55 protein-coding genes and 2 pseudogenes (1 of these 57 cut by a window edge) are annotated in these 56431 nt (G+C 62.3%); 25 read left to right on the plus strand and 32 right to left on the minus strand.

The features are described from left to right. Positions 1-100: 100 nt before the first annotated feature. The 4 genes and pseudogenes from ACODTJ_RS20775 to ACODTJ_RS20790 form a co-directional block, all read left to right on the plus strand. Positions 101-1234, plus strand: a complete 1134-nt coding sequence (locus ACODTJ_RS20775) for an SAVED domain-containing protein (RefSeq protein ID WP_488849748.1) — start codon at positions 101-103, stop codon at positions 1232-1234. A gap of 154 nt (positions 1235-1388) precedes the next feature. Further along, positions 1389-2411: an AMP-binding protein gene (locus tag ACODTJ_RS20780; protein ID WP_488849749.1), complete on the plus strand. Its 1023-nt coding sequence runs from the start codon at positions 1389-1391 to the stop codon at positions 2409-2411. A 455-nt stretch (positions 2412-2866) separates the two neighbouring features. Beyond that, positions 2867-3274, plus strand: a complete 408-nt coding sequence (locus ACODTJ_RS20785) for an MOSC domain-containing protein (RefSeq protein WP_488849750.1) — start codon at positions 2867-2869, stop codon at positions 3272-3274. 117 nt (positions 3275-3391) lie between these two features. Then, positions 3392-3826: pseudogene (locus ACODTJ_RS20790) on the plus strand (VOC family protein); the annotation flags it as partial. An 88-nt stretch (positions 3827-3914) separates the two neighbouring features. Here ACODTJ_RS20790 and ACODTJ_RS20795 read toward each other — a convergent pair. The 6 genes from ACODTJ_RS20795 to ACODTJ_RS20820 all read right to left on the minus strand — a co-directional run bounded on the left by ACODTJ_RS20795 (position 3915) and on the right by ACODTJ_RS20820 (position 9078). Beyond that, a complete protein-coding gene (locus ACODTJ_RS20795) occupies positions 3915-4817 on the minus strand; it encodes a hypothetical protein (RefSeq protein WP_488849751.1) in 903 nt (300 codons plus the stop codon). Between the two features lie 325 nt (positions 4818-5142). Beyond that, positions 5143-5874: a pentapeptide repeat-containing protein gene (locus ACODTJ_RS20800; protein WP_488849752.1), complete on the minus strand. Its 732-nt coding sequence runs from the start codon at positions 5872-5874 to the stop codon at positions 5143-5145. 69 nt (positions 5875-5943) lie between these two features. Next, a complete protein-coding gene (locus ACODTJ_RS20805) occupies positions 5944-6288 on the minus strand; it encodes a hypothetical protein (RefSeq protein WP_488849753.1) in 345 nt (114 codons plus the stop codon). After that, on the minus strand, positions 6285-7301 hold the full coding sequence (locus tag ACODTJ_RS20810) for a L,D-transpeptidase family protein (RefSeq protein ID WP_488849754.1): 1017 nt from the start codon (positions 7299-7301) through the stop codon (positions 6285-6287). The genes ACODTJ_RS20805 and ACODTJ_RS20810 overlap by 4 nt, the downstream gene beginning before the upstream one ends. Continuing rightward, positions 7222-8214, minus strand: coding sequence for a hypothetical protein (locus ACODTJ_RS20815; protein WP_488849755.1), 993 nt, complete (start codon positions 8212-8214; stop codon positions 7222-7224). The genes ACODTJ_RS20810 and ACODTJ_RS20815 overlap by 80 nt, the downstream gene beginning before the upstream one ends. A gap of 153 nt (positions 8215-8367) precedes the next feature. Continuing rightward, positions 8368-9078: a Ros/MucR family transcriptional regulator gene (locus ACODTJ_RS20820; RefSeq protein ID WP_488849756.1), complete on the minus strand. Its 711-nt coding sequence runs from the start codon at positions 9076-9078 to the stop codon at positions 8368-8370. Positions 9079-9690: 612 nt separating this feature from the next. Between ACODTJ_RS20820 and ACODTJ_RS20825 the strand changes: the two genes are divergently transcribed. Then, the gene (locus ACODTJ_RS20825; RefSeq protein ID WP_488849757.1) at positions 9691-11550 is read left to right on the plus strand and encodes a RecQ family ATP-dependent DNA helicase; all 1860 of its coding nucleotides are present in this window, start codon (positions 9691-9693) and stop codon (positions 11548-11550) included. A gap of 6 nt (positions 11551-11556) precedes the next feature. Here the strand turns inward: ACODTJ_RS20825 and ACODTJ_RS20830 are convergent, their stop codons facing one another. After that, positions 11557-12147 (minus strand): hypothetical protein, encoded by a 591-nt coding sequence (locus ACODTJ_RS20830; protein ID WP_488849758.1) that lies wholly within the window; start codon positions 12145-12147, stop codon positions 11557-11559. A gap of 94 nt (positions 12148-12241) precedes the next feature. Between ACODTJ_RS20830 and ACODTJ_RS20835 the strand changes: the two genes are divergently transcribed. From ACODTJ_RS20835 to ruvB, 4 genes are all read left to right on the plus strand, one after another. Beyond that, positions 12242-13084 (plus strand): hypothetical protein, encoded by an 843-nt coding sequence (locus ACODTJ_RS20835; RefSeq protein WP_488849759.1) that lies wholly within the window; start codon positions 12242-12244, stop codon positions 13082-13084. 123 nt (positions 13085-13207) lie between these two features. Further along, a complete protein-coding gene (locus ACODTJ_RS20840) occupies positions 13208-14140 on the plus strand; it encodes a hypothetical protein (RefSeq protein ID WP_488849760.1) in 933 nt (310 codons plus the stop codon). 74 nt (positions 14141-14214) lie between these two features. Then, positions 14215-15915 (plus strand): hypothetical protein, encoded by a 1701-nt coding sequence (locus ACODTJ_RS20845; protein ID WP_488849761.1) that lies wholly within the window; start codon positions 14215-14217, stop codon positions 15913-15915. Further along, positions 15915-16928 carry a Holliday junction branch migration DNA helicase RuvB gene (ruvB, locus tag ACODTJ_RS20850; RefSeq protein ID WP_488849762.1) on the plus strand — a complete coding sequence of 338 codons (1014 nt, stop codon included), beginning with the start codon at positions 15915-15917 and terminating at the stop codon, positions 16926-16928. The genes ACODTJ_RS20845 and ruvB overlap by 1 nt, the downstream gene beginning before the upstream one ends. Before the next feature lie 2 nt (positions 16929-16930). Here ruvB and ACODTJ_RS20855 read toward each other — a convergent pair whose 3' ends face one another. The 17 genes from ACODTJ_RS20855 to ACODTJ_RS20935 form a co-directional block, all read right to left on the minus strand. Beyond that, the gene (locus ACODTJ_RS20855; RefSeq protein WP_488849763.1) at positions 16931-19759 is read right to left on the minus strand and encodes a hypothetical protein; all 2829 of its coding nucleotides are present in this window, start codon (positions 19757-19759) and stop codon (positions 16931-16933) included. A gap of 815 nt (positions 19760-20574) precedes the next feature. Beyond that, positions 20575-21030, minus strand: coding sequence for a hypothetical protein (locus ACODTJ_RS20860; RefSeq protein ID WP_488849764.1), 456 nt, complete (start codon positions 21028-21030; stop codon positions 20575-20577). 197 nt (positions 21031-21227) lie between these two features. After that, on the minus strand, positions 21228-21698 hold the full coding sequence (locus ACODTJ_RS20865) for a hypothetical protein (protein WP_488849765.1): 471 nt from the start codon (positions 21696-21698) through the stop codon (positions 21228-21230). A gap of 349 nt (positions 21699-22047) precedes the next feature. After that, positions 22048-25221 (minus strand): error-prone DNA polymerase, encoded by a 3174-nt coding sequence (locus tag ACODTJ_RS20870; RefSeq protein ID WP_488849766.1) that lies wholly within the window; start codon positions 25219-25221, stop codon positions 22048-22050. Next, on the minus strand, positions 25218-26741 hold the full coding sequence (locus ACODTJ_RS20875) for a DUF6504 family protein (RefSeq protein WP_488849767.1): 1524 nt from the start codon (positions 26739-26741) through the stop codon (positions 25218-25220). The genes ACODTJ_RS20870 and ACODTJ_RS20875 overlap by 4 nt, the downstream gene beginning before the upstream one ends. Next, positions 26656-27408, minus strand: coding sequence for an ImuA family protein (locus ACODTJ_RS20880; protein ID WP_488849768.1), 753 nt, complete (start codon positions 27406-27408; stop codon positions 26656-26658). Before ACODTJ_RS20880 ends, ACODTJ_RS20875 begins: the two co-directional genes overlap by 86 nt. A 68-nt stretch (positions 27409-27476) precedes the next feature. After that, positions 27477-28976, minus strand: a complete 1500-nt coding sequence (locus tag ACODTJ_RS20885) for a hypothetical protein (RefSeq protein ID WP_488849769.1) — start codon at positions 28974-28976, stop codon at positions 27477-27479. Next, positions 28954-29757, minus strand: coding sequence for a DUF6998 domain-containing protein (locus tag ACODTJ_RS20890; RefSeq protein WP_488849770.1), 804 nt, complete (start codon positions 29755-29757; stop codon positions 28954-28956). Before ACODTJ_RS20890 ends, ACODTJ_RS20885 begins: the two co-directional genes overlap by 23 nt. Then, positions 29758-30495, minus strand: coding sequence for a hypothetical protein (locus tag ACODTJ_RS20895; protein ID WP_488849771.1), 738 nt, complete (start codon positions 30493-30495; stop codon positions 29758-29760). Between the two features lie 20 nt (positions 30496-30515). After that, entirely contained in the window at positions 30516-31685 is a 1170-nt protein-coding gene (locus ACODTJ_RS20900) for a type II secretion system F family protein (protein WP_488849772.1), read from the minus strand. 1 nt (position 31686) lies between these two features. Beyond that, positions 31687-32190 carry a hypothetical protein gene (locus ACODTJ_RS20905; protein ID WP_488849773.1) on the minus strand — a complete coding sequence of 168 codons (504 nt, stop codon included), beginning with the start codon at positions 32188-32190 and terminating at the stop codon, positions 31687-31689. A 48-nt stretch (positions 32191-32238) separates the two neighbouring features. Continuing rightward, positions 32239-33912 (minus strand): GspE/PulE family protein, encoded by a 1674-nt coding sequence (locus ACODTJ_RS20910; RefSeq protein WP_488849774.1) that lies wholly within the window; start codon positions 33910-33912, stop codon positions 32239-32241. A 12-nt stretch (positions 33913-33924) separates the two neighbouring features. Further along, positions 33925-34149: a hypothetical protein gene (locus ACODTJ_RS20915; protein WP_488849775.1), complete on the minus strand. Its 225-nt coding sequence runs from the start codon at positions 34147-34149 to the stop codon at positions 33925-33927. Positions 34150-34157: 8 nt separating this feature from the next. Further along, positions 34158-34580 (minus strand): hypothetical protein, encoded by a 423-nt coding sequence (locus ACODTJ_RS20920; RefSeq protein WP_488849776.1) that lies wholly within the window; start codon positions 34578-34580, stop codon positions 34158-34160. Beyond that, positions 34577-35377 carry a hypothetical protein gene (locus ACODTJ_RS20925; protein ID WP_488849777.1) on the minus strand — a complete coding sequence of 267 codons (801 nt, stop codon included), beginning with the start codon at positions 35375-35377 and terminating at the stop codon, positions 34577-34579. Before ACODTJ_RS20925 ends, ACODTJ_RS20920 begins: the two co-directional genes overlap by 4 nt. A 2-nt stretch (positions 35378-35379) precedes the next feature. Next, positions 35380-37107 carry a type II secretion system protein GspD gene (locus ACODTJ_RS20930; RefSeq protein ID WP_488849778.1) on the minus strand — a complete coding sequence of 576 codons (1728 nt, stop codon included), beginning with the start codon at positions 37105-37107 and terminating at the stop codon, positions 35380-35382. Then, positions 37070-37402, minus strand: coding sequence for a hypothetical protein (locus ACODTJ_RS20935; protein WP_488849779.1), 333 nt, complete (start codon positions 37400-37402; stop codon positions 37070-37072). Before ACODTJ_RS20935 ends, ACODTJ_RS20930 begins: the two co-directional genes overlap by 38 nt. A 399-nt stretch (positions 37403-37801) precedes the next feature. Between ACODTJ_RS20935 and ACODTJ_RS20940 the strand changes: the two genes are divergently transcribed. The 6 genes from ACODTJ_RS20940 (at position 37802) to ACODTJ_RS20965 (ending at position 42181) form a co-directional block, all read left to right on the plus strand. Beyond that, positions 37802-39268 (plus strand): hypothetical protein, encoded by a 1467-nt coding sequence (locus ACODTJ_RS20940; RefSeq protein ID WP_488849780.1) that lies wholly within the window; start codon positions 37802-37804, stop codon positions 39266-39268. 39 nt (positions 39269-39307) lie between these two features. Further along, on the plus strand, positions 39308-39652 hold the full coding sequence (locus ACODTJ_RS20945) for a hypothetical protein (protein WP_488849781.1): 345 nt from the start codon (positions 39308-39310) through the stop codon (positions 39650-39652). Between the two features lie 130 nt (positions 39653-39782). Further along, positions 39783-40406, plus strand: coding sequence for an outer membrane protein (locus tag ACODTJ_RS20950; RefSeq protein ID WP_488849782.1), 624 nt, complete (start codon positions 39783-39785; stop codon positions 40404-40406). A 79-nt stretch (positions 40407-40485) separates the two neighbouring features. Beyond that, positions 40486-41253 (plus strand): segregation and condensation protein A, encoded by a 768-nt coding sequence (locus ACODTJ_RS20955; RefSeq protein WP_488849784.1) that lies wholly within the window; start codon positions 40486-40488, stop codon positions 41251-41253. Further along, complete coding sequence (gene scpB / locus ACODTJ_RS20960) at positions 41250-41825, plus strand: SMC-Scp complex subunit ScpB (protein ID WP_488849786.1); 576 nt, start codon at positions 41250-41252, stop codon at positions 41823-41825. Before ACODTJ_RS20955 ends, scpB begins: the two co-directional genes overlap by 4 nt. Next, positions 41822-42181: a hypothetical protein gene (locus ACODTJ_RS20965; RefSeq protein WP_488849788.1), complete on the plus strand. Its 360-nt coding sequence runs from the start codon at positions 41822-41824 to the stop codon at positions 42179-42181. Before scpB ends, ACODTJ_RS20965 begins: the two co-directional genes overlap by 4 nt. An 8-nt stretch (positions 42182-42189) precedes the next feature. Here ACODTJ_RS20965 and ACODTJ_RS20970 read toward each other — a convergent pair whose 3' ends face one another. Beyond that, a complete protein-coding gene (locus ACODTJ_RS20970; protein WP_488849790.1) occupies positions 42190-42789 on the minus strand; it encodes a hypothetical protein in 600 nt (199 codons plus the stop codon). Between the two features lie 1306 nt (positions 42790-44095). Between ACODTJ_RS20970 and ACODTJ_RS20975 the strand changes: the two genes are divergently transcribed. Beyond that, positions 44096-44776: an AAA family ATPase gene (locus ACODTJ_RS20975; RefSeq protein ID WP_488849792.1), complete on the plus strand. Its 681-nt coding sequence runs from the start codon at positions 44096-44098 to the stop codon at positions 44774-44776. An 11-nt stretch (positions 44777-44787) separates the two neighbouring features. Next, positions 44788-45162, plus strand: coding sequence for a hypothetical protein (locus tag ACODTJ_RS20980; protein ID WP_488849794.1), 375 nt, complete (start codon positions 44788-44790; stop codon positions 45160-45162). Here the strand turns inward: ACODTJ_RS20980 and ACODTJ_RS20985 are convergent. From ACODTJ_RS20985 to ACODTJ_RS21000, 4 genes are all read right to left on the minus strand, one after another. Beyond that, positions 45159-45422: a hypothetical protein gene (locus tag ACODTJ_RS20985; protein ID WP_488849796.1), complete on the minus strand. Its 264-nt coding sequence runs from the start codon at positions 45420-45422 to the stop codon at positions 45159-45161. The two genes, ACODTJ_RS20980 and ACODTJ_RS20985, sit on opposite strands and share 4 nt — an antisense overlap. A 29-nt stretch (positions 45423-45451) precedes the next feature. Next, positions 45452-46945: an RNA polymerase sigma factor RpoD/SigA gene (locus ACODTJ_RS20990; RefSeq protein ID WP_488849798.1), complete on the minus strand. Its 1494-nt coding sequence runs from the start codon at positions 46943-46945 to the stop codon at positions 45452-45454. 112 nt (positions 46946-47057) lie between these two features. Further along, complete coding sequence (locus ACODTJ_RS20995) at positions 47058-47567, minus strand: hypothetical protein (RefSeq protein ID WP_488849800.1); 510 nt, start codon at positions 47565-47567, stop codon at positions 47058-47060. A gap of 37 nt (positions 47568-47604) precedes the next feature. Further along, positions 47605-49203: an extensin family protein gene (locus ACODTJ_RS21000; RefSeq protein WP_488849802.1), complete on the minus strand. Its 1599-nt coding sequence runs from the start codon at positions 49201-49203 to the stop codon at positions 47605-47607. A gap of 160 nt (positions 49204-49363) precedes the next feature. Here ACODTJ_RS21000 and ACODTJ_RS21005 point away from each other — a divergent pair, with 160 nt between their 5' ends. Further along, positions 49364-49795, plus strand: coding sequence for a hypothetical protein (locus ACODTJ_RS21005; protein ID WP_488849804.1), 432 nt, complete (start codon positions 49364-49366; stop codon positions 49793-49795). Between the two features lie 146 nt (positions 49796-49941). On the opposite strand, the gene ACODTJ_RS21010 is transcribed toward ACODTJ_RS21005, so the two are convergent. After that, positions 49942-50637: a hypothetical protein gene (locus tag ACODTJ_RS21010; protein ID WP_488849806.1), complete on the minus strand. Its 696-nt coding sequence runs from the start codon at positions 50635-50637 to the stop codon at positions 49942-49944. A 13-nt stretch (positions 50638-50650) separates the two neighbouring features. Beyond that, a complete protein-coding gene (locus tag ACODTJ_RS21015; RefSeq protein ID WP_488849808.1) occupies positions 50651-51208 on the minus strand; it encodes a recombinase family protein in 558 nt (185 codons plus the stop codon). An 86-nt stretch (positions 51209-51294) separates the two neighbouring features. Here ACODTJ_RS21015 and ACODTJ_RS21020 point away from each other — a divergent pair, with 86 nt between their 5' ends. The 3 genes from ACODTJ_RS21020 (at position 51295) to ACODTJ_RS21030 (ending at position 52920) form a co-directional block, all read left to right on the plus strand. Next, positions 51295-51696 (plus strand): hypothetical protein, encoded by a 402-nt coding sequence (locus tag ACODTJ_RS21020; RefSeq protein ID WP_488849810.1) that lies wholly within the window; start codon positions 51295-51297, stop codon positions 51694-51696. Then, complete coding sequence (locus ACODTJ_RS21025; protein WP_488849812.1) at positions 51689-51922, plus strand: hypothetical protein; 234 nt, start codon at positions 51689-51691, stop codon at positions 51920-51922. Before ACODTJ_RS21020 ends, ACODTJ_RS21025 begins: the two co-directional genes overlap by 8 nt. Before the next feature lie 533 nt (positions 51923-52455). Beyond that, positions 52456-52920, plus strand: coding sequence for a hypothetical protein (locus tag ACODTJ_RS21030; RefSeq protein WP_488849814.1), 465 nt, complete (start codon positions 52456-52458; stop codon positions 52918-52920). A 5-nt stretch (positions 52921-52925) separates the two neighbouring features. Here the strand turns inward: ACODTJ_RS21030 and ACODTJ_RS21035 are convergent, their stop codons facing one another. After that, a complete protein-coding gene (locus ACODTJ_RS21035; protein WP_488849816.1) occupies positions 52926-53639 on the minus strand; it encodes a hypothetical protein in 714 nt (237 codons plus the stop codon). Between the two features lie 103 nt (positions 53640-53742). Between ACODTJ_RS21035 and ACODTJ_RS21040 the strand changes: the two genes are divergently transcribed. From ACODTJ_RS21040 to ACODTJ_RS21055, 4 genes and pseudogenes are all read left to right on the plus strand, one after another. Beyond that, entirely contained in the window at positions 53743-54471 is a 729-nt protein-coding gene (locus ACODTJ_RS21040; RefSeq protein ID WP_488849817.1) for a DUF7168 domain-containing protein, read from the plus strand. A gap of 490 nt (positions 54472-54961) precedes the next feature. Continuing rightward, positions 54962-55852, plus strand: coding sequence for a replication initiator protein A (locus tag ACODTJ_RS21045; protein WP_488849819.1), 891 nt, complete (start codon positions 54962-54964; stop codon positions 55850-55852). An 84-nt stretch (positions 55853-55936) separates the two neighbouring features. Next, complete coding sequence (locus ACODTJ_RS21050) at positions 55937-56086, plus strand: helix-turn-helix domain-containing protein (protein ID WP_488850013.1); 150 nt, start codon at positions 55937-55939, stop codon at positions 56084-56086. Further along, positions 56017-56431 (plus strand): annotated as a pseudogene (locus tag ACODTJ_RS21055) (RNA-guided endonuclease InsQ/TnpB family protein) (its annotated part continues 737 nt past the right edge of the window); the annotation flags it as partial. The gene ACODTJ_RS21050 and the pseudogene ACODTJ_RS21055, both read left to right, overlap by 70 nt.

Genomic DNA, 56431 nt, shown 5'->3' on the forward strand with positions numbered 1-56431 from the left:
TCCCAACCCTTATTTTAAGGGTGAGACCTGTCCGGGGAATTCGGGGGCCGTTTCAAGGGCAAAACAGGAACATTGTATCTCGACGAGGCGGGACTTCACCATGGCTAAGACAGCAATCCCAAACAAAATTCAGATCGCGCTGTGGGCAAAGGCTGCGGGTCGATGCCAATATCGTGGTTGCAACAAGGAACTTACGGGAGACCTGATCGCAGGGCGCGAAGATGGGAAGTTCGGTTTCATCGCGCACATTGTGGCGGACAGCGCTGACGGTCCACGCGGCGATCCGATTCGTTCGCCAGCCTTGGCGAGGGACCTCGACAATCTGATGCTCCTTTGCGCGACGCACCATAAGGGCGTCGACGTGGACTATCTGGCTGATCATCCGGAGCCGGTGCTTCGGGAGATGAAGGCCGAACACGAGGATCGGCTCGCCATTGTTACTGGGATGGATCAGGAGCGTGCCGCTCACGTGCTCCGATTCTCCGCCAATATTGGCTTGCGGGATTCACTCGTCTCGACGCGGTCAATCTTTATGGCAATGCCGCCGGACCGGCACCCGGCGGAAGGCCGAACGATAGATATTGAGCTCATTGGTTCGGACTACGCCGACCATGAGGAGCGGTACTGGCAACTCCAACAGGACAATCTTCGCCGCCTCTTTTCGAGGAAGGTGAAGGAGCGGATCGAGCAGAAGGAGATACGGCAGCTGAGTGTCTTTGCGCTGGCGCCACAACCACTCTTGATCGAGCTGGGCCATCTCCTCGGGGATATCGTCCCGGTTTCGGTTCACCAGCGGTATCGCGAGCCGCAGACTTGGCGCTGGCAACCCGATCAGGCCGCAATCTCATTTAGCATTGAAGAACATTCGGGTCGGGCAGATGCACCCGTAGCCCTCAAGCTCGCGTTGAGCGCGACAATCAACGACGAGCGGATACGCGCTGTGATGGGTGAGGAAGTCGCGATCTGGTCCTTAACCGCCCGAGAGCCTCACAACGACATCATGCGTCGGCCAGAGGATTTGGTGGAGTTCAAACGTCATCTGCGTCGCTTGCTCGACAGGATTAAGGCTCATCACGGCGAGAAGGCGGAGATCAATATCTTTCCCGCTGTACCAAATTCGGCAGCGGTGGAAATTGGGAGAATTCGGATGCCCAAAGCCGATCTCCCGTTCAAAATATGGGATCAGAACCAGTCCCTCGGCGGCTTCGTTCCGACCTTGGAAGTTAGAGGTTGAGTCACAAATCGCCGATTAACACTTTGGTTCGGGTGACAGAGGCAACGGCATCCGGAGCGGATTGGCGGCAACACGGTGGGCCTTCGCGAATCTAGTCAACCGCTACGAACTCGACGATATCGCGATTGCTAGTACGCCTTGAAGGACCCGAATTATGGGCAATCCTCTCCTCGATCTCATCGGCTCGCGCTTGGCGGCGTCAGATGCCCGCTTTGCCAAGGCTGATGACGAACGGAGTCGTACATCCAGCGCGATGCTCGTAAGTTCCGCGCGGTTCGCGAACGTATTGCTCTCTCTAGGCGTGAAGCCGGGTGACCGCGTCGCGGTGCAGGTAAAGGATAGCCTCGAGGCGTTGATGCTTTATCTCGGCACCATGCGGGCCGGCGGGATCTTCGTGCCGCTGCATACCGCCTATACCGCGGCGGAGATCGAGTATTTCCTGAACGATTCCCACCCTGCCGTCATAGTCTGCGATCCCAGCAAGAAGGCTTCCCTGAAACCGTTGGCCAAAAATGCTGGTGCCAAACTTGAAACGCTGGGTGCAAGGCATCCTTGGAGCCGGTCAACGGCAACGCTTTTCGATAAGGAGCTCTTAGCATCTCGACACTTTGTAGACGTCGAGCGTGAGTCGGACGATATCGCCGCGATGCTCTATGCCTTCGGTACGACCGGGCTCTGTAACGGAGAGATGCTGAGCTACAGCAAACTGTTGTCCGATGCGCTGGCATTGATGGATCATTGGCGCTTCACGAAGGGCGACGTGCTGCTCCACGCCCTCCCGAACTTGCACACTGAAGATGTTTTCGCCGCGACGAACGTGACCTTGCTCGCGGGCGCGACGATGATCTTGCTACCCGATTATGGCACCGACTGGTTTTTCAGACACCTGCCGCAGGCGACGAGCGCGATCGGCGGGCCGGCCTTTTATGGCCGGCTGCTCAAGGATGCCCGCCTGAACAAGAAAGCTACAAAGCACATGCGCCTCTTCCTTTCCGGGGCAGAGCCGTTGCCATCCCAGATCCATCGAGAATGGAAGGAGCGCACGGGCCACGCTATCATTCGGCGCTATGGCCTGAACGAACATCACATGAACATATCGAAACCTCGCGAGGGCGATCAGCTGTCGGAGGCAGTCATGTCTGACGAGGTGGTTTTTCCATCGGCGGGGCGAACGTGAGCCTATAAGGAGCCGGCAGTCGCCAATCGGCATATCACTCTCGCCCGAGGGCTTACCCCGGAGTGCTAAGCGGGAGGCCGCTCGGCGGCGAGCGACAGCGTGAGTTTGAGCATTTGTCTCTTGCAGGCATGAGTCGACGCAATCGCCCGATGAGAACCAACGCGTTCGAGGAGCGTTTAAGGCTTCTGAGGAATGCACCGCAGGCGCCGGTAAAGAGGCTCGATATGATCAGATTGATCTTGGCTGGCGCGGCTGGGTGGATGCTCGCTACACGCCCCGAACTCCGTGAACGCGTATTCGGCGTAGCCAAGGATATCTTCCAGCCACTAACCGCCCGCTGAGCAAATTAGCCAGTGCCCTTTAACCCTTCATCCTCGCTCACGAAGCTTTTGAACGCACAGGTGAGAGCGGGACAGGTTGTCTGGCTTGGCATCCGTCCCGGCCGTCGAGAGCCCATGCTGGCGATCGAGACTGCCAACCTCGATGTTGAGAGAGGGGTTGTCGGCGATCGTTACACCCGCCCGGCCGGCAGCCGTCAGGTCACCTTGATTCAAGCCGAGCACCTGGCAGCAATCGCCAGCCACCTGGGCCTCGCAGAAGTTTCTCCAAATGATCTACGCCGCAACGTCCTTACCCGCGGCATCAACCTCGTCGCCCTCAAGGAAAAGCGTTTCAGGATTGGCTCCGCTATCCTGGAAACCACGGGCGAATGTCATCCCTGCTCCCGAATGGAAGAGATCCTGGGTACCGGCGGATACAACGCCGTCCGCGGTCTCGGCGGCATCACAGCTCGCATCGTCGAGAGCGGTACGGTTCGCCTCGAGGACGACCTGGTCGCACTTTCCGCTCGATCGCTGTGCTGATCAGGGATGAGCGAATGCTACCGGCCTGCATCGGATCAGCGAACGGCCGGCTCGACTGCTGCGGCATTCCTGTCGCAGGCACCGCCTGCCTCGGAACCTCACACGCCGGAGAGGGAAATGACGATCAAGCGGATGGATAACGTCGGAATTGTCGTCGAGGACCTGGAAGCGGCAATTGGATTCTTTCGTGCACTCGGCCTCGAATTCGAAGGGCAGGCTACGATCGAAGGCGAATGGGCAGGGCGCATCACCGGATTGGGCGACCAGCATGTCGAGATCGCTATGATGCGCACACCCGACGGCCATAGCCGGCTCGAACTCTCCCGCTTTATCAAGCCACAGGTCGAGGCTGATCACCGGAAAGCACCGGTCAACGCATTGGGCTACCTGCGGGTAATGTTTGCCGTAGATGATCTCGACGCCACGCTTGAGAAAATCCGCCCACTTGGCGCACAGCTTGTAGGCGAGATCGTCCGATATCAGGACGCCTATCTGCTTTGCTACATCCGCGGCCCGGAAGGTCTCCTCATTGGGCTAGCTCAGGAACTTGGAGCCAAGCCGCCAGCTCAGAGCTCGATTGAACGGGATAGGAGCCAGGATCAGGCTAAGCGCTCACCCGCCTCGAACGCCCTTTGACCTCTTACACGTTCTCAAAGAGCCAACGCCTGATCGTCGTTCTCATGCGCGGATCAAGCTGCTGCCTCTTGTACAAAATCGTCGTCACCCGTTCCCACGCCTCCTGCATGCCGGTTCGAACCCTTCGAGGATCGCCCCAATGCATCCCAGCTAACGTATCGGATCGCTCAAGCCTGCGCCCCGCGCTGGCCAAAATGCAGATGGCTACTTGCTGCTGATCCCTCCTTCGAAGGACCGTCGGGTCGAATTCGACGTCCTGACCGAGCTCCAGATACCTTTCGCGCAACTCCCTTTCGATGAACTCGCGCGCATGTTCACGCCGGTCCAGCCGGAACTGATATCCCGCAAACCAGAAGTTCGGCGGGGTGACATTGCCAATAAGACGCCGTCCCTGATCGTCCATCGCCCGCACATCAAGCACCGGCTCCTCAGCCTCGACCCAAAGCCATCCCTCGGAGCTCACGAGCGCGTTCGGATAGAATGCCCTGGCCTCCTCCGATCGAACATCGAAGGCGTCACGCGTGCGCGGGTGATAACCCGGGTCGTCCCGGCGATCACAATCGAAGTCTATGGCATTCTGAAATCGAAACCGCGCTGTTCGCATATGGGGGAGCGCTGGAAACCGCGCCGGGTCCGGAGCGCCCTCTCCACCCGGCAACTCGTCGATGCACCGCTGCGCAGTCACCCCGGCCAGCGGGCCTCCTCCGACATATTGCCAGCGCCGGTAGAGGCGCCCGTTCCAGGAGTGATACGGCTCGATGTTCCCATCAATCGCGATCCGGTGGCTCAGGTCAGGCACCTCTGCGATCTCGACCTCAACGAAGCTCCGGAAATTCCGCCTGGTCACATTGCGAGAATATTCGCTCCATCGGTCGTGCTCGTACGCGAACGGTAGTCGAATCCGCATTGCGAAGCCCCACCCCGGGGATTTCCGGGCACTCAGTGACCGAAGTAGGCCGCAAGTTGTTTCGAAAGCTTAAACCGCGCAATTCTCTCAGAACCGAGCACCTTTTCACGATTGGATTCCATGCCAAGCATGAGAAACCGCGATATTAAGTTGTATTATGTATACTCAAGATGAGAGCTCCGACACAGACGATTTATCCGTTCTCTACGCAATGATGCCTGGGGATGCATTCGAGCCTCCCAGCGCGCACCAACGCCGCACCATAATCCCCCACTGAAAGGATGCGCGATCGGAGAGGCTGAATTTATCACGCAATTTCAATGATTTACGACATGGTGCGGATGGGTGTTGATCGCGCTGCCGTCCAAGCTGCGACGTGAGAGGCCCGGCTCCACCGATGATCGCGCTGGAAGGCCGGCGTACCGGTCTCATCCATCATAGCCTTCGCGTAACGTCCCTGGATCACCATTGCGCCGGCCGTGCGGTCCGGCTGCTGTTCAGGAGAGAGCCTTGTCGAAGCGCGCAGGTCCGCTTCGGAGAGATCCGGATTGATCAGCTTGGCCGAGGTGAACATCGTGTCCCGAAGCCTCGCTCGTTTGAATGAGGTCCGCTTGCCCGAGCTGAAGGCGAAGGAAGCGCGCGAAAGCCCCGCGTCGTCGAAGATCGCCCCATCGAGCTGTGCGCCGTCGAATTCGGAGAATGCCAGCCTGGCACCATCGAAGCGGGTGGCGCCCCTCTCGGTCCGACCGAGGACCACATTGTGAAAGCGGGCGCGTTCCGCGTTCATGCCCTGGCAGAGCGCCCCCTTGAGGCAGGCTCCGGCGAGGGAGCCATAGCGCATCGAGGATCCCCGCAGGTCGGCGTCCTCCAGATCGGCGCCGTCGAAATCCACGCCATCGAGATTCAGCCCAGCAAGGTCTCGGTTCGCGAGATCCGCGCCTGCGAGCGACCTTCCGTCTCGAACGATGGCCTCGACGAACGCTTTCAGCGTGGCCGCCGTGCCTTCGACCAGGATCTCTCCGGACCGGGTGAAAATCTTCTGCGGTTTGGCCTTCACGAGTCGTCCGAATCCTTGTTTCCGTCTCCTGAGAATTCACCACGGAGGCCTGAAAGTCGGAACGCCGGTTCAGCCTCGCGCGGCTGCGTAAACCTTCCACGCCACCGCCCGCGCGCCAGCGAGCGCAAGGAAGGCGAAGCCGGCTGCGAAGACATAGGCTGCCCAGGCGAACGACCACCAGACCAGTCGATCCTTCAGACCCGCGGCCGCTATGACGCGTCGCCCGTATTCCAGGTTCAACTGCGGCCAGCCCCCGGCATTGATCATATAGGCCGCGCCATAGTTCCAGAGCTTCAGAGCGACGATCGCGCAGACGACAGCCAGGACGGCATTCAGTCCGAGCGAGCTCGTTTTGAAAAACAAGCGGAAGCCGGTCAAAAGCGCATCGCGCATTGATTTGATCGCAGGGTTCATTCGACCTCGAATTCCTCGTAGGTTGGAGCTGCAGGCTCCGAACGGGACGTGGTGATGGCGTCGCCGGCGCAGGGGCCGAGCTGTCGGTCCTTGCGGTAGATGTCGTCGTAATACTGGACCACCCCGGATGCATCGGGCCAGGCTGTGAAATAGGTCGTGACGACGCGAACCGGCGGAGCCCGGCGATCGGTGCGATCACCGGAACGCTGCAGGCGAGAGATCTCGCCTTCGCTCATACCGAGAACCCAGCCGGCGAGCTCCATCGCCTTCTCTACTCGGATGCAACCATGAGACTGCGCGCGGTCGTCCTCACCGAATGCGTCAGCATCATTGGTGTCGTGAAGGTAGACGCTGTTTCCCGCCGCAAGGCCGATCTTGACCACTCCGAGCGCGTTGTTGCGACCTGGCTGCTGGACGAAGCTGGTCGGGCGAAGCCCGCGCTCGGCGGCTTCTGTCGGCGACATCGATCGGCCGCCGGCCACGACCCGGAAATCGAGCCTCTCGAAATACCGCGGGTTGTTGGCCAGCTTTTCGCGCCACCGGCGTGCATTGATGATACTTTCCGGCACTGTCCAGGTCGGATTCACCCTGACATAGGTCGCGCTCGTATCCAGGTCTGGCGTGCGCCAGCCCTCATCGCCAATCACGACACGGCTTTCCATCACCGTGCGCCCGTCCTCATAGGTCGCAAGCTGCTGGGACGGGATATCGACCGTGATCGTCTTTCCCGAGCCTGGTGGGCGCAGGCGAGCCAGGCGTGCAAGCGTCGCCTCGATCGCCGCGGCGCGCCGGCCGCATACCCTTGGAAGCTCTGCGCGCAGCACATCGGCCGTGGTCCCACTGGCTTGGGCCGCCGGTTGGATCAGGAGAGCGCTTGCGCTCAGGAGGAAGGATCGCCTGTTCATGTCCGTCGTGTTGTTCGAGCCGCCCAGATCAAGCCGGAACGGTAGCCTCGGTTCCGCCCTGTGCCAGGTCTGCGAGGCGCCGACGCAGGATGCGGTCAGCCTTCTCATCAATGGGGCGTGCCGCCCCGGTTCCGCGGTGGATGATGCGGCTCTGCCAGCGCGTCAGCGTGTCGATGATCTCCGACCAGGCCTTGGCTTCATCACCGTGCATTTCAGGGACATTTCCAGCGAGGGAGAGTTCAAGTGCTGTGGCCAGGAAACCAGACTCGGTGCGAAGGATAATTTCGTCGGACTTGCCGCCGATCCCAAGCGAGCGAACCGCCTCTAGGCACCCGTCGATCTCGCCCAACTTCATATCGTGCGAGTTCGAGATACCAGCGATCTCGCGAACCTCGGCAGTCCGCCGGCCGGCATTCGACAGAGCAATGACAGCAACCCAGACCACTTGACTCCTGTAGGGAGCAAAGGACATCGACAGCTCCGCCTTTCTTGCGGCGCGAGAGAAGCGTTCGGGCTCTACCGTGGACGGCCGGCGCAGGGCGGCGGAATTGAGTGTCGATGGCTCTTCGGGAAGGACTGCACGGTCCGCGCCGACGCCAATGGCCTCGATTTGACCGGCGATCGCCCTGCGAAGATGAAGCGGCCCCCATGCCTCCCGGAGAATGGCTATGGCTTCATCGAGAATGACCTGAGGGGAAGGGTCCCACTCATCACCCGGGTCGATGGCAAATTCCTCAAGCGAGTTGTGAATGATCTCGGCCGCGTACGCCGCTTCCATCGCTCGGCGCTTCACCGTGTCATCCGTCAGCCGTATGACAGCGCTGTCTGCGTTATGCCCGAAGCCTCGGATGTCGATCGCGCGATTTTCAAGCAGGGCGATCGCGTCAGCAGGCTCCGCGGCTTCCAGTAGCGTCCCGATCGCCACAATCCACAGGGCCAGGAAGATGGGGCCGGCGGTGACACCCCTCCCCTCCGACGTGCGCATCCCGCGATGCAATGCCTCGCGAACAGCCGCTTGCACGGACGCAGTTAGCTCGTTTGCGGGGGCAGAGAGGTTTGACAAGGCGAATCCACTTCGAGGGGGACACGCCAAAAAAGATCACCCACCGATCCGGTCGCGGCAAGCGAACAAATCGGTGGGCTCAAGAATTGAAGCAACAATCCGTGGATGAGGTCAGGCGGTCGCCGCGACTTTCTTGGCGCGGGGCGACTTCCGTGCACCGCCATCGCGGGACTTGGAGTGCTTGCCGAGGCCGCTCGCACGAGCCTGCATCGCCTTCTGCTCGGAGTAAGCCGGGCCGGCGTGAGGGAGCTGTTCCTTGCTCAGCTTGAACATGGCGAGCAGCATCGGATAGTCCATGCCGTAACTCACCTCGATGTGGCGACGCAGCATCTTGAAGCGCCCGCCCCCGATCGGATCGACCACGGTCATCCGCTTGTCGGCGATGTGCTGGCCATCGACCGTGCGCGGCACAGGAGTTCCATCCGACCGCGTCGGGATGTTGTGCTCCTTCATGATCTCCATGAACTTCTTGCGCATCGCCGGCGTGGCGGTCGGCCAGACCCGCTCAGCAACGATTTGACCTTCATGGGCGATCACCGGAATGAACGCACGCGATCCTTCAAGAGACTTCATGGCTTCCGGAGCAAGCGCCTTGCTCGGCGCCGCCGGAGCAGTCACTGCCGGCAGCGCGGCGCGAACTGGCGGCGCAATCTCAGGCAGGGGCGCCGGCGAGCCGGCGCGCTGGACGAGGCCTGATGCTATGTCCTGCTTCACGATCCCGGTCATGGTGTCGTGAACGTCCTTGATGAACGGGATCAGGTCGTCCTTGGGGATGGTCGTGTTCGGGTTCCGAACCCAACCGCCGACGATTTCGGTGGTCATGGCCGCGATTTCGCTGATTCCGCTGCGATCTGACGCCATATTCAATCTCTCCTTAGCTCTCTCCGTTACAGGCCGACGGGTCCGCACCCGTTCCTTGCCTGTTGCAGATTTAATCCCGCTGCACCTGATACTTCTGGGTGCCGAGGATAACCTGCACACTCCCCTTAAGATACTGGCCTTCGCGACTTAAAATCCGTGACGGTGACGAGGCATTCCTTCAATTTCAAAGCTCTTAGGACTTTGGGATAGGCCATTTCGTAAGAGAGTGCAATCGGTCCTAGCGACATTCCTTGAGGGTGAAAGTCGGCATTTCTATGAATGTCTATAGAAATCCCGGGTCGATCTTGTTCCGGTCGGTAACTCGGCTCCCGTCCTCTGGTTCCCGGCTTCACAAGGAATTTCTCCTTGCCCGTCCCCGATTTCCTTCAACGATTGGGACAATATATCTTGCCTCGGGTTAAGGACTCCTTCCTCCTGTCAATCGCCTCGAAGGAATTTCCACGCGAGCGATAAGTCGGCGGCGATCGCGTCGGGCTATGGCGAAGCGCGACACTCCTTGGTGGTAGCGGAGGAAATCCTCAAATTCAGGTGGTGTGGATAACAGGATGAGTCGTGTCTGAGCGCGCATTTCACGCCGTTGACCTGCCAAGCAAGCGCGCAAGCGTCCCAGGCGAAGACCCCCTGGCGGCGCTGACACGCATTTTTGGACACGGAACCTTTCGAGGCGTCCAAAAATCCGCTGTTGATTCCATCCTTGCCGGGGTCGATGTCCTTGGTCTCATGCCTACCGGCGGTGGCAAAAGCCTCTGTTTCCAGATTCCGGCTCTCGTTCTCCCCGGAATGGCCTTGGTGGTGAGCCCGCTGCTTGCTTTGATGCGTGACCAGGTTGATGGACTGCGTCGAAGGGGCGTACGGGCTGCCGCGGTCGCGGGCGAAGACTCTCAGTCGGCGGACGAGCGGCGCGAAATTCTCGGGCTCGCCGCCTCGGGAAGCCTGGATATCCTTTACCTTTCCCCGGAGCGCCTCGGCACGCCAGCCTTTCAAAGCTTGCTCCGCCAGCTGCAGGTCAGCCTCGTTGCCATCGATGAGGCGCACTGCGTCTGCGAGTGGGGACGGGACTTCCGACCCGCCTACATGGAGCTCCCGCAGCACTTGGAGGCCATCAGGGCTCCCAGGATCGCACTGACCGCCTCCGCGACCCCAGCGATGACAGCGGAGATCAAGGAACGGCTCCTGCGCGGGAATGTTCGCGAGCTGCGTATGAGCTTCGACCGGCCGAACATTACGATTAACGCACGGCGGGTGGTTGAGCCGCTTGCGGACCTTGACCGGCTTGTGAAAGAGCGTCCGGTCGCCGGATCCACGATCGTCTACCTACCGACGCGTCAGGGAACCGAAGACGCAGCGGCCCTGCTTAGCCCTGACGGCCGATCGGCAGCCGCTTATCACGCTGGCCTTCCGGACCTGGAACGGAAGCGGGTCCAGGACGCCTTCCTGGCAGGGGAGATCCCGACGATCTGCGCGACGACGGCCTTTGGCATGGGTGTCGACCATCCCAACACCCGGCGTGTGGTCTATGTCGGGATCCCCGCTTCCATCATCGACTACTACCAGGGCATTGGTCGCGCTGGACGCGACGGCCTGCCGGCGGAATCCCACCTCCTCTGGAGCGACGCCGATGTCGCGCGGCGTGCCCGCCTTGCCATTACCCTGGAAGGCCCGGCGCGCCGTCGAGAGGTTGGTCGGATGGAAACTGTCCTCGGCCTGGCCCACACTCCCGGCTGCCGGCGAGCTTCGCTCCTCCGCTGCTTCGGGGAGGAAACCACGGCGCCCTGTGGCAACTGCGACCTCTGTATGTCCTCACCGGCACGCGTCGAGCGAGGCGATCTTGCTCGCGCCACGATCCGGCTAGCCGGGCGGCTCGGGGAGGACTCTTCGGTCTCGATCCTGAACGAGGCTCTCCTGGCGAGCCCGTCGTCCCGGGTCCGAAGCATGAGGCTCGACAGCCTGCCGGAGTATGGCTTCGCCAAGCGTCTGCGCATCCAGGATTGCCGTCCACTCATTCGCCAGATCGTGGGGCTGGGTTATCTCGACGTCAGCGAAACCACGGGCGCGGTGCTCCCGACGGTCGCTGGCAAGGCGCACATGCGCAGCACCGAGCCGATCTACCTCGTCGACCATATCAAGGAGGCCATCCGAACGTCTCGCGGCGCCGGCGATCGCCGGGATGTTTACTGGCAGGCGATCCTGACCGCTCGCGATGAGTGCGCGAAGCGGCTCTCGACGGATCCTACCCGGCTCCTCGACGAGAAGACCGCGCTGAAGCTCGTTGCGGCCGTCGATAGCGACGAGGATAGTCGCTTGCTGCTCTCGCGGCTCCCCACGGGCCTGGGAAGCGCGATCGAGGAAGCTCGTCTTCGAAACGCAAAGCGGCGGGACATGCCCGCCGCTCTCAGTCTGTCGCTATTTTGACGATGATCAGTCGCGTGTCAGGACGATGAACCGATAGAGGGCGCCTTCTGCCGAGGTATGGGTCGAGGGCTTCTCCTGAAGACTCGGGGCGACGACGAGGAAGCCGCCACCATGCACCACGACGTGACCTACGACATCCCCGCGGAACTGAGCTTCGTATCCCGGAAGGCGGACGACGCCCTTCTTCCTGTTCGGATCCAGGACCCGCTTCGGATTGTTCTTGTCGACCGCCAGCTCGGTCAGAACGAGTTCAACGTCGGGGCTCTCCGGGCTCGCCACCTTTTCTGGCAGCTTGCTCAGGTCCTGCTCCTCCAAACGAAGCACGCGGCCACGTCCGCGCGCCTTCGGCTTCCGTCTGGCGGACGCTGCCCGCTTTGGCGCGGGAGCAGCCCGCGACGGTTCAGACATCGCTTCCGTTGAGGTTTCCTTCGGTGCCGGGGCCTCAGCGGCGAGTGGCGCAGCCTCCGCCGTAGGCTCTGCCGAGATCTTCCCGGCAGGGCCGGACATGAACTTCTCCAGGACAGCAACGCAGTCCTCAACATGGGCCTTCGCCACGGTCACGCTCTGGCCACTGATCGTGTCGGTGATGACGCTCATCGCGACGCCCTTTGAGGCGTAGGTGAAGCGCGGAGCCTGAGGGGCTGGGGCCGGCTCGGGCGCGGATTGCGTGGCCGGCGCGGGAGCAGAAGCGGTGGCCGCGGCCGGCTTCGTTGCTGCCTTTGCACTAGCAGACTTGCCCTTCGAGGCAGCAGGCTTGGCTGCCGGGGCCTTCTCAGCTGCCTTCGGCGCCGGTGCAGCTGCGGGAGCTTCGGCTGCCGCGGTTGCCGACGAGGCGCCGGCGATTGAGGCCGCTGGCTTGGCGCCGCCCTTCTTGGACGACTTCTTCGGCGCCGCTGGTGCTGCAGCCACGGCCTTTTCTGCGGCTGGCTCGTTCGCAGGGCTCTTTGCAGGCTCGCTCTTGGCCGCAGCGCTGACGCTCGACTGGCCCTTCGAGGCTTTGGCTGCCGCCTTTGCCGGCACAGCGGCCTTGGCCTTCGCGGAGGACTTCGCGGAAGCGGGTGCCTTGCCGGTTGTCGAGATCTTGGCAGGCGCCGCCGGCTTGGCTTCGGACGGCGCGGCGGCAGCCGCAGGCTTGGCGCTGGACTTAGCCTTCGATGAAGCTTTGCTTTTCGCCGCGGGCTTGGCCGCGGGCGACTTGTCGGCCTGCGCCGGAGCGGCAGCGGCCCAGGCGGCGTCGGAAGCGGGCGTACCCTTTTCGGGCGCCGGCGCATCTGCCTTTACCGAATCCTCGTTAGCCTTCGTGGCAGCCGGCTTTGAGGTTTTCTTCCGAGCGGCAGTGGCGGCGGCAGTCCTCTTCGAACCGGCGCCTTTCGAGCCGGCAGCTGGCTTTTTCATGTTCAAATCCTCGAATGGCGTGAGCATGCGCAATCTGTTCTCATGCCCAGTCCAAGTCAATGATCGAGGCCAAAATATGCTTACCTTTCAAGCGGATCGCACCATTTTGACAGGGATTAATCCTTGCAAGGGAAAATGATCTGCACCTTAATTGTTGCTATAATGTTCCTTCAGTGACGGCAGAATTCCTTGTCTGATTCCTTGTCCGGTCCCATCATCCCATGGGACTGTGCACAACGAGTCATGAAGGGCCTGCCGATCGATGAAATCGCAGTTCGTCTCCATTGAAGACGTCGTCGAGGCGATTGCGTCCCAATGCGATGGCGCGCGTCGACGCGACGGCCGAGGCTTCAACCGAGCCGATGCACAGGAGGGAGGTCGACTGTCGGCCCTTCGGCGTCAGGACATGGCCTGGTCTGAGGCGGACGCGCGCAAGGCAATCGAGCTGGCGGCGAAATACCCGGGACAGGCGGCCGCGCTCCTTTCTGGAGGAAGCGAGACGCGCGCTGCAGGCATCGAAAAGGCGCTGCGCGGCGGACGCGTTCCTTTGCGCGACAATCCGATCCAGGATTCAGAGCAGAAGGCCTATTGCTATGCGGGCCTCTCGCCTGGCGGACGCTACGTCTATTTCTGGCGGCTTGCATGGATCGACGATCTGCCAGGACTAACCAGTCGCCTGCGTGGCCTCTCCCGCTTGCGCCATGGCGCCCGCGCAATCTGGTTCCGGACCGATAAAGCGGAATTGACCATCAACGGAGCCAGAAAGCGCGCTGACCGCCTCTCGATCGACTTCAACGGCACGACACAGGCAGGGATCATCCAGGCCGCGAAGGCGCACGGGTTCCTGCTGGAGCCGGCGATTGCTGAGCCGATGGATCGCGAGGTCGACCACCTGCGCCACAACGAGCGCGCGGTCTGGCTCCACAGCGGCATCAGGGACGGCAAGCGCGGGACCTGGGCCGTATTCGACCTGAAGAGCAAGAACGAGGAGTTCTCAGCCATCATCAAGCACCACTTTCGCGGGCAGTTCGATTGCCGTCCGGACGACGACTGGAACTGGTACGTCGCCTACGATGCCGAAACTGCTCCGAAGCTGCGCCAGGTCGCCCTCAAATTCGGCTTCGCACAGAGCCCGGATTTCGCTTCCGGCTTCCGACGCAGTCCTTCCTCATCGCCATCCACCATTCGGACCTGACAAACGGTCCTTTGGCGTTTCGCATTCAATCCTTTTAGCGTTATCCTCCGGCTCAAGGAATCCTTGGGTGCCGCATGATCTCGCTTCTCATCATCATGACGCTGGTCGTCGGCATGGCGGCATCCGTCGGCTATACGCTCTACACCTTCCAGCGGTCAGCTGAGATTGTCTCCCTCGCGCAGCGCAATGCCGCGACCATGGACGGCCTCGCCTCTGCTATGCGATCCGCCATGCGCGTCGTCGAACTCGACGGGCCCGTTCGCATCCCGTTCGGCGAGGAGATCGGCGGGCGTTCGGTTCTACCATCGTGGGCGATCGGTAACGGCCGGACCCCGTGGGGCGCCTACTATGGCTGGTGCCCATATGCGCTCGACGATCTGACTGTGGCGGGCCCGGACGAGGCCACCTCCGAGCTGGTTCTCAGCTCCAATCATCAGGTCGGGAGCTCATTTCCTCACCGCTACGCCTCTCGCGTCCTTGTCGACCGTGGCCGCCAGTTCGTTGTTCGCAGCGACGCTCCCCATGACACCGCGCTACGCGGCGCGGCCCAAGGCATCGTTGGCTTAATCGTGTCTCCGGCCCCGTACCAGACCGCTATTCCCGATTGCGAGGACGTGAGGCTCGTGAATGGCCAGTTCCTCGTGCGCGGCGACGGAACGCCCCGGGTTCCCGGATCCGTCGTGCCAGTCATCGCACGCGGGCCGCAGGCTGCGGAGGGAACCGCTGTCGGCAATCTGCTGTTCTACGTCTCCCCTACCGGCGCCGCGCGCCGCGCTGCGGTGAATATCGGCGAGAAGGCCTTCGGTGACACCGCCGACAAGCCCCTCAATCTCGACGCAGCAATCAGCTCCGCGATGTCTTCCGGCTATCGCAGCGTGACGATCTCGCTTGCCGGCGGCTCCTATCAATTGCCCAATGTGCTCGGCGGCAGCGCAAGCTCGGTCGCGATCTCCTTTCTGCCGACCGACGCCAGTCCGACCGCCGCGCCCATCGTCTTCAGCTCTGGTCTCACCAAGATCGCGACCGATGTGACGTTCGTCGGGGCAGAGTTCGAGAACGGGGCGGGCCTCTGGATCCAGTCGGGTGGTCGCGCGCGCCTCACCGGCGGCAAGATCGGATATCTTCGCAATGATGGCGGCGACGCACTCCTCGCTGGCACGGCCATCGTTGGCCACGCGTCGCGACCGAACGCGGTCGAGCTCACTGCCGGCCGGCTTACGCTCAAGGGCGCCTTCGACCTGTCCGGTGTCCTGTCAACCGGGTATCCCATTATCGCCTCGGGCGGCGAGCTCGTCCTGGCGGAGGCTGGTCTGACGTTCGGGCGGGCCGAGGCCAAGCCCTGGATGATCTTCCAGCAGGCTCGCCTGTCGGTGAGTGGTCCATCCACCCTGGACGGGGCTCCAATCGCCTCTACGCAGGCTGTGGACGCGGTCTGTGATGCCGGCAGCACCCTTCCCGGCTGTACGGTCACCTGCCCTGCCCTGCTCTATCCGGTGAGCGCGTCCTGCCTGATCGATGACGAGACCGGCGGTGCCAAGGCCACCCTGCGGTCAAGCGGTCGCGACGGAGAGCGTGGCTGGACCTGCTCCTGGTCGCCCGCGCGGTCATATGCGCTCCACAATAACGGCTCAATCGTCGACGGGCTCGGGGTCGAGCAGCCGGTCCCGAATCAGGAGGGGGCTTTGGCCGAGCTCGTCAGCGATCTGCCGCGGCGCCGCGTCATCGCCCAGTGCTCGGCGACCTATCCGAGCGACGTCGTGGTCAGCAGCAACTGATGTCCGAAGCGATCGACACCGAAGAGGTCCATCTGCGGCCGCAAACCCTCGCCGACTTCAACGGTCAGGCAGACGCGCGCGCGAACCTGACGGTCTTCATCAACGCCGCGAAGGCAAGGGGTGATGTTCTCGATCACGTCCTCTTTGTTGGGCCGCCTGGACTGGGAAAGACCACTCTCGCGCAGATCGTTGCGCGGGAGATGGGAGCGAACCTGCGATCGACCTCTGGGCCCGCGATCACCAAGGCCGGCGACCTCGTCGCACTGCTCACTTCGCTAGAGCCTGGTGACGCAATTTTTGTCGACGAAATCCACAGACTGAGCGTCCAGGTCGCCGAAATCGCCTATTCGGCTCTTGAGGATTTCTACGTGGATCTACTCATCGGCGAGGGTGCTTCCGCGCGTTCTGTGCGTATCGATCTGCCTCGATTCACCTTGATCGGGGCCACCACCCGGTCCGGCCTGCTTCCGGCTCCGCTGCGAGATCGGTTCGGCATCCACGTCCGCCTCAACTACTATACCGAAAGCGAGCTGGTTCGGGTCGTCAACCGGAGCGCAAAGGTCTTCAATATCGACATCACGCCTGAAGGCGCTGGCGAGATCGCGCGACGGTCGCGCGGCACTCCCCGCATCGCTGGCCGGCTGATCCGGCGTGTTCGCGATTTCGCCGCCGGTGAGCCCGTCACGGCAGCACTCGCGGACTACGCGCTCAATCAGCTCGACATCGACAGCCGCGGGCTCGATCAGCTCGATACGCGCTATTTGCGGCTCGTTGCGAAGAACTTCTCGGGCGGGCCGGTCGGTATCGAGACCATTGCCGCGGCGCTCTCGGAGCCGCGCGATGCTCTGGAAGAGATCGTTGAGCCCTATCTGCTCCAGCAAGGCTATCTGCAGAGGACGCCTCGAGGCCGAATGCTGACTGCCGGCGCCTACGCTCATCTGGGAATACGCGCGCCGACGCCGGCGGTGCCGGTGCCCGGTCAGCTTGGTCTGTTCGCCGACCAGGTCGCATAGCGTTACTTGGTCTTCGCAGTGGCCAACTTCTCTTCCTTCGGCCTCCACATCTCGGCAGACCATGATCCAAGAGAGGTAGCGATGAGCCTCTCTTCCCGACGAGCCCCCTGCCGCAGGTAGTATCGGGCAACCTCGCGCTCGCGGTCCGATAACTTGTCACTCGGTTTAGAAAGCTGCTCGTCGGCCTTGTTCGCCTGAACTCGAAGTTCAAAGCGCTCTCGGATGGCCCGCATTGTTTCCGTCGCACCGCGATCAAGAAAGCGGCTTGTGACCTCAGCGACGGACGGGAACGGCATGACCTTCTGACCAACACCATTGATGGTTATCGACCACTGCCACGTCTGGTCGGCCGGCGCTCCCACTCTGGCGAGCGTGGTCACGCTTGGGAACACTTCCTTGAGCTGGATCTCGGAGGGCGTCCGGTAAGCCCAAGCCAGGGTGGCATCCTGATTCCGGAGTGCGATCCTGTCCTGTGCGGCGAGGAATCGCGCTACGTTCTTGGCTAGCCTCGGATTGGCTTCCATCAGACAAGCAGCGACGAGGAAGGGCCTCTCCTGCCAGGCCTTTGTCGATACGACGCAGTTCGCATTCTGGTCATCCATCGTGGCGACATCGACACCGCCCAGCATCGCCAACTCGTGTCTGACGGACTTTTGCGAGATTCCAGGCGATTTTGCCCCAAACTCGGTCTCTTTCAGAGTCCGCGCGATAGTTGGGACAAGGTATGTGCCCTCGCGTACGGCCTGCTGGATCAAGGCAATCGATAGCTGTTCAGGGTATTTTTCCAGCATGTGGTGCGCTCTTTGCGCGTTCTCAACCCTGGTCGGATCCGTGTAGATCGCATCGTTCTTCAGGAACTCCCACGGCTCGGGAAGCCGGAGCTTGTCCTTCTCCTTCGAGAGTACGGCCAGCTCGAAGAACGGCGTGAGGTAGAGCATCATCTCGCCGATATGGGAGACTTCGACCGGTGAATAGATCGACGTCGCTATTGTCCCTGCGGACGCCTCCCCGTCGCGGATTTTGAAAGGATGCCAGCTATCCGAGCGGGAGATGTCCTCGCTGGGGCAGCTGACGTCGGTCTCCTTCAGAGCGTCCACCTCTGCGGGTAGTCCACTCAGCTTCGAAAACGCCCGGTTCATGCAGATCGGCTTCGAGCCGGCGACGTCCCGTTTTGCCTGAACAGTCGCCCACCCCAACATTGCGTGATGGGCGATCCACATAGCTTTGAAGCGCTCTGCTGTGGACTGCGGTTTTCCGATCTCTGCCGGCTCCCAGGTATCGTATTCCAGCAGCGCAGCTGGCTTGAAAACCCCGGCACCAGCCACGTCACCGAGAGTGATTTTCCGCAAAAGAAAATCGAAGCACTTCGTCGCTGACTTGCCCTCCTCCATCCTCTGGTCGATGGCGAAGTGACGAACGCGCTCCGCGTATGTCGCATACACCCCGGCTCGCACCTCGATATCGTGGATATCGGTCAGAGCCGCAAAGAGACGGCAGTTGGCGTAGGGCTCTGCCGAGATGCGAGCTAACAGGTCATTGGTGTGATTGATCTTCTGTTCGATCCCCTGCAGTGAGCTCATAACCGCGAAATGCTGCTCGTCGATCTTCCGCGAAAGGTCGTCGATTTTGGCAAGTGTCTCCTTCTGAAGATCGATGATCTGGTCGAGACGAGCATTGATCTGAGCGAACGCCGCGGTGTTGGGGTCATCCCCGCCGCCGCCGCCAAATAGGCCGCCGGCGGCCATCAAGGCACCCAAGTAGTTTCCGGTTGCGAGAGAAGCACCGACGTTTATCGCAGACTTGGCCATCGCCACCCCGCGGGTGATTCCTGCGACATCGACCTTGACCCCCACCGCGACAGCGAAACTTGCGGCGGCGCCAATTCCATCTAGTGCTGTATCGATGTTCCCCTTGGCGTCGAGGATTCTGTTGAGCCGAGTGAGGTCAGCGATCTCCTCGCTGCGCTTCTGCCTTTGCTCGTCGGTTTTGGCCGCCAGGAACGACGGGTCCAGCAAAGCGGTCAGCCGGTCTTTCGGCCCCATGTTCCGGTACATGGCTGACTGTGTCGCCCGCTGGGAGGCCTCAAGCGCGTCGAGCTTGCCATCAATCTTTGATTCAAGGCGCTCCAGCTGCATGACGGTGGTTTTCGCGAAGAGCTGGATCGCCTGCGTCTGCTGGGCCACCGCCCGCCTAATCGTTTGAACTTGACCGACGACTTTCTCGATCTGCGACTTCTGATCGGAAAACCGCGTTTCCGTCTGCTGCTGAAAGGCAGCGAATGCCTCTTTCCCCTGCGCCTGGCGCGCAGCGATCGTATCCAACCCGTCCTTCAGCAGGCTTGTTTGAATGTCCTGAATTTCGGTCTTCAGCGAAGGATCCAATTCCTTGCCGATGCCTTCCTCGAAAAAGGCGTTGGAGCTTCCGAATAGCGCTTTGGCTGCGTCCTTTCGGTTCGCGTCTGTGATTCCCGTCTTCTGCCATAGCTCAACTGTCTCTGGCTTAGCCCTCAGCAGCGCGAGCTCAACGGCCGTCGCAACCGACGCCTTATAGGTCGGCTCAATATCAGTGAGCTTGTCGATGCCCTTGTTGAGGCTGTCTTCGATGGCAGGACCGGCCAGGACCATCGTCGCCGCCCCCATCGGGGTCTTTGCCGCAACAGAAAGCAGCGCGATGCCTGTCTTTCCGGTGACCTTGAGGTCGTCTGCGTCTCGGCGATCAAGGACAGCCTTCTGTTGGGCGGCGCGGAGTGATTCAATCAGGTTGGATGCAGCTTGCGTCTTCTCCGCCTCGGTGATGTTTGCAGGCGCCGCGCGATCGCGGAGCTCCTTCACCCGTCGGACGTCATCGGAGGCGCGATCGCGCGCGGCCGAGCGCAGTGCTGCCCTCTCCTGCTCGTTGAGCGCTTCAGCTTCGATCAGGGCTTATGGCACCGGTCCCATTCGTTTTGGACCCGCCGCCCAAAGCTGAGCTCCGCTGCTCGGGCTCGCGAACTGCGCGTGAGCGACCGGCGCCGAGAGTAGCGCGGCAGCCAACGCCAAGTGAGAGACTGGGTTACGGCGCCACAGGTGGGATGACGTCATCGCATCTCTCCGGTGCCGGGCTGCCGCTTCGGCACAGCTGGTTGAGCAGAATACGCATGTCCGAGCGCAGCGCCTTGTTAGTCGCGGCCAGCTCCTTCAAAAGGCTGGACCCGCTCCCTACTGACGGAAGTGAGACCGTCCGGACGCAGGAATCGTAGCGCTCAACTTCGAAATATTGGCTGCACCGGGTCAGGATGCCGCCTTCAGCATAGGATCGTTTCGAGCAGGCCAAAGGATCCTCTGGCCTCGATATCCTCACCCTTGTCTCGCAGCTCGACCCGGTATTGTTTTCATTGGAGAGGTAACAAGCAGCAACGATTTCTGCTCGGCATTTCGCGTCAATGACGGTGAATTGTAGATCTTCGGCGATGGGCGAAGTCGCAAATATGACCGCTGTCGCGATTGTCGATATCCAAGGCCACGCAGCCCGGTGCCATCCCATTACGGAAGCCCCCTTCCCCTACTGGAGGTAGCAAGAGAAGCAGGTTCGCTAACGGCTCGCAAGGGCTCAGAAACGCCAAAGGGGCCCGACAGTTCCCCTTCCAACGTTCGCTTTTGAATTCGGCTCAGGGCGCGATCGCCGTCCGAGCACAACCTGGCCAGTCGCTGAACTCAGCCGCATCGCAGGGCGGACACCCATTGGACGACGCTGGATCCGAAACCGGCTTGCCGGCGACCGTGTTCATGCGCTTGCACTCGCCACCGTCCATCAGCTTCCGATAGATCGCATTGTCGGCCATATACCAGTCCCCCTGCGGGATCGTGCTGAGATAGGTCCGACCATCGGCAGCCGGCTCCGCCAGCGCCTGGATGATCTGCATGGGCGTGCCAGGTGGGATCTCGCCTTTGTCATGCTGGTAGAGGCGAACCGCAGAGGCAATCTGCTCGCTGTGGTTGATGTACTGCGCGTAGCGCCCCTTGTCGGCCGAGCTCGTGAAAATGTGCCCGCCGAGAAACAGGGTAGCGAGCGTGAGAATGGCCACGACGACGACCGCAATGACCCCAATGATCAGGGTGTACATGCACAAACACCTTTCCGTATTGGGCGGCGGCGACCGATTCGATCAACCGATAGCCCGTTCAGACAAGGATCGAATTCGGTTCTCTGATGGTCAACCTCGAAATCCTTGATCCACGGGATTCCTGAGGACCTCCACAAACGAAAAGGCGGAGCCGAAGCTCCGCCTTCCCATCCGACCCGTCGGCCGACCCAGAAGGATCAGACGCGGAATTCGAAGACGGTGTTGCCGCCCGAGGTGACGCAGCTGAACTGCTGGTCGGCCGGGAGAGCGGTGCGGGCGGTCAGGGCCGCTTCGTCGGCGAGCGCGGTGCCGCCGGCCTGCTTCTGGACCTCGTTGCAGAACGTCAGGCCAGCGCCGGCGTCCAGGGTGATCGAAGCGACCGAACCGTCCGTCGCCCAGACGCCGCCCGTGGCGTTCGACGGCTTGGCCGGAGCCGAGGAGAGGTACTTGCCGCCGGCGGTCAGGTCGCCGATGGCCGCGCTCTTGGCGCCGGTGTCGTTGGAATACAGGGCCTGCGCGCCGGCGATCTGCTGACCGGCGTTCACGAGCGCCGTGACCTGGCCCTTCATCTGCGACTGGTTGAAGGCGGTGCCGCCGTAATAGATCGAAGCGATGGCGAGAACGGCGACGAGGGCGATCGAGATGACGGCGACGATGAGCTGGAACATGGTAGTCTCCGAAGGGGCCGGATGGCCGTTTGGTGGTTTCCTAGCCCGGGCTCGGAGGAAGGACCGCTTTGCTTCAGTCCTTGCTCCGTCGCCGGGCATGAACCGAAAATGCGGTTAGGTTGCTTTTGAAGCAATCCTATCGCGTAGAACAAATAAGGATTTGTTCACCAATCCTTGTAACCATATGAAATAGCGCCATTATTTCATTCAAATTTGCGAGGAATTTTCCGCGCCGAAGGGGCAAAATGAGGGCCCAATCGGAGAAACGAGACGTTGCACGCTCGATTCCCATGAATTGTCGAAGGAATCGCGATTCATTCCTGTCCGATCGGCACCTGCCTTAACGGCTTTATCGAAAATCTCGTGCCCGGACCCGAATCCCATCATCGGGTCCAGGCCCGATATCCGGGCGAGCCTGAGCATTCTCTCTTCGGCCGACACTTGCCAGGAGGCCGGAGAGGTTCTCCAAGCGATCCACGATGATGTGCGTGATGTCGCCTTCTCTCTGGACGCGTCCTCGGACGCCGATCATCGCGCTCGACAGGATCTCGCTGCGAAACCGCTCGTAGACCTTGGACCAGATGACCAAATTTGCCGAGGCCCGCTCGTCCTCGATCGTCGCGAACATCACGCCCTTTGCCGAGCCCGGGCGCTGGCGCATCAGCACGATTCCGGCAAGTTCGACCCTGCGCCCATCTCTGCTGTTCATCGCCTCTGCACAGGTCACCATACGACGCTTTTGGAGTTCGCCGCGAACGAACGAGACAGGGTGTGCTCTCAGGCTCAAGGAGACATGCCGGTAGTCTTCGACAACCTCGGCACCGGCCGTCATCGGGCGCAGCGTCACTGCGGGCTCCGAGAGCTCCGGCACTAGCGCCTGGTCAGGTTTCGAGGCAGCCACGAACAGCGGTAGCGGCTCGTCCCGCAGCCCTCTCAGCTCCCAGAGCGCCTCACGCCTCGCCAAACCGAAAGCGGGTCGGAAGCCATCCGCTTCCGCGATGCAGGTCAAGGCCGCAATCGGCACGCCGGCGCGACGCCATAAGTCGTCGACGTTTGCATAGGGACGGTCAGCTCGCCGCGCTACGAGCGCCGCTGCGTCGCCGTTTGCCAGGCCTTTCGCCATCCTCAGCCCCAACCTGACGGCGAAGCGCATGTCGTCCCCGGTCGGCTCCAGCGTGCAATCCCATCGGGACGCGTTCACACATAGCGGTCGTATCTCGACACCATGCTCCCGCGCATCGCGAACGAGCTGCGCGGGCGCGTAGAAGCCCATCGGCTGGCTGTTGAGGATCGCCGCGCAAAAAACGTCCGGATGCCAGCACTTCAGCCAGGATGATGCATAGGCCAGGAGAGCAAAAGACGCGGCGTGGCTCTCGGGGAAGCCATAACTGCCGAACCCTTCGAGCTGGGCGAACACCTGGCTGGCGAACGACTCCTCATAGCCGCGCGCCACCATGCCACTGATCAGCTTGTCTCGGAAATGCGAGACGCCTCCGGTGAACTTGAAGGTCGCCATGCTCTTACGCAGCATGTCGGCCTCGCCAGGCGTGAAACCAGCGCATTCGATAGCGACGCGCATGGCTTGCTCCTGAAACAGGGGAATGCCTAGCGTTTTTCCGAGGACATCCTCCAAGGCCTTCGTCGGAAACACGACAGGCTCAACCCCCTCCCGGCGCCGCAAATATGGATGCACCATGTTGCCCTGGATGGGCCCGGGGCGCACGATCGCGACCTGGATGACGAGGTCATAGAACGAGCGAGGTTTCAGCCTCGGAGCCATCGCCATCTGAGCTCGGCTCTCGATCTGAAAGACCCCCGCGGTGTCCGCCCGGCGGATCATGGCATAGGTTCGAGGATCCTCCGGAGGGATCGTCGCCAGCTCGTGCTTGATGCCCTTGTGCTCGGCCAAAAGGTCGAGCCCTCGCTTCATGCAGGTCAGCATGCCAAGCGCCAGAACGTCGACCTTCATGAATTTCATCGCGGCGACGGAGTCCTTGTCCCACTCGATCACTTGGCGATCATCCATCGCGGCCGGCTCGATCGGGACAAGATCGTCCAATCGGTCATTCGTGAGAACGAACCCGCCCGGATGCTGCGACAGGTGGCGAGGCGTCCCCATAAGCTGACGGGCGAGATCCAGAGCCAGGCGAAGTCGCCTATCTTCCAGGTTCAGATTCAGCGCCTTCAGATGCTTGTCTTCGACGCCTTCCGAGGACCAAGCCGAAGTTTGCGATGACAGGGCCCCAATAAGGTCTTCCGGAAGCCCCAGCGCCTTCGACACGTCTCGCAAGGCGCCTTTGGCGCGATATCTGGTGACGACCGAAACCAGGGCCGCCCGGTCGCGCCCATAGGTCTCGTAGATCCACTGAATGACGATCTCTCGGCGCTCATGTTCGAAATCAACGTCGATATCCGGGGGCTCGCGTCGCTCCTCCGAGACGAAGCGCTCGAACAGCAGAGCATTGCGCGCCGGATCGATCGAGGTGATGCCAAGGACGTAGCAGACCGCCGAGTTCGCGGCCGAGCCGCGCCCCTGGCAGAGAATGTCGCGCGAGCGGGCGAAGCGGACGATCGAGTTCACCGTCAGGAAGTAAGGCGCGTAATCCATCTTCCCGATCAGCGTGAGCTCGTGATTGAGCGTATCCTTCACGTCGTCCGGAACGCCCTCTGGATAGCGCTTCTCAGCGCCCTCCCAGGTCAGCCTTGCAAGGGCCTCTTGAGGCGTCTCCTGGTCCCCGGCCTCGCTCGGGTACTGGTAGGAGATCATGTCCATCGAGAAGTTGCAGCGGTTGGCGATCTGCAGCGTCCGGGCCAGGGCCTCCGGATAGCGCGAGAAGAGCCTTTGCATCTCCTCGGGCGGCTTCAGATACCGGTCCGCGTTCAGGTTCCTGCGGAAGCCAGCCTGGTCGATGGTGACGCCATGGCGAATGCAGACGAGGACATCCTGCAGCATGCGCCGCGCCGGCTCGTGGAAGAGGACGTCATTCGTGATGACCGTCGGCACCCGCATCTGGGTGGCGAGGTTCGACAAGTTGTGGAGCCGGAGTTGATCGTTGGGTCGCCGGTGCAGCGTCAGCGCCATGTAGGCCCGATCGTCGAAGCTGTCTCGAAGGCGACGCAGCCGTAGCGCGGTCTCATCGTCAGCCTGATCCGGGATGAGGATCGCGAGGAGGCCTTCGGCGAACTCGACGACGTCCGCCCACTCCAGATGACACTTCCCCTTCCCTGCTCGCCGCTTCCCGCGCGTCAGGAGACGGCACAGCCGGCCATATCCCGGCCGATCCATCGGGTAAACGAGCAGCGCTGTGCCATCCACTAGGTCGAGCCGACAGCCGACGACCAGGCGTATCCCAACCTCCTTCGCGGCCTCGTGCGCCATGACGATGCCAGCCAGCGAATGCCTGTCGGCAATTCCCACCGCCGACATGCCAAGGGCCTTGGCCGTCGCGATCAGCTCCTCATTCGACGAAGCACCGCGTTGAAAGCTGAAATGGCTCGTGCACTGGAGCTCGGCGTAACTCATCCGAAAATACCGTGCATGAACCAGCGATGGGATCCGGTCTCTGGATCGACACCATCACCAGCCCTGAAGATCCAGTAGCGCTCGCCGCTGGTATCCTCGACGCGGAAATAGTCGCGAACCGCCGCGAGCTCGGAGTCCCGCTTCCACCACTCCCCGAACACGCGCTCGGGCCCATCCGCGCGCTGGACACGCCGGCGAACGCCGCGCCAGACAAAATGCGCCGGGGGATGGTCGGGTAGCAGAGCCATAACGTCGACCTGCTCCGGCCGCTGCAGAAGGCGTGCAGGGCGAGGCCAGTGATCCGGCCAGTCTGACCCGGTTTCGGGCGACAACGCCGGTATACGGGCAACGGAGCGCTCTGGGACATCGCTCTCGACTGGAGTCATCCGATAGACGGCGCCGCTTCCGACCCGGTTCACCAGCGTGTCCACCAAGTCGGAGACGTCAGGAGTGGCCTCCTCGATCAGCGAGCTCGCCATCTGCCGGCGCTCGATCGGCTCCACCACCGGGGCAGCCACCACCATGCGCTCCAGACCCCAGCCAGGGTCGATCTCCCCGATTTTGTCGCGGAGCAGTCGGCCCAGGCGCTTTGGATCTCTCACAGGCGTTGCAAGGCCCACGCTGACCGCCTGCACGGCGCTATCGACACGCGTGCAGATGAGGTCGAGGCGGCGCGCGCCTACGCCGCGCGCCTCGAGGATGGTCACGATCTGCGCAACGAGCTTGTCGATGTACTTCGCGATTGTCTCGGCCGCGCCGATTGGCTCGGCGAACGCCCGCTGCACCTCGATCAGATCGTGCGGCTTCACGCCGGCGATCGGCTCGACGAGATCTCCCGAAATCTGATCCAGGCGCCGGGTCAGATCATTGCCGAACCTCAGGGCAAGCGGCGCCCGCGGCTGTTCAAGAAGGTCGCGGACCCGCTCAAAGCCGAGGACGCGCAACTGCGACGCCAGATTTGCAGGAAGTCGGAGGCACTCAAGGGGATAGGCCGACAGGATCCCGGCGCCGTGCCCGCGTGGTGCAATGACCGTTGCCGACCGGGAGAACCGTGCCAGGGCGTGGGCTACTCCGAGTGTGTCTGCGACTGCTGCACGGGCCTGGATGCCCTTTGCAGCAAGCTTGGAAACCATGTCCTCGATGAGGCCCGCCTCGCCTCCGTGCAGGCGCTCGGTACCGGTGGTGTCGATGGCGATGCCGTCCGACCCGTCCACATCGACGATCGGCGCTATTCGCTGGAGAAACCAGATCGCGAGCTGCTCCAGATCGCGCGCATCGGCCGCAAGATCGACGTCCTGAAAAACGAGCCCCTGGACGAGAGCCTGCGCTTTGGTGACCGGTGTTCCCGGGCGTAGGCCGGCCGCCTGCGCAGCGGGGTTGCAGGCATGGACGAACCTGCGGCTGCCATCCCGCCCGATCAGGACGAACGGCACATCATCCGCTGGCGCGGCGCCACCCGCCCGGCGCTTGGCCATATCCATCGACCAACCGGTCAGCGAGATCGAGAGAACCCTGTTCATTGCACGCCAAAACTTCGAAATCTGCGCTATCGCCTGCTCTGGCCCGTATCAGCTCCAGTAGCCAATGAGCCCGCCCTACCCCGGGCACTGGAAGCGCCTCGGACGGTAGAACCGAGACGCGCCACCGTGTCATTGCGGCGGTCGGCTGCCCGAAATCAGCAGCGTCGGCCTGTCTGCGCCATCTTCGCAGCGCGATCCCGACAGTTCCTGATCCCTCGGCCGCGAGCTGCAATCGCCGTGATGCGGTCATCGTGAGCCTGCCGACCTCTCCGACAACCGCCCCCAGAGCTCCGTGCCGAAGCCCCTCCTCCATGCACGCCAGGATCGTCTGGTCATCTCCAGCCTCGACATAGATGACGCGGTCCGGTGCCAAGCCCGCCTGCGAGAACGCCGGCGCAAATAGGTCCGGACGAGTGATGCACCAGAGCACCTTCCCCCGCGTCCGAGCGGCGATGCCGGCGCTGAACAGGGCGGCCGCTGCGCCATCGACAGCGCCGTTTCCTCCTCCTGCGACCTCGTGAAGCGCCCCGAGCGCGAGACCAGCACCCGGAAGTCGGCTATCGATGGCTTCGATGCCGAAAGGCAGAGTCTTACCTTTCCTCGCCGGTCTGCCTTCGATCCTGGCGATCTGATCACGCAACGCATCGATGTTGGGCTCTGGCCGCAACGGACTTGACCTTGGGGAAGAAGGAGCGTTCCTATTTTGTTCCTCTCACCGTGAGAGTCAAGGCCGGGTCACCCGGAGGCCGGCTTCAGTCCCCAGAGCGTTGCGAGGCCGCCTTGGGTCTTGATGTTGCCGACCCGCTCGACCAGGCCGCGCCCAGCGAGAGTTTTCAGCATCAGGTGGACGCTTTTCACGTTGCTGACGATGTCGCTGATCACGACTTCGAGCTCCTTCGTGGACTTGGTGCCGGTCGCGAGGGCCTCCAGGAGCGCCTTCTGAGCGGGGCTTCCGGCTCCCGTGGGTGAGTTCTCGATCTGCCGCATCCCGACCGCCCTGAGGCGCGCCGTACGCTGTTCCTTGAAGGCTTCGATGCGCTGGTCGAGGATCTCCCTTGACGGCGGCTTGCGGTCGCGCGCGATCAAGGCCGCGGCCAGCCTGCCCACCTCTGTCAGCCGATAACGGCGCTGCCCCGAGGTTCCGTCCTCGATCGGTTCGGCAAAATCGCTGAGGAGAAGACGGTTGAGCATGATCCCAGACATGAGTTCGGTGCCGCGGCCGTCGGCCCCGACCAGCGCAGCGGTGACCTCAGATGTCCGAGCCTGGCCGAGCACACCAAGCGTCTCGATGAAGGCGATCCTCTTCTCTCCGAAGGCTTCTGCGAGGTTCGCGATCGCGGCCTTCGGCGCATCAGGCGTACGAGCTGGATGGAGTAGTCCGCGGGGCGTTGCGCTGACGTATTTCTGTTGCCCGAGTTTCAGGCTGACCACGAGCCCGCGGCCTTCGAGCGAGCGAACGCCGGCGGCGACTGCAATTTTCGACTGACCTACGGTTTTCGCGATGGCGGAAACGGAATGAAACGCATCCGGCTGGAGCGATGCCACCACTGCCTCGTGCCCGTCGGCCAATGAAGGGACATGGGCGCGTATCGATTTTCTAACGTCGGCGTCCGGCAGGATCCAGAGCCACCGACCTTTCAGGCCTGGCTCCGGAATGCGCTTTACCTGACGCTCGCTCAGGAGCGCTTTCATGACCTGGTCCACGCGCTGCCGCGTGATCCCAAGCTCCTTGACGATCCTGTTCGCCGACGTCGGCTGGTCCAACATCGCCAGAATGCGCTTCCCCGTCGTGTTCCGCGATGCGTTCGACCCGGTGCCGCTTCTCTCCCTAAAAGGCCGGATATCCTCCGCCTTTGGTGGGGGAAGCCCTGCCAGCATGTAGATGCCCGATCGCGGGCGCTGAATGCGCTCTTCCTCAACGAGCAAATCGATCTCGTGGCGCACTGTCGCCGGCACCCTCCCTTCGGCTACCTCAGCGATCAGGTGCTTTGCGCGCCAAGGTTTGCCGTCTGCGAGAGTCGCCATGATCCGCGTGCCGAGCTTTCCGAGCTTCGGCCGCCGCGGCGGCTGTTCGAGTTCAAGGGGAACAGTCGCTCGCAGCTTTACGGATCGGGCACCGAACGCGCTCTCCAGGAGCGCCTTAAGCCTGGTCATGTCGATGGTCGGGCCGACGATTTCGACGACCTGCCGTGCGATCTGTGGAGGCTGGAAGCTATCGGGTTCCGCGTCTGCCATCGCGCTTCACTGTGGCAGCGGCGCGAGCGCGGCTGGTCGACTTTGCAGCGGGGCGCTCTTCCAAGAGGTTCAGGGCGCGGATCACGGAGCTTCCGAGCTGGCGCGTCGTCAGCAGCACCGTCGCATCATGCTCGCTCGCAATTCCGAGCTCGGCCGCGATCGGCCTCAGAAAGCCCTTCACGTTGATCGTGAGCGGTCTCCCGTCTTTCAGCACTCCGATCGCGCCGTTCTCGTAGCGCACGAGTTCGTGGCCGTCGTAACTCGCGCGCGCCGTGATCCTCAGGTTCTGCGGCTGCGCGCCCTCTTCCGGAGTCAGCTTTCTCCTCGCCGGCGTGTACTTGAGCCCGTCCGGGTGTTTCTTGCAGAGCTTCAGGAACTCGCCGGCCGGCTTGTCGATGACCTCCTCGATTGAAACCCCCTCGTCGCCGGCGGGATCGACATTGATCCTGAGGATCATCACCCGATCGACGTGCTCGTAGGTGGCAGAATTAAAGCTCACATGGGCGGAGGTCGTGATCGTCTTCACCGAGATATGCTCGCCCTCGGCGGAGACGACATCATAGCCGCGCTGGTTCGGCGCCAGGGCCATCTGCCCGCGAGTGATCATCGCCGCGTAGAGCTCGCCGATACGTCCTGTCAGGGCCCGCAGCTCCTGGGCCGGCACGCCCCACGAGAGCTCGCGCTCCAGCCAAGTGAGCGCGTCCGCGAGGGAGCGGATGATCTGCACCTGGGTGAGGGTCGGGCGGTCATCAACTCGCTCAGCTGCGAGGGGGCTCCGCATTCAGTTTTCGTCCGTTTCCTTAACCAAAAGCCGCAGATCGGTGCGCAGACCCGATATCGCTTTGGCGATATCTCTGCCTGCCCTCTCAATAATTTTGTTCCTATAAGTGGGCGTTCCCTTTTCAACGTAGAACTGCTTCCGAGTAGCGGCTGTCGTCAACTTCGCCTTACGAACAATTCTGTTGCCAGACGCGGATGAAAAGGCAATCTCCGCCGTCGTCACGAACTGAGGGATTGGGCCGTAATCCCCGTCCAGCGTTGAAAAAACTCCAAACGTTCGAGCAATTTTCTGGCGCGGCGGCAGGACATCGATGCTCGACGGAAGCAGGTCGGAAAGCATTCTGTCGCCGTCATGAGCCTTCTTTCGCCATTGCAGCCAAATATCAGGATCGAACCTCAGTTCGAGGTCGAACGCCGGATTGTCTGACGCATTCTCGACGATGACCTTCGCCAAACTCGATTGCTCATCGAGGTCGGTATAGATGATCACAAGCGGGATCTGCGCATCTTTTGCGATCGCTGCACTTTGCTCTCTGAGCGCAGTCGTCTCGACGACCAGTTTGCACGTCAGAAGCCCCAGCGCTGCGGTAAACGCTGCGGTCGCAACGTATGTCGCCGTCGCAATGTCGAGAATTCCGTTTGCCCAACCCGCAATTAGGAGAATGAGCACTCCGAACCCGAAAATCAGGTACTTGACTACGGGTGGAAAGTATTGATATAAGCGGATTAGGACGGACATTTGTTCGATACCTAGAAAATCTAGTTGATTCCAGCTGCAAGCTGAAGCATTGGCAAGATAGTTTGGGCGAACATTACTCCACCCGCCAAAGTAATGAAAATTGCAGCTACTACCCCCATCAAGGGGCCGAACGTCTCAATACGCTGAATATACAGATCAGCATACTGAGTTGCTAGCGCGAGCAAAGTTCTAGAGATGTCTTTTCTATCAGGACTTGTCGAGAGTGCAGCCTTATCTGTCTCGTGAAGCGTCTTCATCGAGTGGGCCCAGCTCTTTTTGCCTTCCTTTACTGCCTTTCGAGCTCGTTCCAGGTCGGTTTTCAGCGCTCCACGGGGCGCTCCGTCCTCTGTGAGGCGAAGCGCCTCCTCGATCCGGACGCCTGATCCGACGAGTAGCCCCAGCTTGTAGAGCGTGACGTGGTTGTTCTTGGCGAGGACCATGTCCCGATAGAACGGCAGCTTCAGGATCAGCCAATCGGCCGCATTGGGCACGACCACGCGGCCAGCGCTGCCCAGGAGCATGAACAGCGCGAAGATGACCATCAGGACGGTCATGATGATCACGGAGACGTCGCCGAGGGTTCGGGCCCATTCGACGTCGACGCCCTTGCCGCTCTTGAAGATCGGATTGTCCATGACCATCGGGCCGAAATACATGGTCGTCCCGAGCATCAGGCCGTAGGCGATCACGAAAGAACCGATCGCGCTGTAGACCTGCTTCATCGCGCCACGCGAGGTATGGGACATCTTGTATTCGAACTCGGCCGCGTCCCTGAGTGCCCGCCAGGTCTCACCGGTGGCGACGCCTGCCCGGACGAGTGCCGAGGTCGTGGAGGGGAAGTTCTTCCGGTCCTGCGACATCGCCTCATGCAACGTCGATCCCGCCTCGACGCGCTCCAGCATCTGCCTCGAGGCTTTGCCGATGTTCCCGCCGAAGCTGGCCGACATGAGCCGCAGGGCATCACCGGTGGGCACCTTGGACCCCAGCATGGAGCTCATGCGCAGCATCCAGGTGTGGCGCTCGCCGTTGCTCATGCCTGGAACGATGTCGATGCTCCAGTCGCGGGAAGCCGCGATCACCCTCCCCTGCCGATTGCCAAGGTCGCGTGCCTCCTTCTCGGAGCTCGCTTCGATCTTGACGTTCTTGACGCCACCGCGGGGCGACGAGATGCGGAGATTGTAGCGCGCCATCTCAGAGCCCCGCCTGCAGGGTGAAGGTCACCGCGGCCTGCCCGTCGAAGGCCGGGTTCGGCTCGCCGCCGCACTCCTTGCCGAGATAGCCCGCCGTTCGCCCCAGGACGCTCGCCAGGCCGTCATGGACCGCTTGACCGATCTGAGCCCCGTCATCGTTGCGGAGGCACAGGAAGGGCTTCCCAGAGCCGTCGAGGTCATAAACCCACCGCATCCCCTTCGGAGGCAACATCACGCCTCCCAGGCGGCCGCCATCGAGCAGCGTGGCATGGCCTGCCGGGAAGTAGGGTGCGAGATCCGCGATCCATGTCGCCTTCCCGGGCACCGCGCCGCTGTTGGCGACCCGGTAGGCACCGAGCGCCAGGTTGAAGGCGCGCTCGCCCGCAACAACGCTGTCAGCCGTCGCAGAGCGCACACCGATATCGGTGTTGAGATAGGTGACGCCGCCGGCGACGAGGGTCGCGGCGATTGCGATCGCGAAGACAGCCACGATGAGCTGGTACACGCTAGTCTCCGATCAAACTCGTCTCGGCCGGCGAGATCTCGCGCGGCGTCAGCTCTTCAGGAATTTCCGCAGCCGGTATTTCGTGTGATCGATGCCGCGCCTCGCGCAGCGCTCCTCGGCGTACTCACCGAATACGCGCACGAGCTCGTCGATTGTCGTGATGCCGGCGACCATCTTGTCGATCGCGTCATCGATCATCTCGCGCCAGGGGAAGCCCTGCGTGACGTCGGCGCCCGGCGCCGTCATGGCGATGATCCGATCGACCTCCTGGAAGTCGCCGAACGACACGCTTTCGGACACGATGGTCCGGTCGTCGTAGCCACCGCCCAGGCAGACCGGGCAGTGCTTGTGGTGGTCCTCGGGATCGTCGCCGAGGCCGCCGCAGTGCTTGCAGATCACCTTGACCAGCGTCTGGACCAGAACGGCCCGCAGGTTGAAGCGCAGCTCGTGGGGCTCGACGCCGAGATCGCGCAGACGCGACAGCGAGGAGATGATCGAGCTCGTGTGCAGGGTACAGATGACCAGATGCCCGGTATCCGCGGCCTTGATCGCATTGCGTGCCGTCTCGTGATCGCGCACCTCGCCCACTGCGATGATGTCCGGGTCAGCTCGCATGAAGCCCTTCAGGGCCCGCGCGAAGTCGAGGCCGACCTGAGGATTGGCGTTGACCTGTCCGACGTTCGCGAGCCGATATTCGACCGGGTCTTCGATCGTGTAGACGCGCTTCCCGAACCGATCGAAGCCGGCCATGGTCGCGTTGAGTGTCGTCGTTTTGCCCGAGCCCGTCGGCCCGCAGATCAGATTGATGCCGCTCTGACGGGTCACGCCGCGGCGCCACGCCTGCAAATTCGAAATGCCGAGCGCTTCCAGCTTCGGGCGCACCTTCTCTGAGTCGAGAATGCGGACCACGATGTTCTCGCCTTCGACGGTCGGAACGGTCGTGACGCGAAGGTCGATGAAGCGGCCGGACTGCTCCAGCTGGAAGCCGCCGTCCTGATTGATCCGGCGCTCGGCCAGGTCCATGCCGGAGCGGTCCTTCAGCTGGGCCGAAACGATGTTGTATTCGTCGAGCGGGCCCTCGTGGACGAGCGAGCGCTCGCCGAGCTTCCGGAAGAAGACCGAATAGGAACGGGCCTTCGGCTCGATGTGGATGTCCGAGGCCCCTTCCTTGAGGCCGCGGAAGAGCAGCCGCTCCATGATCTCTTCCTGCCGGACGTCCTTCACCTCCGAACTCGTCCGCCTGATGCGGTCAAGGAATTCGGCGTGGAGGTTGGGCATGAAGGCGACGAACTCGATCTTGCGATCGGGATAGTAGCTGTGGACGAGGCGCTCGATTTCCATCTCGTCGCTCATCGTGCCGACATAGACCGTGCCGCCGACATCCGCCGAGATGGTGATCGACTTCTCTTCGAGGATCTCGACGGGAATCTTGGAGACCGTGACCTTCTCCGTCGCGATCCGGTCCGGGTTGAATTCGAGGATCGAGTGAACGAGCTCTTCCTGCGGAAGAAAGCCCGTCCGCACCAGGATCGCTCCGATGCGCTCGCCCGTGACGCGCTGCTCCATGAGCGCGGCGCCAGCGTGTTCGCGGAGGACGCGCTTCCTCTCGATCAGAAACTCCGCGAAGTGGTGCTTCTCGCCATCGCCGAGAAGGCCACCGGTCGGCACGAAGTCCGTATCGGGAGGCGCCAGCTCGATATCGCGCCGGCGGAAGAGATCCATGATCCCCACGGATCAGCCCCGCTTGACGCGCGTGAACCGGCCGAGAACATGGGTGCGGATCAGCTGCCCCATGTCGATGAAGGCCATCGGGATGCTCACGATCGCGCCGATGATAGCGACCCAGGTCCAGAAGGTCGGCGCCGGCCAGTTGGCGTAGACCATCCAGATCGCAATCAGAACCATGGCGATGGCGGTCACCACGTCCATGATGCGGGCGAACTTGAAGAACGAGTTCATCGGATTTCTCACTTCACACTGGAAAGTCGGACGACGAGGCGGATTTGGCTGGTCGGCTGGCGTGAGCAGCTCGTTCCCAGGCAAACCTCGGTGATGCGGCGCGTCGGGCAGGTCGCAAGCGACGCGGTTGCGTCGGCAAGGGCCAAGCGCGGATCGCCTTTGACCTCCCCGAAGTCGATTTCGATGTCGCCTCCCGGAAGGAAGTTCATCGATCGCGCGCCGCCGGCGGGTGTTCCCAGAGAGGCTGGAGCAGTCCCGGAGGAAGAGGTCAGGCGAGCCAGATGCGTGCGGCAGGACGTCTCGACCCGCTGCGCCATCTGCTCGTTGACGACGTTGCGATCTAGGGCCCGGCCCATGACCACCGTCCCGAGCGCGAACATGCCGATGCCCGTCAACCCGAGAATAATGCCGACTGCGGTCCGAACCTTCATCGCGTCACACCCGTGGTCGAAATCGGCGCCGGGATCGGCAGCGGAGCAGGTTGGGCAGGGATCGCCACAGGAGGCGGCGAGCTCGGCACCGCGGTCGGCGTCTGGACCGCGGGTAGCGGAAGCGCAGGCGTGGGCTCAGCGCGACCACCGATCGGCTTGATCGAGGTCGTCCACTGATTGTCCTTGAAGCGCAGGGCCTCGACATAAAGATGCGCCGGCACGCGCTCGACGAGCGACCAGCTGCGGTGGGGCAACTGATCGGTTTCGAGCTGCCGGATCGTCGGGGCGTAGAAGAGGTTCGCGACGGCGTTGATGCCCCAGGCGATCGAGAGGAAGGTCGCTCCGATGCCGAACAGCGCGGAGCCGACGACAAGCGTCCCGGTGCCGCGGCGAACCAGCCGCTGCATCTTGCCCTTGGCGACCAGCTGACCGGCGCCCGCAGCGATCAGGGCAAGCGATTCCTTCTCGGGCTGGAGAACCAGCGCCGGAAGACCGTCGCGCATCGCCACCGAGTAGACGCGACGCCCGGTCCGGAACCAGGCCGGATCGCGGCGCTCGGCGAGAGCCTTGGCGATATCCGGGAGATAGGACTGGCCGACACCGCCTTCGTGGATCTCGTACAGGAACCCGCCCATGAAGGGCATGGTCGCGTACCAAGTCGTGTTCGGCGAGACGAAGAACCGCGCCGCATAGTCCTTGATATGCTCGATCGTGTCCTTTCGGGCCGTGCCGGCCTCAAGCCAGCCGACGATCGCCTTGTTCGGAGCCCCGACCTGGGTGTCGATGACGTTGTCCATGATCACTCCACCGGTTCGTAGGTCGTCACGGTGGGCTGCAGGATGATGAAAAGCGCGTTCCGGGTGACGTTCTGCGCCCGGTAGCCGGCCGACTGGCTACGAGCCTTCATCTTGTCGCGCAGGAATGTCGGCTCGTTGCCGTCGAACTGCTCCTGATCGTACTGGATGCCGCCAATGACCGCGGTCTGGCCGGCACGCATGCGAACGATGTTCGAGAGCTCCTGGTCCTGGGTTCGCGGCTGGGTAAGGCTGCCGAGCTGATTGCCCGCATCGAGCTTCACGAACTCGACGAGCGACTTCAGCTCCATCTTCAGATCGGTGGTGACGAGCTCGGCGTCAGAGTCGAAACGCGGGACCATCTCGACCGTGAGACCGGTCTTCACCGTCTCCGTCTGGGCTGTGCCGAGCGTGTTCGAGTTCGAGCTGCCGCCGGCAGTCCCGTTCGCAGCCGCGGTGCCGGCCGAGCCGAGCGTGCCGATGCCGATACCCTTCACATAGGGGATCTCGTCACCGGAGCGGATCTTCACCTGACGGCCCGAGAGCGTACGGAGCTCGACGTTCTGGGTGACGTTGGTGTTGCCGAAGGTCGACAGGAAGGCGATGGCTGTCGAGACCGACGTCACCGTCTGCGCGCCAAAGAGCGTGCCGACCTGCGTCGTCCCGAGCACGAGCCCGGTCTTCGTCAGGTCCACGACACCGCCCTTTTGGTTCACGACCGTCGTCGGCAGGATCGACTGCGGAGCGTTGCTGTTCGCCAGAGAGTTGACGGTGTTCGTCGCGGTGCCGTTGTTCCCGATCGTGGTGTTGGTCGCGGCCTGGGAGACATCCTTGACGCTCAGCGCTTCCGCGATGCCCTTCTGACGCTGGTCGACGATCGCGGCGAACTTGCTCCAGTCGAAGCCTTGCGCCGACTTGTCGTTCATCGTCAGCGAGACGACGGCGACCCGAAGGTCGACGGTCGCCAGGTTGCGGACCGTACGCTTCAGGAAAGGCGCAATGATGTCGTCCTGAAGGGTCGGATTGGCCGAATACACGATCTTGCCGGCATCCACCGACATGACGATCTCGGTCGCCCCCAGATTGCGCAGCGATTCCTGGACGCCCTTCAGGATGTCCTCGTTCTGAGGCAGGGCGATCGCGAAGCGGTTCTTGTCCGACAGAAAGATCGTGTTGCCTTCCTGCCAGAAGACGATGCCGAGGCCGGTCTTCAGGGTATCGAGCAACCCGCCGAGCGTGCCGTCATATTGCGGGAATGGGAGCCGGCGCTTGAGGACGGCGTCACCACCGCTACCAGCACCACCCGAGGAGACCGACGCAGCCGCAGGGGCTGCGCCCGGACGAACCGGCGCACCAGACGTGGTCGGGGATGAGGTTCCAACGACCGGATCGCTCCAGCTGAAGGCGAGCTGCACCCCAGCGGCCGAGAGCGCCTGGACGAGGTCAGCCACCGTACCGTCGGTCCCAGGGAACTGGACCCTGATCTGGCGGGCCCGAAGCGCGGCCGAGACACCCTGCCGAACCGCACGCGGCTGCAGCGATGACGCCGGCACGCGAATGCGTTTGATCGCGACCGCGCCGCCGTCGGCGTTGAAGCGCTCCTGGGTAGCCTTGAGTGCCTCGGATTGGGTCGGAAGACGCCCCGGCTCCGGCAGGTTCTGCCCGCAACCGGAGACGAGAGCGGTCAGCGCGACGCTAGCGAGCGTCGCAGCCGAAAACTTCCGCTTCTGCACCGGTCCAGGTGAAGCTGAAACCTTGCTTGCCGTCACGGTAAAGGGCCTTTCCATTGACACATCCGATGAACTTGGCGCCTTCCGGCAGCTTCGGACCTTTGGGAGTTGCGGGGGTGGCGGGCTGAGGGGTGCCCGGGGCCGGCAGCTGCGCGTTCTTCGCAGCCAGATCCGAAATCTGCTTCTTGGTGTCTTCGAGACCGCGCTTCGCCTCATCGACCTGTCCGCGCAGGGTGTTGAAGTCGCCCTGAAGCATGCTGCGCAGCTCGGGGAAGAGATCCCTGACGATCCCCTTCATCCGCTCCCGATCCGCGATCCGGCGGTCCTCTTCCGCAGTATTCACCGGCAGGAATGGATTCTGACGCGCATCCTGACCCGGGGGCGGCTGTGACGGTGACGAAGGCTGAGCCGGAACGGGTCTGGGGGCGGCCGGAGTTGAGGTCGGCGGGCTCGCAGGACCCTGCGCCACGGCGTGAGACGCCATGGACAAGGCTGTGAGCAAGAGGATCGATCTGATCGAATTCATTAACGTAGCGCCGATTCCTCGGGGTGGCCTCAGGAACGGCTTCGATCATTCGGGTCAATTTGAATGATGGTCAAGGTCCGCTTCCTCGATTCATGTGGGCGGTGGATTAATCCTTCCACCTTGCATGGATTGCGGACAAACTCCTCAAGGAATGGATCGGCAAAAGCAATTATGAGCGGCAAGGAATCGGTGAATAGCGCCGTCGTCGCGGCAAGCCGCGTGGTGCGCGCGGCGCTTCCGGCTGCGCGGCTCAACGTCTCAACCCTTTCCGCCTCCCGCCGCGAGCTCGATGCGCTTTTCGACAAGGCACACGCGCCGATCGAGGGCCTCCGCCGCCGCTGCGAACTGACCTCGGCCGTTGCGACGATCCCGTTGCTAGGACGCCTTCATAGGCGCGCCGTCGTTCGCCTGCAGACAGCTGAGGACGCGCTTTTCAGCATCCGCGAACGAGCGCATGGCAACCTGGCTGAGCTGAAGGCCGCCAAGGATAGCGTCTCCCGCCTGCAGAGATCCCTGGCGAACCTGGGCAAGGCAGCTCCCCTCATGGGGCGCCTCGGGCCGCCTGGCCGCACGATCAAGGCTCGAAGCGACGGCATCCACGCTCGGGCAACGGCATTGCTCCGGAAGCGCAAATCGAACGAATGGATCGAGCAGGCGTCAGCCTGTGGCCTGGACGCCCTTCTGCTGGTTCGAGATTGGGCGCAGGAGACCGCACTCGCAGCTGCCAGCGGGCGCACGGAGGCTCACCGTACCGCGACTGCCAACGCAGCACCGCGAGAGCGCCGGATCTACCTGCCTGTGCCACCGTCCCTTTCAGGTCAAGTTGAGCGCCTCGGCGCCATCAGGGACATCTCTGTGTCGGGAGCGTCGCCCTGGTTCGTGACGCCCGAAATGGACCTTCAGGCCTTCGGGCGGCTCTTGCCGATGGCAATCTGGCCCTCCCCGACTGCTATCAGCATGCCGAGCCTGCCTCTGTACGCCGCGGGGCAAAATCTGTGGAGCCTGTTCGATAGGGACTATTGGGATCACGTCCGTAAGCAGACCTATGCCGCCAGTGGCCACCGATGCGCGATCTGTGGCGGACGAGGTCCTAGCGCGATCGCCAAGGCCATCCATCAACCCGACGACCCTCCGCCCACAATCCAGGCCCACGAGATCTGGGATTGGACCATCGGAGACGAGGACGGGGCTGTCGGTGTACAGCGGCTGACAGGCATTCTTTGCGTCTGCAAGGGCTGCCATATGCTCTTTCACTCGGGGCATGCCAGGCGCCTCGCGGAGCTGAACGGCATGGGTGACGAGGTGGCCGCCGCGATCGAGCAGCGCCGCCGCACGCTCACCCGTTTGAGCCCCGCTGAATTGGCCGAATCCATCGCGGCTGCGAACGAGCGCCTTCGCGAGCTATCCGGCATCAGCAAATGGGTCATCGACCTCAGTCACATCGCGGCCCAATCCTCGCTCTCGCAGATCACCCCGGTCCTGCAGGAGAGCAACCGCGCCAACATTCCGCCAGAGCAAATCGCCGGCCTGGCATTTCGGACCGATCAGGGGCGATCCTTCGAGGCTCGGGACGCAGACGAGGTGGTTGCCAGGATGCTTGGTCAGGAGCACGCAATCCTTCGAACAATCGCACGCTAAGCCCCTTTTCGAAGGCGCCCGGCCGCTGTAGCTTGAAGCATGGATCGAAAGCCCCTCCCCCGTCGCCAGCCGAACGCCGGACACGGTGCGAAAGCGCCGCTCGACCCGGATTTCGTCGCTCCCGCCCACACCACCCCGAAGCGCCGGGTCCAGAACCGCGCGCCCGGCGGCAAAGCGGTTCCGCGCCGGAACAAGCGCAAACAGGACACATCGGTCAGAGGGATCGGCACGGCCCGGCTCCTGATCACGATGGCTTCCTGCTTCGCCTTCTCGCTTTGGCTTTCGGTCGAGGCTCAGAACCTGGTGCGAGATCGATTCTCACCGCCTCCCCTGGTCATGAAGGCGCAGGTCTCGATGGGCGACAGCTCGGCCTTCAAGTTCTGAACTTCGACCAAACGTCCATCCACGCATTCCTTGCGCCTGTTCAAGGATCGCGTTGACATTCCTTCATACCGATGCGCTCCTCGATCTAGTCGCCTCAGGAATCGTCCTGGCGAAGGAAAGGGATTGCATCATGTTGAGGAAGCTCGTCCTCGCCTCCGCCAGCCTCCTCGCGCTGGCCGCCGTATCCGTCTCCGCCCATGCGCAGTCGCCCTACGGCTTCTATGTCGGCGCCGCCGGCGGCGGTGTTTCCGCCAGTGCCGAGACCTCCGCTCTCGGCGTCCCGGGCTTCGGCTCCACCGATCTCGGCATGAAGGGCTTCACCGGTGGCGGCTTTGCCGGCTTCGGCATCACGAGCTCCGGCATCTACACCGGCGTCGAACTGTCGTACGACTTCGCCAACGGCGAGCACAGCACCGTGCTGCCGGGCGTCGGCCTCCTCTCGATCGGTCGCGACCACACCTTCGGCGGCGCCGGCCGCATCGGCTATGCGTTCGACAAGGAAACGATGGTCTTCGGCAAGGTCGGCTACGCCTACTCGCACTACACCGCGAAGGACCTCTTCGCCGGCCTCAGCGAGAAGAAGTGGCAGGGCGGCCTGAAGGTCGGCGTCGGCGTCGAGCGCGAGATCGCCGCGAATTTCGCGCTGCGCCTCGACTACGATGCGGATTTCGCCTCCCTCAAGCTGCCGGTCAGCGGGATCAACTCCGACATCGTCACCCAGACGGGCAAGGTCGGGCTCGCCTACAAGTTCTGATCAGCTGATCGGAACAGTGCGGAGCTCTGGATTTCTGTCGCCTCCCATGGCCTCCTGAGCTCCGCATCTGCGACATACGATGACCGACCCCTTCTTCGACAGCGCGGATGACGACCAGGAAGCCCTGGTCATCTCGATCGACGCCTTCGAAGGGCCGCTTGATCTCCTGCTGCATCTCGTTCGTCAACGCCGTGTCGAGATCGAGCAGATCTCGATCCTCGCCGTCGTCGACCAGTACATCGCCTGGGTTCACTCGGCGCAAAGCTTCAGGCTCGAACTGGCCGCCGACTGGCTGGTGATGATGGCCAATCTGGCCTACCTGAAATCGAAGATCCTCCTCCCTGCGCCGAAGGACGAAAAGGCTGCCGCCACTGCGGTTGTCGAGGACCTCGCGGTCCGCCTCCGCCGCCTCGATGCGCTCCGGTCGATCGGCGAGGCCCTGATGGCCCGCCCGCGGCTCGGGGTCGATTGGTTCGCCTCCCCCGCCCTCGATGCCGCCAAGGGCCCTGGGAAGCGCCTGGAGGCCTCTCTGCACGCAATCCTGTCCGCATACGTCCGGGAAGCGCGCTATACGCTCCAACCCGCTCAGGCGCCCGTCAGGAAGCCCCACGTCACCCTTTCAGTCGAAGAGGCAATTGCCGCGCTGGGTGACAGCTTTATCCCTGACGACCGGTTCGCCAGCATCCTGACCTTCGTCGACCGCGAGGAATCGGTCGATATCATCCACGCCCGATCGAAGATCGCTTCGACCTATGTTGCCGCTCTCGAACTCGCCAAGCGGGGCAAGGTCGAAGTCCAGCAACAGGACCTCGCGATCGGCATCAAGAGCACCGGGGGCGCTCGATGAGCCTCCAGGCAGCCGCATGCGTCGTTGAAGCTGCGCTCCGCAGCTCGCCCGGCCCGATCCGAGAGGACGAGCTCGCAAGGCTCTTGATGCCTCACGGGGCCACTGCCGTGCATGACGTCCTCAGTGTTCTGGCCGCAGAGTACGAGGGCCGTGGTGTCCAGCTCCACCAATCACAGCTCGGCTGGTCACTCCGTACGCCGGTAGAGGCTTCGGACCTGGCGCGAGAGCTCGCTGACGAGCCGCTTCGCCTCACAAGAGCGGCGCTCGAAACCCTCGTCACAATTGCGGTCTACCAGCCGGTGACACGATCCGAGATCGAACGCATCCGCGGCGTCCAGCTCTCTCCGGGCATTCTCGACGTTCTGCTCGCATCCGACTTGGTGCGGCCTGGCCGCCGGCGTGATGGTCCGGGGCGGCCCCTTACCTGGGGCACGACCGAGGTTTTCCTCGACCACTTCAACCTCGCCGGTATCGCGGATCTCGCTGCTTTCGAGCGGGCTCGCGATGCCGGCCTCCTGACCCTTCCACCTGCTCGCGCTGATGCGGGCGAAGACCCCGAGATCTCGACATGACGACCCTCTTTTCCGCTGAAGAACGCGCTCGCATCGACGCTGAATTCGACCGCCTCGAGGCACTCGCAACCGAGGGCGGCAAATCAATCGACCGCGCTGCCGCGATCCTGCGTCATCATCGATCGGCACGCGACGCAGTCCGGGTCGGCGTCAGCGCTCGCATGCGCTTCTCCGACATTGCCCCGCTGATGATGCGCTGGGCTCGCTCCCATGGATCGCCCGAGCTCTATGCGCAGCGGCTCCTCGCCCACGTTCTCAACGCGGCCGGCCTCTCGAACGTGCTCGACAACCGCGCCCTGGGCGGTGATTTCATCGTCTTCGCGGTCAAGAACCTGCGCACGATCCGCCAGGCCTAGGACGGCGGCTAGACCAGGCTCAGCGCGATGCCGCCGAGGTTCACCGAATACGCGTCGGTTCCTCCTCGTGGAGCCTGATACAGAGCCTGGGAGCGCAGGGTTCCGATCAGGAACCCACCTGCCCTCGCCTCACCGTCGACGTTGATCAACTCGATCTCGGGACTCTTCCAGCTGTCCTTCTTGAAGTTGAAAACTGCCGGTGGTTCGTCAAAGTGCCAGAAGGTCAGGCGAACCTGGTCGACATGCTCGGCCACGATGCGGTTCGACGCCCGATCGTCCTTCAGGTCGATGCGCACTTCGAGCATCTTCTCGGAGGTGCCAAGGGTTGGCTCGACGCCGCCATAGGCAAGCACCGCGTCCTTCTGTTCCTTCGTCATCATGAAGGGCACCAGCGCGATGCTCACAGAAGCCGAATTGCGGTGGAACCACGCAACGGAATCGCGAAACGCTACGCGGTCACTTCCGCGCGCGGCCGACGCCTGCATCTCATCCTTGTTCGGGGTGCAACCAAGCGTGCTCGCTGCCACCAATCCGGCTCCGACGCCAAGGATTGTGCGTCTGCTGGCAAGCAACTTCTGCGATTCGAGATTGCGGCGTTGGAGGTCCATCCGAGAAGCCTAACTCAGAACGTCGGTTGCGCAATGGAATGATGGAATCGCGCTACAATCCTTGCCTTGCAAGCTCGACGATGAGCGCAAGGATTGGAGAGGCGCTGTCTGCACGCATCTTCGCCGACGTAGCCATGCGGCATCCGCCAGAACGTCTGGGACGCAGCGACCGACCCGGAACCTGATCGCGGTCGATCTCAGGTGACCGGTAGGAGCAAAAGCTATGGGCGAATTTCGCGGCACCTGCCCCTCCCGCTTCCAGAGAATGCTGACCCGTCTTCCATGCCCGAATTCGCTCTCGCCCAGGCCTCGCCAGCGGGCTTTGCACAGACATTTTGACGCCGGCACCGCCAAATCACGCACTAGAGGCAGGCGAACTGTGGGCTAAGTGGTTGTTTTTGCGCCGCATTTTGACTGCCCTCGCCCTGTGTCGGAATGGCCTTCAAACGGGCCAAACCGCCCTCCGAGTCGGACCCAGCCTTGGTTGGAGGACGTTTTCTGGCTGGACCACCGGCGCTCGACATTCTCTCCGCTAGCGTCCGCTCCCATTCTGAACGCTCGCGTACGAGCACGTCCGGTAGGCTCCTATCTCCAACGGGAGGGTATCCTCCTCTCGGATCCGCGATCGTCCCGGACTGGAGGATCGCCTCCACTAGGCGCGGATCACCTACGCGCCCCTTCTGTCCCCTCCCCTAGCCGTGTATCCCCGACGGGAGAGTTTGAGATCGTCCCGCATGATCCGGGAGTGGTCGCGCTCATCCACTTTGAGAGCGTTCAGTTCGAGAGGCACTCCGAGGATAGGGGAGCGAATGTGCGCCTCCCCTTCGATAGGAGTCCCTCCCGACCGGTAGGAAACGGGCGCGTCCGGGAGAGGTGGCGCCTATATCCTCTTCTCCCGTTTCGTCGGCTCCCAACCCCTAGGGGAGGGTTCGCTATGCGCTCGTCTCGTCTCGTTCGTTATCGTATCATCCCCTAGGCTCTGAGCGCATCGCGTTTGCTCCCGTCCGCTACGCTCGCGTCGGCTATCCTCTGATATCATACGCGATGATATCATATCCTATCATTCGGGATCGCCCCGTATGAAACGAGCTCCTCCCGTTCTATACGGGTCACTAGAGTAGGCATTGATCCCGTGCCCTATGGTCGCCTATCGTTCCCTACGGGAGGGGCGGGTCCCAACGCGAACTCGCCCCTCCCAAACGGGCCCATTGCCTATCAAATCCAACCGAATCGAAGCCTATCATTTACTCGTCGTTAACCATTTGGCCTCAGAAAGAGGCGAGGCGAACGCGCAGGAGGCTCAGCGATGCCAGTAATTTCAGTAGCTTCGCCGAAGGGCGGCTGCGGCAAGACCACGAGCTGCCTCGTCCTGGCGACCACATTGGCAGCCGGCGGCGCTACCGTGACAATCCTCGATGCGGATCCAAACCGGCCCATCGTGAACTGGAAAAGACGCGATCAAACCGCAAGCACGGTCAACGTCATCGGCGACGTGACCGAAAAGAGCATCATCAGTGCGATCGAGGACCAGGCAGCGAAGGTCCAGTTCGTTTTTATCGACCTGGAAGGCACGGCTTCGCTCCTCGTTTCCCGGGCGCTTAGTCGTTCCGACGTCGTCGTGATCCCGATGCAGGCGAGCTCGGTGGACGCCCAGGAGGCAGCCAAGGCGCTCAACCTAGTCCGAGCCGAGGAGGAGGCGTTCAAGCGTGAGATCCTCCACCGCGTGCTGCTTACAAGGACCAACACGGTCGTGAAGACCCGCAATGAGCGATTGATCCTCGAGGATCTTCGGTCCCAGAAAATCCCGATGCTGACGAATCACCTCAACCAGCGCGTCGCCTTCTCAAGCATGTTCACCTGGGGACAAACCCTCGAAGAGCTCGACGAGGAGAGGGTCAACGGCCTTCAGGCCGCTCGCGACAATGCTCGCGAGATCGCAAACGAGCTCGTGCAACTCGTACTGGCCTCGCAACGGCGAGCCGCCTAGGGAGAGCGACGATGACCGCTGAAGCAACGACGAAAAAGGCCCCTGAATTTTTTACAGGCCTGGAGGCCATCAAGCCTACCGTCCCCCGGAGCGCGCCTCTCGAAGTCGCCGATCAGGTTGCAAAAGAGAGGGGGTTTGTCAGCCGGGAAGCAGACAGCATCCTCGCCCCGCCTGCTGTTACGTCAGCAGGTTCGGAGCCAGCGAGGAAAATCTCGCTCAGGCAGCCGGGTGGCGAACCCGTCGAGCAGCTCAACATGCGTCTCTACCTGAAGGACATCAATTCCTTCATCGAGCATGCACGGGATATGCGGCTCTCGTACAAAGACCTCTTCGGCGACGTCTGGCGCTACTACCAGCAGAACAAACTCGACAAGGCGGAGGGTTAGTTCCGGCGCTCGGCCCGCCGGCGATCAACCGGGAAGCTGACCACACTTTGCGTCGCTCTGGCCCTTTGCTGTGAGCGACGCGCGCGGCCAGAGCTCGTGAGAACGAAACGGCCGGCCACAGGGTGCCAGATAATCAGGCCCTGCTTGAGTGCGAGCTCGCGGATGGCCACGGTCGACGGACGATCCGTCCTACCTTCTTCGACGTCACCGACCCGCACGACGCATTCCAGCGCGGCGCAAACCTGTTCCTCGTCGCGCATGCACCACCTCGCGAATCGGCCTGCTCCAGCTATATCAGCTCGGCGAGGTCCTGCGAACGACGGTGCGCCCTGAGCTTTGACAGCGCCCGAACCTCGATCTGCCGGACACGCTCGCGCGTCACGCCGAAGCCGTCCGCCACCTGCTCAAGGGTGTGCATTTCCGTCACACCGATCCCGTAGCGCATTCGAACAACGCGCTCCTCACGAGCTGAAAGCGAGAGCATCGAGGCCGACAAGAGACGACGCAGCTCGCTTTGCGCCGCTATCGCATCGGGGGAGGGGCTGTGCCTATCCACAACCAGGTCGCCGAGCGAGTTGTCCCCGTCATCCCCGATCTTCATGTCCAGCGACACGACATCACGAACGAGCAAGGCGATTCGACGGACCGTCTCCACCGGAACTCCGGACCTGACCGAGACCTCTTCATGGGTTGGCTCACGGCCCAGCTGGTCGCGGAGCCCCTGAGTTGCCCGCTTCACCTGCGAGGCCTTTTCCGCAGTGTGAACCGGAACACGGATGGTGTGCGCCTGGTCCGACAGCGCCCGCGAGATAGCCTGGCGGATCCAGAAAACGGCATAGGTGCCGAACCTGAAGCCGCGGGAGGCATCGAACTTGTCGATCGCCCGCATCAGCCCGATGTTGCCCTCCTGAACGAGATCAAGAAGGCGGAGCCCCCGCTCAACGAGGGGCCACGCCACCGAGACCACGAGCCGCAGGTTGCACTCGGTCATCTCCTGCTTGGCGGTTTTCAGCTCCAGCCTCGCGTGTGAGAGAGCCTCCCGGGCCATCGAGTAGCGGCCGAAACTCATCTGCCAGGTTCCGAGAGCACGATTGACGTCGTCGACGCCGGCCGCGCACGCCGGCGAGAGTTCCGCCAAATGCGAGAGCGTTTCGTCTCCGGAGCTCCCGGGACGTCGCCGCCACGTCGCGACGAAATCAGTTCGAGCCATTCCGACTTCAGATGCTGCCCGGATGAGCGCTCGACCGAGCCCTTCGATCGGCTCCGAAACCACATCGAACGGTTTCAGCAGCTCCTCGAGGCGAAGCGCATCGATGCGCGCAGCCACCCAACGCCCGGCCATCACACGCGACTGCTCGTCGATATCGCCGGCGGCCGACATCATCGTCAGAGCGTCGACGAGCAGATGCCGAAGGTCGCTTGATGGCTCAGCCAGGGCAGGGGAGGGCGCATCAAAATCGGCTGTGTCCGGATCGACCGGCGCCTGCGCTTCCCGGAGCGCGAAGATCGTCTCCAACCGCAGCCTCTCCGCCGCGACCTCATCGAGCCATTCCTGGATGACCGAGACACAAAGCCGAAGCCGGAACAGCTCGAACAGGATGCGCGTGCGCGCGGAATCCATCCGAATGGCCAACGCGAGCTCGCCTTCCCGCGAGAGAAGCGGCTTGCGCCCGATCTCGTTCAGGTAGAGGCGTGTCGGATCCTGGCCGTCGCGGAGCGCGACAGCATCCCGCTTGACGCGAGCACGGGAGAGATCATCCCGATCTCCGAATTTTGCTTCCATCGCTGACAAGCTCCGCGGAACACATGGAATCGTCGCGATTCCGATGCGTCCCACAAGGAGAAGCTACGACGGATTCCTTGGAGCACGAAGAATTGTCGCGGGCGCGGCCGCGTCAGTTCGCACGTTTGAAGGACTGCCCATCCAAAACATAGCGGTCGAAGCCCTTGTCGTGGATCAGCGCGAGCTCGTACCGCTCCGTGCCATCAGGCTGGGTGACCTTCCTGCGCCCCACTTCGAGGGCGTAGGCATCAAGCGCGCGATGCCAGTTTTCTCCGTCGAACACATAGACCAGGACGCGTGGCCCGTCGGAAGGGCCACTGAAGGTCGACTTCGAGTCGACGATACGAGGGAAGAGGATCAGATCCGCAAATCCGTCGCCCGTGACGTCGATGAGAGCATAGTCGGTCAGGCCGATATTCGATGCTCCTTCCTCCTGCGCGAGCGGTAGGACAAAGTGCTCGTGCACCATCTTGGTCCGCTCTTCCTCGGGCCAATCACCGGTCTGGATCGTCTCGAAGCCGGCGGCCTTGGATGCGAGCTCGTCGGGCCCAACTTCGACCTCCAGATCCGGAGGCTTGGGGTCGAAAAAGAACTGCGCATGCCCTGGCAGGGGCGCCAGCATAGCGAGAGCCAGGACGAGGATGGGAAGCCGCATCAGGTCAGCCCCCCGGCTTGACGCCGATCGCGCCGCATTCGGTTGTCCCCTTGTCACGCGAGTCGAAGTGATAGTGCTTGTAGCCGCCGCGGTTCACATAGAACACCGGCCCCAGCACGCCGCGGAACTTCCCACACGCGATCGGCAGCATCTGACCCTGCAGATACTGCTTCACGCTCGGGTTCGAATAATACTGGCTCGTGTCGCCAGTTGTGCTGCCATAGAAGATCGAAACGTCGATCGCCTTGCCCACGGCATGGGCCGACAGCTTGGACCCGCTGGTGGTCTGCCCACGGCAGCTCAACGTGCCGAGAGACTTGATCTTCGTCAGGCCGATGCCCTTGGCCGCTTCACCGAAATTCTCCCACTGCTCAGCCAGCGAGCAATCCATCGTAAGTTCCGAGCCCAAATCGACAGCCTTGCCGCGGTATCGCACTGCACTGGGGACCGTGCATGCCGAACCGTTGTAGGATCCGATGCTGATCTGGCCGAGCACCTTGATGTCAGGAACCTTGCCCTTGAGGCGCTCAACGCATTTCGGATCATCGGCCGCGCCCGTCACTGTGCCGCCACCGCCGCCACCGCCGCCACCGCCACCGCCGCCGGAGCCACCGTTCTTGGCGTACTTCGAGTAGTTGTTCTTCGCCTCTTCACTGTTGCCGGTCTGGCCCTGGTCGGTCTTCGCGAACGAGCAGGCGAGCACGAAGGACCAGGCCGAGGTGCCACGGCGGAAGGTCTGCTGGGAGCACTCGTTCTCGCGGTTCCCCTTGGCAGCGGTCTCTGCGTATTTCTCCGCTTTCTGGCAGTCGCTCATATTCATCTGGAGCGGCTTGTAGCGCTGGCAGAAGCCCTGAAGCGCCGCGGGATACTTCTCGCACGGGATCGCTTGCAGCATAGGGATCGTCGGCTGGCAGGTCTTCGACGTCTTATCCAGATTGTTGTCGTTCTGCTGATTTTCGTTCTTGTTGTTGCAGGAGTTCCCACCCGCCCCGGTGCTGTTGCTGCCGGTGATCGACGAGATATCGATGCCGTTGCCGCGCGAGATATAGGTCCCCACGCAGGTCCCATTGCCGTCCGACGATGCCGCCGAGCACTGCATCCCGCTGTTGAAATAATTCCGAACGCGGACGTTGCCGAACTGCATCGACATCATCAGGCCGGATTCGGTGATCGTCTCGCCGTTTGGCATCGTCTGCCCGACATATTTGTCGAGGCCGAAGGATTTCACCTGGCGCCAGTTCGACTGGAGGTATTTCCCGTAAGCGTCGTCCTGCGCGGTCGGATTGTTGAGAAAGTCGCTCCAACTATTGACGCCGTTCGTGCCCGTAAACCCGCCGCTGCGGTTCATGTAGCCAGCCTCGACCAGGGCGGACTGACCCATCTGGTAGCGGCCATAAAAGTTGCCGTTCCGAGCCTGGTAGTTGCCGCTGCCTGCGGACTCGCTCTTGGCGACCCGGTCGGCGAACGCCTGTGCGCCGGTGCACTGGCCACCGCCCGAGCTGGAGGAGGAGGAGCTGCTGCTCGACGAGCTCGAACTCTGCGCGAAAGCAGGGATCGAAATGCAGGTCGCAAGGAGCACCGAAAGGATTGCGATTCGATTCATAGGGCCGCCAGCCAAGATTCTTTGAATCAGGCTAGCCGCATTCCTTGCAGCTTCCAACGACCGCGACCGCTATTCACCGAAATGTAAGGATCAATGGTCGACATCCTTTTGCTAGCGGCGGGTTGTGGTATCGTTCGCGCATAGTTTCGGGGATTCTCGCATGCGCCGCTCTCTCTCGCTTCTCGCCCACCTCTCGATCGGCATCGCTATGCTGGCAGGCAGCTCCGCCTCCTTCGCGCAGAGCGCCGGTCAGCGCCCCGGCGCGCCCATCAAGTTCCAGGCTGTGGATGCGATCAAGGATGGGCAGGTGCTGAAGGCCTGGCCGGAACTGGAGGACATCAAACGCAATGCGCCTGATCTCTTCGCGAACATGACGCATTATTCGGCGCAGGTGCAGACCGCTTACGGCCCGGCGACCCTTTCGATGGTTGTTGGCGGCGGCCAGTGCGGCCGTCAACTCTGCGAGATGCGGGTGTTCCTGCCGGGCAAGCCGCCGATGCTGATCGACTCGTGCTCGGACCCGACCGCCCAGTTCGTGACCGAGGACGGCCGAGGCCTGATGGCCTGCGGAAAATTCGTGCCGTTCGAGTAGGGGGAAGGGGCTTCCCAAGCGGAGGCGCCCAGTTCAAGATGCCGTCCGTCGGTTAGTCGAGGGGATCGGCGTCAAATCCCAAAAGGGGATCGAGAGGGCCTTGCTAGCGCGAGGCCCTTTTCGTTTTGGAGAAGCCTCACGCCATTCTATGAAGCGGTGTCGCGCTTCGCGTCGATCAGCGCCGTAATCGGGCCGGCGGCGATCGCCGCTAGAGTCTGTTCGATCTCGCCCGGTGCCACGAGAGCAGCCAAGCGCTTCCGGAGCTCGTTGATCTGCTGGACAAAGCGCTCCAGCGCCTTCTCGTTCTCGGGACTGGCGGGGATCGTAGCAACAATCCGGCCGTCCTCGCCCCGGATCTGATCAGGCCACGGCTCGATCTGCCATCGGTTGAACCATTCAGCGTGCAGATTGTAGGAGCGCATCAGCACGTCCCCCGTGACCGTCTTTCCGCGCTGCACCTCTTTCCATGTCAGCTCAAGGCCACCACCGCCGTCCTTGCCATACGCGCGGACAGGATTGACCGTCACGACGAGCCACTTCTCCCAAGCGATCCGAAAGGCGGTGTCGAGCTTCGAGCGGATGCCTGCAATCACGGCATTGATGTCGGTGCCGAATTCGGTATCGTCTGTTTCATCGCATACCGCGAGGATCCCGGCAGCAGTCGTTTCGGCAGGCCCTTCGGAGGCTTTCTGACTGAGCTTCTTCTGCAAATACAGGTCGACAACAACCTTCTTGACCGTGGTTTTCCGCCCGGTTTCGTCGTCGCCGATGACCGATTCCACATCGTAGAAAATCTGGTCGAATTTCTTGCCCCGGCCGGGGTTATGGGAAGGCTTGCCCACTCTCAACTCCTACTCAGGTCCGATTGCCGAAGCGCCGATAAAGCGTCCGAACGCTGACGCCCATTTCCCCCGCGATTGCCTCCGCCGGGTTTGAAGGGTCCTCCCAGAGCCTGCGAGCACGCTCCAGACGGTCTCCCTCCAGTTTTGGCCTTGGACCGCCCAGGCGCTCCGAAAGCACTCTCCCGCGCTGCATCCTCGCAACGACTTCAAGTCGAACTGCGCTCGTTGCTTGCCGGGCGAAATCCACAATCCCAGCGGCGTCAGGATGCCAGGTAAACCGCCGATCCGCCTCGACATCGAAGATTGACGCACCTCGCCGCGCGACCTCCGCAAGGACGCCGAGAACATCATCTAAACCGACCCCGAGCCGCGACGCAGCAGCCACGACGAGCTCGTCCCCGGTTTTCAGCGAGAACAGCAGTAGCGACCGCCCTTCGAAAGCGTACGGAGCTCCAGACCGGTGGTCGTCAAGCATGATCATCGATGGATGGACACCGGCATTCCTTTGCGCGGCGAGCTGATTTTCCAGGGAAGGCCCCGCCGGAGAGAGGCGGACATAGCCAATCTTCATCCATCATTTCCTTCTAATCACACCCACTGATTGACGAATGTCAGGAGTTATGTCAATGCTCACTCCAAGGAATTCAGGAGGCATCCATGAGTAAGAGTGACTGTCTGTCCATTTCGATCCCCGTCTCGATGTCCAAGATCCACAACACGCTGATCAGCGGCTTCGAGGGGGGCGCCAACTACTGGCTGCGCGAGGACAACCTTGTGGAGGGCTTCCGCAAGCCCGATAGCAAGCTCGTCTGGTACGGGCACGAAGAGGTGTTCCGGCAGCCCTTCAAGGCGAAGCTTCGCTTCGACGATCCGAAGAAGGCCGAGGGCAATGGCGCCGCCGTCCGGGAGATCACCAACAAGGACCTCCAGCGCGGTCTCGAACTGATGGCCACGAAGGCTCCGCAGCACTTCAGCGACATGCTCACCGATCAGGGCGACAGCACGACCGGCGACGTGCTCCTGCAGATGATCGTGCTCGGCGACATCGTTTATGGCTGACGCCAAGCCACTTCGCCTAACAGAGAACCGGCTGCGCATCCTGAGGACCGCGGCCGGTCACAAGCTCGGGCTCGTCGACCGCCCCTATTTGCTGGGCTTCGAGCGGGTCTCTTGGGATCGCAACGCTCGCGCACTCGTCGGCGCCGAGCTTCTCGAAGATTACCGCCATGGCGGCTACGAGATCACCGACGCCGGCCGCGCGCGCCTCGCCGAGGCCGGCGACTGAAGCCACCTTGCCGCTGCGTCAGATACCTGCAAATCTGCACTGAGCAGGGCAGGGGGTTCATATGGCACGGTTCAGATATTGGGCTGCGTCGCTATCAGTGGCATTTTACGCGAGCATCGCTTTCTCTGACCTCTCTGCGCGGGCTCAGTCCTTCGCAGTCAGAGATCTGGAATGTCGGGCGCGAGCCATACGGGCTTGTGTCATCAACGCCTACCAGGCAGCCTGCGATAAGACCATCAATCCGACGTACTGTCGCCAAACGTCTGTTCCCGCGGAAACCGACGATAATAAGACCCACGTCGATTCCTGCTCTGCGCAATTCGATAACACGAGGCCCAACGAGTGCCTTGTTAAAGTCGACCTGGGAGCAATCTTGGCAGAGATGCGTGAGACCAACCGCGCGATCCGCGAGGATCAGCGGGCGTTACTCAACCAGCTGTGCAAATCCGTTGGCGATCATCCCGAGCGGTGCGACGAGACCATCCCCGCAAAGAAATAGATGGCCGAATAACTCCAAGCTGAGGGCCGATGAGATGAACGAGAGCTTCTTCGTGCGGCTTGCGGCGACCATTGCGACATTGGGGATGATGCACTCCGCTGCCCTGTCCGAGCCCACAAAAATCGGGGTCCGGGACGAGATGTGCCGCGCGAAATTGATCACGGAATGCGTCACAGAAAGACGCCTGGAAATGAAGGCGACCTGCAAACATACCGGCAACCCGGTCAAGAAGTTTGATTTCACTTGCCCTAGTGAGTACGGCGGAACCGTCTCGAACTTCATCAACGAGTGCAAAGCGTTCGTTGATGAATGGCACTACGCGAGCTGCATCACCGAGATTGATATCGCCACCATAGCGAGCGGCGAAGCGATACGCGCAGAGATCGCGGAGACGAACCGCGTCCTCAGGGAAGACCAGAGGACACTGCTGAACCAGCTGTGTCGAGCTGTCGGCGGGCAACCCGATAAGTGCGACGGGGCGTTAGCCCCGACAAAATAGCGGTATCAAGGCCGGAAGCCCGGGGCAGGGGCGCCGTAGAGCTCGGGGAGGTCCGAGACGCTTGCGCCGCCGTCCTCGCCGGGCACGTATTTCGTCAGGGCACGGCCGTGGCTGACCACGACGCCGTCGTCGAGGACGTGCATGACCGTCGGCTCCTCGGCCACGGTCTGGTCGAGATAGGCCCCGACCTTGAAACGCCCCTGATCGATTTCGATGAGAAGCTCGCGAACCGTACCATCCGGCGCCGTCGCACCAATGAGGATTCCGCCGTCCAGCGCCGCCGAAATCGTCACAGGCCAGGGCATTTGCTGATCGGCTGACAGCTCGCTGCCGTCGTCGTTCTTGAGGCGCCAGTCCGCGATCTCGGTGAAATGAGCCGACTCCAGCGTCTTCAGGAGCTCCTTCCTGTAACCCAGCTCGTAGTTGCCGACTTCCTCGGGATTGAGCTGCAGCTTCCGGCACCAGGTCTCGAAATCATCACGCTCGATGCGGACGTAGAACGGACCATTGAAGCTCTCCTCCACAGCTGCCTCGCCGACGGGATCGAGGTTGCGGACGTTGCCGTCCAGAATCGACTGCACCGCGGCCTTGAACGGCTCGTTCGCCAACGTGAACAGCGCATCCGCCGCGTCAAACTGCGTCTTCGGCCCGTCGGGAAGCGCGTGATCGTCGACCCAGACCTGGGGCTGGTAATAGGCGGGCAGAGATGGAATCGGCATGGAATGTCTCCTTCATCCACCAAAATCCGCAGACGGGATGCATTGATCAAGCGCTTCAATCCTTCATCCACGGTATGCTTCGACATCGGAATCGAGAGCCGTCATGAAGGACCGTCAGCGCATCTTGGACATCATTCGCGCACTCCGCGCGAAAACGATCCAGAATTCTTGTTCGGAGGCCGAAGCCTCCGCGGCCGCAGCAAAGGCCGCGGAGCTGCTTGAGCGCTATGGCATCCAGGCGGACGAGCTTGAAGAAGCCCCAAAAGACGAGTTCGTCAGCGAGGAATTCCGCTCCGACCAGGAAGTCGTATCCGCCCGGCTGTGGCGTGTCGCCAACGCGATCGGCAAGCTCACTGACACGAAGAATTGGACGTCGCACAAGACGGCGATGAAATCCTCGATCGAGACGTTCTTCGGCCACGAGGCTGACGTCGCCATCGCGGTCTACCTCCTGGAGGTGTGCGCGCGGGCCATGAACTCGCACTCGGAGCAGCTTCTCGCTGACATGATCCTTCTCAGGCCGAACGTGCGCCGCCGGCGCCACATTGCCTTCATGGACGGCCTGACCGACACGCTCTGCCGGCGGATCAACGAGATCACTTGGGCGCGCCAGAAGGCCATCGGCAAAGGCCTGATCCTCCGCAAGATGGACATCGTTGACGCGGCGATGAAGGGAACCGGTGTCAGCCTGCGCTACACCCGAAACGGTCGTGACAGCCTGAGCCATGATACTGGCTACGAGGCCGGGGTCAGTGCCGCAAACGACATCTCCCTCAACGCCGGCCTGACTGGATCCGGCGTCGCCCGCATGCTCTCGGATCAGTCGAACTAACGGCCCAGCTTCGCGCGCGAGGTTTTTGCTATCATGCGCGACGAGCGCTGATTCGGGATCGCTTCCAGACCCGACCAGTCAGCCGCTCGGGGCCTCCTGATTCAGCGGGTGGCAATGTGAGGTCATGGCGGCACCAAAGCGCATTCCCCTGCTACCCCGTTCCGAATTCGCGGAGCTCTCGCTCCACGAGAAGAACGCGTATCTGCAGGATGTAGCGCGCCAGATCCAGAGTTTGGACGGAGAGGCTCCCGAAGACTGCCGCTCCCTCGACAAAGAGTCGCTCAGTCGGTTGCGCCGGTATTACGCCCGACGCACCATCTCAGAACTGAAGCTGGAAGAAGTTCAGTCGCCGGGGATCCGACAGGCGCTCCAGCGCATGTCGGACGCAATTCGCGCCGAAGAGATCTGCATTCTCACGCGACACGAGATCCCAACCAAGGCCGATACAGGGCGATCCAAGCACGACCCTGCGATCATGCGGGATCCTCCGGTGGAAAACCCGCAGATGGAGTTCTTCGTCCCGCAGGTGCATGACGCGCCGATCAAGGACGAATTCTCTCTGCTCGATATCGCGCCCTTCACGTTGTCGAAATCGTCGACCGCCGGCGTCATCACCTACGAGCTCAAGGACGCCATCATTCGCATCGAGGGCGGTGCTCAGGTCGGTCTCGCCACTGCGTGGGACTACGACATCGTCATCAACATGATCTCGTACCTCGCCGATGCGATGCGGCAGTACCATATCGACGAGCGCAAAGGGCTTCGCCCGTCCTTGCCTCCGCGCGTCTACCGCCCGGCCGCCTCCGACATCCTGCGCTTCTGCCGCCGCGAGCTCGGTGGCAAGCAGTACATCGATCTGGAAAAGGCGCTCGACCGCCTCCAGGCGACGCGTATCAAGATCACCAGCCTGACGAAGGACGCCAAGGGATCGCGCCGCGACACCGAAGCGACACCGATGATCGGCCGCTACCGCGTCGTCTCCAGAACCAATCAGGACCGCATCGACCTGGTTGAGATCGAGATCCCCGACTTCGTCTATAATGGCGTCGTCCGTCCGGACGGCAAGCCGACCATTCTGACCCTCAATCCCGACTACTTCCTCATCACCCGGCCGATCGCGCGCTTCGTCTATCGTCTCGCCCGCAAAGCTGCAGGTGAAACCGAAGCCCGCTATTCTCTCTCCGAACTGCGCAAGCGCTCCGGCTCGAAGCTGCCGACCTCGAAGTTCAGAACTGCGATCGAAGAGATTGTCGCCGCGTCGAAGCTGGAGGCGTTCCCGGACTACGATCTGGAGATCGAGGAAGGTCGCAAGGAGAAGCTTCTCCACATGCGATGCCGGCCTACCGCCCGGCAGGAGCGTAGGATCGCCTTGACCGCCTGATCTCCGCAAGCCCGGTCGTTTAGGGCCGAGCAAGGCGATCCGGTGAGCTTGCCGGAACAAGGAATCGAACGTAGCTTCTTTCACATGCTGCGCCAGCAGGCCTATCGCTTCCGAATTTATCCCAGCCAGGATCAGGCGGGTCTTTTCCGACGGTCGGATGCTGCCGGATGGTCTACAACCTGTGCCTCGATCAAAAGACCCTGGAGTTCCATCGGAGCGCGCCGCGGCGGTTGAGTTACGCGGATCAGTGCGATGGACTAACCGAGCTGAAGCGCGAGGCGGAATGGCTGAGGAATGTGCCTCATCACCCGCTGCAGCAGGCGATCCGGGATCTGCATCGCGCCTTCACGAACTTCTTCGAGGGGCGGAGCCGCTATCCCACGTTCCGACGTAAGGGCGAAAACGAGTCCTTCCGCTATCCCGACCCAAAGCAGATCAAGCTCAAAGAGCGGCGCATCTTCCTGCCAAAGGCCGGCTGGGTGGAGCTCGTCCAGCATCGCCCGGTCGAGGGAGCGATCAAGAATGTCACGGTGTCGATAGTCGCCGGCGACTGGTTCGTCTCGATCCAGGTCGAGCAGG

The sequence above is a fragment of the Allobosea sp. FG18 genome (assembly GCF_057809495.1).

Coding starts and splice junctions, on each gene's coding strand:
- ACODTJ_RS21000 (WP_488849802.1), bottom strand. CDS start 49,203: ATGAATCGAATCGCAATCCTTTCGGTGCTCCTTGCGACCTGCATTTCG.
- ACODTJ_RS20780 (WP_488849749.1), top strand. CDS start 1,389: ATGGGCAATCCTCTCCTCGATCTCATCGGCTCGCGCTTGGCGGCGTCA.
- ACODTJ_RS20950 (WP_488849782.1), top strand. CDS start 39,783: ATGTTGAGGAAGCTCGTCCTCGCCTCCGCCAGCCTCCTCGCGCTGGCC.
- ACODTJ_RS20860 (WP_488849764.1), bottom strand. CDS start 21,030: ATGTACACCCTGATCATTGGGGTCATTGCGGTCGTCGTCGTGGCCATT.
- ACODTJ_RS20915 (WP_488849775.1), bottom strand. CDS start 34,149: ATGAACTCGTTCTTCAAGTTCGCCCGCATCATGGACGTGGTGACCGCC.
- ACODTJ_RS20980 (WP_488849794.1), top strand. CDS start 44,788: ATGACCGCTGAAGCAACGACGAAAAAGGCCCCTGAATTTTTTACAGGC.
- ACODTJ_RS20785 (WP_488849750.1), top strand. CDS start 2,867: ATGCTGGCGATCGAGACTGCCAACCTCGATGTTGAGAGAGGGGTTGTC.
- ACODTJ_RS20965 (WP_488849788.1), top strand. CDS start 41,822: ATGACGACCCTCTTTTCCGCTGAAGAACGCGCTCGCATCGACGCTGAA.
- ACODTJ_RS20920 (WP_488849776.1), bottom strand. CDS start 34,580: ATGAAGGTTCGGACCGCAGTCGGCATTATTCTCGGGTTGACGGGCATC.
- ACODTJ_RS20995 (WP_488849800.1), bottom strand. CDS start 47,567: ATGCTGGCGCCCCTGCCAGGGCATGCGCAGTTCTTTTTCGACCCCAAG.
- ACODTJ_RS20890 (WP_488849770.1), bottom strand. CDS start 29,757: ATGCGGAGCCCCCTCGCAGCTGAGCGAGTTGATGACCGCCCGACCCTC.
- ACODTJ_RS20810 (WP_488849754.1), bottom strand. CDS start 7,301: ATGAGAAGGCTGACCGCATCCTGCGTCGGCGCCTCGCAGACCTGGCAC.
- ACODTJ_RS20840 (WP_488849760.1), top strand. CDS start 13,208: ATGAAATCGCAGTTCGTCTCCATTGAAGACGTCGTCGAGGCGATTGCG.
- ACODTJ_RS20830 (WP_488849758.1), bottom strand. CDS start 12,147: ATGAGCGTCATCACCGACACGATCAGTGGCCAGAGCGTGACCGTGGCG.
- ACODTJ_RS20895 (WP_488849771.1), bottom strand. CDS start 30,495: ATGTCCGTCCTAATCCGCTTATATCAATACTTTCCACCCGTAGTCAAG.
- ACODTJ_RS20900 (WP_488849772.1), bottom strand. CDS start 31,685: ATGGCGCGCTACAATCTCCGCATCTCGTCGCCCCGCGGTGGCGTCAAG.
- ACODTJ_RS21050 (WP_488850013.1), top strand. CDS start 55,937: ATGCTGCGCCAGCAGGCCTATCGCTTCCGAATTTATCCCAGCCAGGAT.
- ACODTJ_RS20975 (WP_488849792.1), top strand. CDS start 44,096: ATGCCAGTAATTTCAGTAGCTTCGCCGAAGGGCGGCTGCGGCAAGACC.
- ruvB (WP_488849762.1), top strand. CDS start 15,915: ATGTCCGAAGCGATCGACACCGAAGAGGTCCATCTGCGGCCGCAAACC.
- ACODTJ_RS21025 (WP_488849812.1), top strand. CDS start 51,689: ATGGCTGACGCCAAGCCACTTCGCCTAACAGAGAACCGGCTGCGCATC.
- ACODTJ_RS20805 (WP_488849753.1), bottom strand. CDS start 6,288: ATGAACCCTGCGATCAAATCAATGCGCGATGCGCTTTTGACCGGCTTC.
- ACODTJ_RS20970 (WP_488849790.1), bottom strand. CDS start 42,789: ATGGACCTCCAACGCCGCAATCTCGAATCGCAGAAGTTGCTTGCCAGC.
- scpB (WP_488849786.1), top strand. CDS start 41,250: ATGAGCCTCCAGGCAGCCGCATGCGTCGTTGAAGCTGCGCTCCGCAGC.
- ACODTJ_RS21035 (WP_488849816.1), bottom strand. CDS start 53,639: ATGCCGATTCCATCTCTGCCCGCCTATTACCAGCCCCAGGTCTGGGTC.
- ACODTJ_RS20875 (WP_488849767.1), bottom strand. CDS start 26,741: ATGAACAGGGTTCTCTCGATCTCGCTGACCGGTTGGTCGATGGATATG.
- ACODTJ_RS20925 (WP_488849777.1), bottom strand. CDS start 35,377: ATGGACAACGTCATCGACACCCAGGTCGGGGCTCCGAACAAGGCGATC.
- ACODTJ_RS20775 (WP_488849748.1), top strand. CDS start 101: ATGGCTAAGACAGCAATCCCAAACAAAATTCAGATCGCGCTGTGGGCA.
- ACODTJ_RS20945 (WP_488849781.1), top strand. CDS start 39,308: ATGGATCGAAAGCCCCTCCCCCGTCGCCAGCCGAACGCCGGACACGGT.
- ACODTJ_RS20885 (WP_488849769.1), bottom strand. CDS start 28,976: ATGGCAGACGCGGAACCCGATAGCTTCCAGCCTCCACAGATCGCACGG.
- ACODTJ_RS20910 (WP_488849774.1), bottom strand. CDS start 33,912: ATGGATCTCTTCCGCCGGCGCGATATCGAGCTGGCGCCTCCCGATACG.
- ACODTJ_RS21015 (WP_488849808.1), bottom strand. CDS start 51,208: ATGAAGATTGGCTATGTCCGCCTCTCTCCGGCGGGGCCTTCCCTGGAA.
- ACODTJ_RS20845 (WP_488849761.1), top strand. CDS start 14,215: ATGATCTCGCTTCTCATCATCATGACGCTGGTCGTCGGCATGGCGGCA.
- ACODTJ_RS20990 (WP_488849798.1), bottom strand. CDS start 46,945: ATGGAAGCAAAATTCGGAGATCGGGATGATCTCTCCCGTGCTCGCGTC.
- ACODTJ_RS20940 (WP_488849780.1), top strand. CDS start 37,802: ATGAGCGGCAAGGAATCGGTGAATAGCGCCGTCGTCGCGGCAAGCCGC.
- ACODTJ_RS20955 (WP_488849784.1), top strand. CDS start 40,486: ATGACCGACCCCTTCTTCGACAGCGCGGATGACGACCAGGAAGCCCTG.
- ACODTJ_RS20935 (WP_488849779.1), bottom strand. CDS start 37,402: ATGAAGGGGATCGTCAGGGATCTCTTCCCCGAGCTGCGCAGCATGCTT.
- ACODTJ_RS20795 (WP_488849751.1), bottom strand. CDS start 4,817: ATGCGGATTCGACTACCGTTCGCGTACGAGCACGACCGATGGAGCGAA.
- ACODTJ_RS20820 (WP_488849756.1), bottom strand. CDS start 9,078: ATGACCACCGAAATCGTCGGCGGTTGGGTTCGGAACCCGAACACGACC.
- ACODTJ_RS21005 (WP_488849804.1), top strand. CDS start 49,364: ATGCGCCGCTCTCTCTCGCTTCTCGCCCACCTCTCGATCGGCATCGCT.
- ACODTJ_RS21020 (WP_488849810.1), top strand. CDS start 51,295: ATGAGTAAGAGTGACTGTCTGTCCATTTCGATCCCCGTCTCGATGTCC.
- ACODTJ_RS20870 (WP_488849766.1), bottom strand. CDS start 25,221: ATGAGTTACGCCGAGCTCCAGTGCACGAGCCATTTCAGCTTTCAACGC.
- ACODTJ_RS20865 (WP_488849765.1), bottom strand. CDS start 21,698: ATGTTCCAGCTCATCGTCGCCGTCATCTCGATCGCCCTCGTCGCCGTT.
- ACODTJ_RS20985 (WP_488849796.1), bottom strand. CDS start 45,422: ATGCGCGACGAGGAACAGGTTTGCGCCGCGCTGGAATGCGTCGTGCGG.
- ACODTJ_RS21030 (WP_488849814.1), top strand. CDS start 52,456: ATGAACGAGAGCTTCTTCGTGCGGCTTGCGGCGACCATTGCGACATTG.
- ACODTJ_RS21040 (WP_488849817.1), top strand. CDS start 53,743: ATGAAGGACCGTCAGCGCATCTTGGACATCATTCGCGCACTCCGCGCG.